Here is a 57,671-nt window from a genome sequence, read left to right on the forward strand (position 1 = left end):
TTGCTGCCTTCCTGGCACAGAACGGCGGAGGCATTCAGGTCGAGGGCTTGAACGTCGTTAACGTCGGAACCCCCGCCTTTACCCTTGGTTATGCCGCTGCGGCGCAGAACGGAACGATCGACTTCGTGGCTGCGCCGATTTCAGGAGCGACCACCGGGCCCACGTTTAACGCCGTGAGGAATGGCGTCATCAACACGCTAGGCCAGACTGGCGGTTATTCTGCCTGCCCCAACAACTACCTGCCCGGCACGACCTGCGGGCGGATGGAAAGCGGCGGGATGATGGCCTATCCCGGCACGCCAACGATCGCCAGCGGCAGTTGCGGCACAGGCTGCTTCATCCAGAACAGCGAGCATGGCTTCACCATCGTCTATGGGACTGGTTTGGGCTCCACCAGCGGCACGACCTACGGACCTGTCCGCATCCGTTTCGCGACCCAGACGGACTATCGCGCTTGCAGCCTTCAGCCCTCTGATCCCGCGATCGGAACTCCCTGGATGCTCTTGGGCGCACCTGCTGGGTCAGTGAACGGCTTCTTCGACATTTATTGGAAGGGCAACGGCTCCGACCCGGCCAACAAGGCCATCTATGTCAGCTGCCGGTCGAACTGATGCCCCTCTCTGACCCCGCCACGGCCGAACAGGTCAAGATCATGGCGCAGCAGGCGGCGGCGATGGCCTTGGGCGAGGTCGCGCCGCAGCTTGCCCAGATCGAACGCGCAATCGCTCGTCTGAATGGCGCGCTTCCAGAAGAAGGGGAAAAGGTGACGAACCCGACATTGAAATGGCTCGCCGGGTTAGCCGCCAGCGTCGTCGCCGTCATCATCACCGGGGCAATGTTCTGGGTCGCGTCGAGCGTGACAGACATGCAGCAGACGCTGGCCCGGATCGATGAGCGGCAGAAGGCCCAGACCGAGGCGCAGGATAGCCGCTTTGCGGATTATGACCGCCGCATCACGCGGCTCGAGCGATACCATAACGGAGGCGCGACATGACGAAGACGCCAAAGGAGATGATTGACGACGTCATCACCCGCGAGGGTGATTATGTGAACCACCCTGCCGACCGGGGCGGCCCCACCCGCTTTGGCATCGTCCAGTCGCTCGCCCGCGCCAATGGTTATCAGGGGGACATGAAGGCGCTGCCGCGCTCGCTGGCCTTCGATATCTACTGGCAGCAGTTCGTGGCCGCGACCGGCATCGATTTGCTTGCCAAGCGCGCCCCAACGCTTGCCGCTGAGGCCTTGGACACAGGCGTCAACATGGGTGCGCCTTGGGGCATCATGTTCCTCCAGCGCGCGCTCAATGCCTTCAATGAGGGCGGAAGGCTCTGGCTTGATCTGGCGAAGATCGACGGCAATTATGGCGCGAAGAGCGACGCGGCGCTGGCGGCTTATATGGCACACCCTCGTCGCGGCCGAATCGATGTTCTGCTCGCTGCCATGAACGCGCTCCAGGGCGAGCGGTATCTCGGAATTGCCGAGCGCAACGCCTCGCAGGAAGCCTTTGTGTATGGCTGGCTGCTCAATCGTGTGGCGATCCCGGCATGACGATCCTCAACGCTCTCAAAGGCATTAGCGGCGAGTTCGAGGTCCAGCGCGTGCTGGGCGCGTTCGGGACAGTCGTCTTCACCGTCTCTGTTCCCGCCCTCGTCGCAACCGGCGTGATAGAGGCATCGCTTGAAGGCTTCTGCCTCACCTATCCGGCAGGCATCGCGGCACTGATCGGCACCACGGCTGGCGCTATCGCGCTGAAGGACCGGCAGGTCGCCAAAGCCAAAGCGGAGGAGAAGGCGGGATGAACCTCGGCAACTGGATCAAGGGTGTGACCGGCGCATATTGGAAGATCGCGGCCGCTTTTGTCCTGGGCGCGTTGCTGACTGCCCCGCTCGCCTACTGCGAAGGCAAATCCGCCGGCACAAGTAAAGCTGATGCCGCCGCCGCTGTTGCGACGGTCGAAGTGATGAAGGTGGACGCCGACGCCAAGGAAGTCGCGGCGATCGAGCGGCGCAAGGATGACGCTTCTATTGCCGAAAAACAGGAGGCACTGACTGATGCTGTCGCGAATATACCGGACGCGCTGCCTTCTCCTCGCCGCGTCGCTCTTGCTTGCGAGCGGCTGCGGCAGCAGGGAACCGATACAACGGCCCTTGCCGCCTGCCGCTGATCTCACGGTCGAGCCGAAGCCGCTGCTAAGCCCTGACGCGCTGGGCAGTGAGGCGGCACTGGATCAGCACGATATTGCGGTGGAAAGCTGGGGCGAGCGCGGCTGGGCTGCTGTGGCGCGCATCTGCCGATGGGCGAACGCGCACGGTGGGAAGTTCGACTGTCCGAAGCCCTAGAACCGCACCCCGAAAATCAGGGCAAGGATACCGCCGATCACGATCGCGAAGATCAGGAACCCGAAGCCGAAGCCGGTGCCGAACCTATCGGGGTCTCTTGCCATCGCCGCGCTCCTGGTTGCCTCGCCCCTATAGGTGAAGCGGCTCAAAGCCGGGGCGAGGCAGTTCAATTACGCCAGAGGAACGATCCGGTTCCGCAGCGCCCATTGCCAGTGGCGGCGCACAACCATATCTTTGCGTCATGCCCCGCCCGCCCATGTCCATCGCTGTTGTAGGCGCAGACTATCCGAATAAACGCGGGCCCGGCCGCCGCTTTGAGATCGCGATGTGCGCGCCAGGCGAATCGGTGGATCTCCGCCGCGAACCCAAGAACCCAGCCGACAGCCGCGCGATCGGCGTCTACTCGGCTCGGGATGTTCAGATAGGTTATGTTCCCGCTGAGCAGGCGCAATGGATCGGCGGGCAGCTTGCCGTCATCCGTGCGATATTTCAGCGAGCCGATACCTTCGGCGCAGTAATCCGGGTGACGTTCGACGGGAGCGAGCCAGCCTTGCCGGTCGAGAAGCCGGTGCAGCGAGGAGCGCCACCGCCTCCTGATCCGGATGGCTATGGCGATGACGATTGGCCGCCGCGCGAACCAAAGGACGACTTCAGCAGCATATGACTGGCCTGCCGTTCAGTGGGTAGCTTGATACTCGTCTGGCAAGGTCGAGATTTCCACAGCCGCGCGATATTCCGGGACGCGAAGGAAGGCGCTGTGGACGTCGACTGACGGGATGCCGTGAACCACGGTTAGTTCGTGGAAGCGGACGAATAAGCGGAGCAGGCGTCCGGTAGTGTCGAACGTGCTCCAGTCGCCGCTGTCTGCTCCGAATGAACAATCATATGGCTGGTCGCCTCGCGCCGCCACCTTCACAGGCGGCAACCCAGCGCGCAGCGGTTCCCAGTATATGACTGCGTCAGCTATCGCCACGTCATCGTCGAACGTGGGCAAATCGCCGCGCCATCCGTATATAGGTGCGCGCTCGTTTAGCAGCTGCTTCGCGGCCCTCGCCGTGCGAGCTTCGATCGGCCTTTCTCCTCGCTCCATAAGGCCGATGAAGGTGGCGGTCAGACCTAATGCGTCCGCCATTGATTGCTGATTTAATCCAAGCGCCGACCTGATTTTCTTCAGGTCGGGACCCGCAAAAGTGGTTTCGTCTGCCATGCCATATGAGTAACTGAGTTACGCGGACAAAGTCAAGGCTTCAAGTAACTTAGTTACTATTGCTTGCTTAGTGGCCTCCCCGCGCGATAGTCCATCAACTGGTCGACGCGCTCGGCAATGGCCTTCCATGTCTGAACACCGTCCAGATCGCCCGCCGTCGCCAGTTCACCTATTCGGCTGGCCAGGTGCAGCGGGGCCTTCGCCCCGTGCTGCTTTATGACCTGCTGAGCGCAGGCCCAGAGTTCCCAATCACTCAGCGGCATCCTTGGCGATCTCCGCCTCTAGCAAATCGAATACCCGCCGTAGCTCGCGCAGGGGAAGAAGCATTTGGCAAATCTTCCTTGATGGCCTGCCCTCATCGGGATCGTCGTCCGACATAACGTCCATGTAGACCGCCACGCCAAGGCCCCGGGTGTTCGTGTCGAACGGCATGCCGAACGACAGGTGCCGTCCAGATAATTCGTCGGATACGATGCGCGGGCCGGGCTCGCGAGGGCCCTCCGGATCACCACGCTCCATCTCAAACAGCTGATGATGAGCCTGCTCAATGTCGCCAGGGAAGACAATCCTCTGACCTCCCTTCATCATGACCCAGCATCCGGACTGGTCCGGGCGGGGGACGATAGCCACCACGGCGGAAGGATCTACATAGGCACCGCCGCGCGGTTCAACATCAATCTGTACCAGCACCGAATCATTCCCCTTCAGGTAGGCCAGCCTGCTCGCCGCTATCGCGGCACGCAAGCGCGTCGGCGGCTTCAATCCCTCAAAAGGTTCTTCGCCCCCATGACGCCGTCCATCAGCAGGTCAGCCCATTCTTGGGCGATCTCTCGACGGCGGGGCATATAGGCGGCGCGATTATAAGCGCTCTCCACCTTGTTCTGCGGGACGTGCGACAACATCAGGTCGATGATGGCGCGATCGGGTGAAGCATCCTGATGCCCAGCCGCTCGCCACGCGCGGTCATGCAATTCGTTCATGATGGTGCTGAACGCCGCGCGCCAGCCGTGAGGCACATGCCGACCATGATAGCCGACCCGGTTATAGAGGTAACCGATCGCGTTTTCGCTCATCGGCTGGTGACTGTGCCGAATCGAGGGGAAGACCAGTGGACAGCGTCCGGTCAGCCGCCGCGTCTGGACAATGACGTCCACGGCCTGGCGAGAGAGCGGCACGATGTGCTCAAACGCTTCTTCGTCCTTCTTGTGCAGCGCCAGCTTCATGCGAGCGGCGGGGATGCGCCAGATTGGCTCGTCCCCCTCCAGATCCTCAAATTCATCCCAGCCGATGCCACGCACGACGCCCGGCCGCACCGATGTGAGCGCGAGCAGGCGTGAAGCCAGCTTCACGACCGGCGTAGCGCCCGACGCCTCGCTGTCGATGATCAACTGGCGGCATTCTTCAATGTTGGTGAGGGCAGGCTGCTTGCCCTTCTTGGGAAGCGGCTTGAGCGCCTTGGTGACGATCGCGGCCGGATCGCTGTCCCCGACGCCTTCCGAGATGGCATAGACGAAGACTGCGGACATGCGCTGTCGGATGCGCCGGGCCGTTTCAATGGACCCGCGCCGCTCGATCTTGCGGAGGGTTGCCAGCACAGTGGGGGCATCGATCTCCTGAATGGGCATGCTGCCGATCTCGGGAAAGACGTCGCGCTGGAGGCTGTTGAGGACGTCATAGGCGTGGACCTCGGCCCAACGGCCCTTCTCATTCTCATGCCATGCGCGGGCCAGCTTCTCGAAGGTCAATCCGGCGCGCTCGATGCTCGCCAGCTTCGCTTTGCGCAGTTCGGTCGCCGGGTTCTGATGATCGCGCAACTGGCGGCGAGCGTCGTCACGCTTGTGCCTCGCCTCGGCGAGCGAAACCTCGGGATATGCTCCGAAGGTCAGCCGATGCTCTTTCCCGGCGTGGCGATATTTATAGCGCCAGCTCTTAAATCCTTTGGTGGTGACGAACAGGTAAAGGCCCTTTTCGTCGGCGAGTTTATAGTCCTTTTCCCTCGGCTGCGCTTTGCGGACCTGAGCGTCGGTAAGCATCGATGCCCCCATCTTGAATTTTCCATGCCCCCAAAATGCCCCCTCATGATCTGCGATTGGGGGCATCCGCGTGGGAACCTATGGGAAGGCTCATAACCACAAAACGGGAGAAACGCGAAGGAAATGGGGGTTAATGAAGCCCAATGACAGGAGAAAATGGCGGAGCGGGAGGGATTCGAACCCTCGATACGCTTTTGACGTATACTCACTTTCCAGGCGAGCGCCTTCGACCACTCGGCCACCGCTCCGCATTGCACTGGAGGCGGCTCCCTATCGTGCGTCGGCACGCTAGGCAAGGGGGTGCTTTACTTCCCTTCCATTTCGAGGCTTGATCGTCCCATGCCGATCCGTTTCCTCGCTATCCTGACCGTCTTTTTTCTGTCGGTCCCCGCCTTGGCCGCCGATGCGTCGGTCAAGCCGCCTGCGACGCCGTCCGCCATCGTCGCGCAGGCGCCGGCCGGCGCATGGCGATCCGTCGCGCCCGACACATTGCTGATCATGACGGTGGAAGGGGGCAGGCGCGTGGTGATTCAGCTCGCCCCGGATTTCGCGCCTGCGCATGTCGCCAATATCCGCGCGTTGGCCCGGGCGGGCTGGTGGGATGGGGAAAGCGTCTATCGTGTACAGGACAATTATGTCGCCCAATGGGGCGATGTGACCGAGAAGAAAGCCCTTCCCGCCGGCATCGCGACGGACATCAAGCCGGATTATGTCCGTCCGCTCGCGGCGCTCAAGGCGGCGCCCGTGTTTCTGCCCTATCCGGATGCTTATGCGCCGCGCACCGGGTTTGTGGATGGCTGGCCCGTCGCGATGGACGGGACGTCGGTCTGGCTGCCCCATTGCTATGGCATGGTGGGCGTGGCGCGGAACCTGTCGCCCGATGCGGGGACGGGCGCCGAACTTTATGCCGTGATCGGCCAGGCCCCGCGCCAGCTCGACCGCAATATCGCCCTCGTCGGCCGGGTGATCGAGGGCATGAGCCTGCTCGCCAGCCTGCCGCGCGGGTCTGGCGACCTGGGCTTCTACGCTGCGGGGGAGAAGCGCCTGCCCATCGTCTCCGTCCGCTTGGCCAGCGATCTGCCTGAGGAGGGGCGGCCGCATTATCAGGTCATGGATGTCGGTTCGCAGAGCTTTGCCGACTATATCCGCCTGCGGGCGAACCGGAAGGATGATTTCTATGACCGGCCGGCGGGCGGGGTCGACCTTTGCAACGCGCCGGTGCCGGTGCGGCAGGCGTCTTGAGCCTCTCTTTGCCCAAGACGGGTAAAATGCCGGAACGATGCCTATCTAACGGACATTACAGCCCCGTCCGCAATGATGGAGAGGATGGCCATGATCGTAGGCACCGTCAGAGAGATCAAGAATCACGAATATCGCGTCGGCCTGACCCCGGAGAGCGTGCATGAACTGACCGCCCACGGCCATCGCGTGCTGGTGGAAAGCGGCGCGGGGGAGGGGATCGGTGCGCATGACGGTCTCTATGTCGGTGCCGGGGCGGAGATCATGGATGATCCGGCGGCCATTTTCGCGGCGGCCGAGATGATCGTGAAGGTCAAGGAACCCCAGCCTGAGGAGCGCGCACTCTTGCGTCCTGGCCAGATCCTCTACACCTATCTGCATCTGGCGCCCGATCCTGATCAGGCGCGCGATCTGATGGCATCTGGCGCGATCTGCATAGCCTATGAAACGGTGACGGATGCCCAGGGTGGACTGCCGCTGCTGAAACCCATGAGTCAGGTCGCCGGACGCATGGCGATCCAGGCCGGAGCGACGGCGCTGGAAAAGGCGCATGGCGGGCGGGGCGTATTGCTGGGCGGGGTGCCGGGAGTCCTGCCGGCGAAGGTCGCGGTGATCGGTGGAGGCGTGGTCGGTTTCCATGCGGCGCAGATGGCTTCCGGCCTGGGTGCCGACGTCACCATCCTCGACCGCAGCCCGGAGGCGCTCGAACGGCTGGGCATCCACTTCGAAGCGCGGGCGAAGACGCGCTTTTCCAACCGAGCGAACCTGGCGGAATGCGTGGCGGAGGCCGATCTGGTGATCGGCGCGGTGCTGATCCCGGGCGCCGCCGCGCCCAAGCTGGTTTCGGCGGATATGCTCAAGACCATGAAGAAGGGCGCGGTGCTGGTGGACGTGGCGATCGACCAGGGCGGCTGCTTCGAAACCAGCCATCCCACCACCCATGACGATCCCACCTATATCGTCGAGGGCATCGTTCATTATTGCGTCGCCAACATGCCGGGCGCGGTGGCGCGGACGAGCACCTATGCGCTCAACAATGTGACCTTGCCCCACGCGTTGAGGATCGCCGATCTGGGATGGCGGGAGGCGCTGCGCACAGACCCGCACCTGCTCGACGGGCTCAATGTGTGGAACGGCCGGATCACTTACCGGGCGGTGGCGCAGGAACTGGAATTGCCCCATATGCCGGCGCAGGAGGCGATCGGATAGGTCCGGGACGGCACATTTTCGGCCCGCCGCGTGCCGGCACGCCGCGGCCTGTCCGGGCGAATATGACCGCGTCCACCCCGCAATATTGTTTCCCCCTTTGCGGGTTCCCCCGCGTCGTTCGTCTTGCCGGTATGTAGGAGCTGTCGATTGCCCCTACCGCTTGCTAATTCGCCGAAGAGAGGCATGGGTTTCCGACATGGTCGATCGCACAGTTTCCGCCGCCCTGATTGATCAAGGCACCGTCCCCAACAGCGCCGCCTGTGGCACTCCGGCGGGGAGCAGCGCTCATGCAGGGTGACATGATGACCTGGTTCGTCCCGCTCGCCGCCATGTTGGGTGCGGGCCTGTTCGCCGGTTTCGCGGCGGGCATTTTCGGCATCGGCGGCGGCTTCGTGGTGGTGCCGGCGCTGTTCGTGGTGCTGCCGTTGCTGGGCGGCACGCATGACGCCATCGCCCATGTCGCCATCGGCACGTCTGCGGCGACGATCATCGTGACGTCGATCCGCTCCCTGCTCGCCCATGCCAAGCGCGGCGCGGTGGAGTTCGAGGTGCTCAAGACATGGGCGCCCTGGATCATCCTGGGCGACGGCGCAGGGGTTATGCTGGCCGGTCATGTCGACGGGCATATCCTGACCATGATCTTCGCGGTCGGCGTGTTCCTGATGTCGCTCAATTTCCTGCTGCCCAAGGTCGGCGGCAAGGTGATCAGCGACACCATGCCGTCGGGTATCGCGCGTGTCGGGATCGCCGGGGGGTTGGGCACCTTCTCCGCGCTGCTCGGCATCGGTGGCGGCACCATCGCCATCATGGTGATGACGCTATGCGGCCGGTCGATCCACCGCGCCATCGCCACCGCATCGGGCATCGGCACGCTGATCGCCATCCCCAGCGCGATCGGTTTCGCGTTGATCGGCCTCAAGGAAAGCGGCCTCCCCTGGGGATCGCTGGGCTATGTCAACATTCCCGCGACGCTGGCCATCGCCTCCATGTCGATCCTGACCGCGCCGCTGGGCGTAGCCGCAGCGCACAGCTTGCCTGCCGCGCCGCTCAAGAAGTTCTTCGGCGTCTATCTCGTCGTCATCGCCTTCGTGATGTTCCGCAACGCCATGAAGATGTAGTGGCTTTCGCCTGTCGCCCGTGGCTGCTCCCCAAGTCACGGGCGGATTTTTCCGTGTTCCTCTTGCTCTCGTCGGTCGTTCCGAGGCGGAATTCCGAACAGCCCGCTTGCTAAGCCCGGCCGGGCTTGACATCTAAGGACGGATGAGGGGCGAAAGCTATTCATCCATCCGGCAAGCGCTTGCCCAAGATCCCGCGCAAGCACTCGCGCTGTGCCTCGAACGGCTCGAGCATTCCGCCATCGATGGCGAAGCGCATCGCCTCGCCGCCAGGGCCCTTCGTGCGCTGAACCGCGGCGCAGAAGCGGAGCGACACGAATCCGCCGCCATCGACGCCGCCGCCGCCGATCCGCAACTGCAGCAGGCCGCCGTCGCCTTGCTCGACAACCGCCTGCATCTGGCCGAACCGATCCTGCGTGGGCGGCTCAAGGACAATCCCTTCGATGTCGCGGCGATCCGCATGCTGGCCGAACTGGCGGGGCGGATCGGGCGCAACGCCGATGCGGAAAAGCTGCTGCGCCGCGCATTGGAACTGGCGCCCGGCTTCACCGCCGCCCGCGCCAATCTGGCGACCGCGCTGCACCGCCAGAACAAGACCGCGCAGGCGCTGGAGGAACTGGACCGGTTGCAGGACCGGTCCAACCCCGCCCACGCCAATCTGCGCGCCGCCGTGCTGGGCCGACTGGGCGATTTCGACGAAGCCATTGCGCTATATGAGCAGATTTTGGACAAGGCGGCAGGCCAGCCGAAAATCTGGATGAGCTATGGCCATGCGCTCAAGACCGTGGGCCGAACAGCCGACAGCATCGCCGCCTATCGCCGCGCCACCGCGCTGCGCCCCGCCTTCGGCGAGGCGTGGTGGAGCATCGCCAATCTCAAGACCGCCGCCTTCGGTGCACCCGACATCGCTGCCATGGAAGGCGCCTTGCACGACGCGCAGGCCAGCGTGGAGGACCGCTTTCACCTCCATTTTGCGCTGGGCAAGGCGCTGAGCGACCGGGGCGAAGCCAGCGCCGCCTTCGCTCATTATGCCGAAGCGAACCGCCTGCGCCGCCTCAGCCAACCCTATGAAGCGGCGCGCACCACCCGCGCGGTCGATGCAGCGATCGCCCTGTTCACCCCCGATTTCTTCGTGGAGCGGCAGGGCATGGGCAGCGCCGCGCCCGACCCGATCTTCATTGTCGGCCTGCCCCGCGCCGGCTCCACGCTGGTCGAGCAGATCCTCTCCAGCCACAGCCAGGTCGAAGGGACGATGGAACTGCCCGATCTGCCCGCGCTGGTCGCGGAACTGCGGCAGGAGGGCGACTGGCCATCCATGCTCCGCAGCCTCGACCCCGCCCGCCTGCGGGCCCTGGGGGAAGCCTATATCGACCGCACCCGCATCCAGCGGCGCGAAGGGCGGCCCTATTTCATCGACAAGCTGCCCAATAACTGGCTGCATCTGGGCCTGATCCACCTGATCCTGCCCCATGCGCGGATCGTCGATGCGCGTCGCCATCCGCTGGATTGCGGCTATTCCAATTTCCGCCAGCATTTCGCGCGGGGGCAGGCGTTCAGCTATGACCTCAGCGACATCGGCCATTATTATCGGGACTATGTCCGGCTGATGGCGCATGTCGACGCCGTGCTGCCCGGACGGGTTCATCGCGTCATCCACGAACGCCTGCTGGATGATCCGGAGGGGGAGGTCCGCGCGCTGCTCGTCGCGCTCGGCCTGCCGTTCGAGGAGGCCTGCCTGCACTTCCACCAGAACCGTCGTGCCGTCCGCACCGCCAGCAGCGAACAGGTCCGCCGCCCGATCAACCGCGACGGCGAAGGCCAATGGCGCGCCGTCGAAACTCGGCTCCAGCCCCTGGTCGCCTCCCTCGGCCCGGCGCTGGACCGCTATCCCGACGCACCCTGAGCGTGGCTTTCGGGTAACAATCGCCTGAAAAAGCGCATGATTGTCCCAACGCAACGATTTTCCGTTGCGCCCGCCGGCGTGTTGATGACAATTCCCCACAGAAACTCGTGCACCTGAGGGGAGGGTAGCCGATGTCAGGTCGCTTACGCTTGATGGAGTTTTCTTCCGCATTGCTGGCCACCACGGCCATGGCCTTTCCCGCTATGGCGCAGCAGGCCGCTCCGCCCGCCGACAGCGACGTGATCGTCGTCACCGCCCAGCGCCGCGAGGAACGGTTGCAGGACGTGCCGATCAGCATCAACGCGCTCGGCCAGGCCAAGCTGGAGCAGGCCAATGCCAAGGCGCTGGACGATTATGCCAAGCTGCTGCCCAGCGTCTCCATCCAATCCTTCGGTCCCAGCCAGGCGCAGGTCTTCTTCCGCGGCGTCGCGACCGGATCGGGCGGCCCGCCGCTGCATATCGGCCCGCTGCCGACCAGCAGCACCTATGTCGACGAAATCCCGGTCACGACGATCGGCGGCATGGTCGACGTCCATCTCTACGACGTCGCGCGGATCGAGGCGCTGGCCGGACCGCAGGGCACGCTGTTCGGCGCCAGTTCGCTGTCGGGCACGCTGCGCATCATCACCAACCGCCCGGAACTGGGCAAGACGACCGGCAGCATCGATTTGCAGGTCAACAAGTTCAGCAAGGGCGACTTCGGCGGGTCGGCGGAAGGCTATATCAACCTGCCGATCAGCGACAATGCCGCGCTGCGCGTCGTGGGCTTTTACGATCGGGCCGGCGGTTATATCGACAATATTCCCGGCACCCGCACCTTCACGCTGGACGACAATGATCCCAGCACCAACCTGACCGTCAATAACAGTAAGCTGGTCGAAAACGACTATAACGACGTCGAAACCTGGGGCGGCCGCGCCGCGCTGCGCGTCGATCTGGACGACAACTGGACGGTCACGCCGCAATTCCTCTACCAGAGCCAGATCGCCCATGGCGGCTTCTTCTATGATCCGACCAAGGGCTATCTGAACGTCACCGACTATCTGCCCAGCCGCAACAAGGACCGCTGGTGGCAGGCGGCGCTGACCATCCAGGGCAAGCTCAGCGATTGGGACATCACCTATTCGGGCGGCTATTTCGAGCGCAAGGTCGATAATATCGCCGATTATTCCTATTATTCCGTCGCCTATGACAGCTACACCTATGTCGACGACAATGGCGTGACGCAGTTCGGCCTGGCCACCTATTTCCCCGACGGCAAGGGCGGTTTCCTCGACCCTACCCAGACCTCGCATCAGTTCGACAAATATACCAAGCACACCCAGGAACTCCGGGTGAACTCGCCCACGGACAAGCCGTTCCGGCTGGCGGCGGGCCTGTTCCTTCAGGTTCAGACCGACAAGATCGGCGCCGATTACCAGACCGTGGGTATCAGCCAAATCCCGACGCCCGACTGGATCGCCCCGTTCGGCAATACGGACACGGTGTTCCTGACCCGCGTCAAGCGCAAGGACCGCGACTATGCGATGTTCACGCAGGCCGAATATGACATCGTGCCCAGCGTCACGCTGATCGCGGGGGTTCGCGGCTATACGGCGCATAACACCATCTATGGCTTTTCCGGGACCAACAGCGCCGGCAACCTCGACCCTGCCAATTGCTTTCCTACCAGCATGCCGGACGTCCCCTGCGCAAATGTGCACAAGAAGCAGGTCGAAACCGGCGTCATCTGGCGGGGCGGCCTGAAATGGCAGGTGAGCCCGGACGTCATGCTCTATGGCACCGTCTCCCGCGGCTACCGGCCGGGCGGCAACAACCGGCGGCCGGGGTCAATCCGTTCAAGTCGGACAAGCTGGACAATTTCGAACTGGGCTGGAAAACCCATTTCGGCCGGGTCTTCTTCAACGGCGCGGCCTTCTACCAGAAATGGCGCGACCTTCAGTTCGGGCTGGTGCCGGTTGGCCAGAATGGCGTCACCAACACCTATAATGCGGGTAATGCGCGTATCTATGGTGTGGAGGGCGACCTGTCGGCGCGCTTCGGCGGCCTCAGCCTTTCGGCCAGCGCCACCTATGTCGACGCGCAACTGACCAGCGACTTCTGCGAGGTCGATCCGGTGACGAAGAATATCGTCTGCACCCCCGGCGTCCCGCCCGCCGCGGCCAAGGGCACGCGCTTGCCGATCATGCCGCGCTTCAAGGGATCGGCAACGGCGCGTTATGAATGGCCGATGGGCGCGATGACGGCCTTCGTGCAGGGATCGGTGTCGCATCAGGGTGGCACGCGCACCTTCCTGACCGACGCGGATTATGCGGCGGTCGGGCCGACCAAACCCTTCACCACCGCCGATTTCTCGATCGGCACCCATTGGGATAGCTGGCGGATAGAGGCCTTCATCCAGAACGCCTTCAACAGCCATGGGGCGCTCGGCAAGAACACCATATGCGCCACCGAAATCTGCGGCGCCTATGCGCGAACCTATCCGACCAAGCCGCAATTCTTCGGGCTGAAACTGGGGTATGATTTCGATTAGGGTGTGTAGGGATTCAGTTCAGGGCTATTGCAGCCCGTCATGGGCTGAATCCCCACACATCCCAGCGGGTCAGGGGGAGGGGGCGCGTCCTACGTCTCTTCCTCTTCCGGCATCACGTCCACCATCACCTTCACATTCTGACCGGAGCCGCCGACGAACAGCCCGTCCATTGGCGCGACGTCGGCATAATCCCGTCCCATGGCGACGAATACATGCCCGTCCCCGGCAATCACGCCGTTGGTCGGGTCAAAGCCGATCCATCCCCGCGTCGGCCCACACCACAGCATCACCCAGGCATGCATGGCATCAGCGCCCACCAGCCGTGGCATGCCCGGCGGCGGATCGGTGCGCAGATAGCCGCTCACATAGGCGGCGGGCAGCCCGAACCAGCGCAGCGCGGCCACCATCACATGGGCGAAGTCCTGGCACACGCCATGGCGCGCGGCAAAGGCGTCCTCCACCGGCGTCATCGCGTCGGTCGCCCCGCTCACATAGGCGAACGCGCCCTTGATCCGACGCGCCAGCGCCAGCGCAGCGCCGACGATCGGCCGATCGGACGCCAGCAGGTCGCCCGCCCACGCTCCGATCTGCGGCAATAACGGTACGCGCGGCGAGGCATGGAGAAATTGCGCCGGTCCGGCCGATCCCATGTCCCGCGCTTCCAGTGCCGCCTGCGCAACGGCGGCGATGATGGGGTCGTCGTCCTGCGGCTCGATCGGCGCGCTGTCCTGGATTCCGGCGCGGAAACTGCTCTCGATGACGATCTGATGCAGCAGGCTGTCGATCTCCAGCCGGGCGACATGGACCGGCCAGGCGCTGGGGCGCGATTCGATGGAGGAGGGCGCGGGATCGACCGCCAGATGATAGTCCGATGTCCATTGCCCCGGCCAGGGCGCGGGCCGCAGCCGGAGATTGAACCGCGCAAGCTGCACCAGCGCGTCATAGTGCACGATCGTCTGATGCCGGATGTGATAGATCATGACAGCAGGCTGACGCCCTCGCTCTTTTCCTTGCGTCGTTGCAGGAAATAGCGCTGTCCAATCGCATCCGAAAGGCCGAGCAGGCGGATTTCCGTGTCGCGGAGATCGTCCATCGTCAGCATGTCGCCGGTCAGTGGGGCCAGCCCCGCCGCCAGCACCGCGGCCAGCCGCTGCGGCTCCTCTGGCATGCCGTCAGTGTGCAGCGTCGGCAGCGCCGCGACATGTTCCGCCAGCCTTTGCGCCTGATAGACGATGGAGCGCGGGTTTTGCGGTTCCAGAGCCACCAGATCGCGTACCGGCGCCAGCGCCGGCCCGGACAGATAGCGGTTGCGATAGCTGATCTGGCTGTCGTTGAGATCGAGCAGCACGGTCAGGTCATCCGCCGACGCTCCTTCCGCACCGAACAGCATGGCGAGCCGGCAACCGTTGATCGCCCGCTCCATCCGCCGCCCCATATCGTGGAAGCGCCACCCCTCTGTCCGCCCCATATTCTCGGCGGCAAGGCCCGACAGCGCGGAAATCCGTTCGATCATCCGTGAGGAGGCCTCGAGCAAAGTCTCCGTCGCCCCGCCGTCGAAATCGGGCAGAGGCAACCGCACCAGCCGCCAATAATCGACCGCCAGCCGGTCGCGTAGTCCTTCGCCGATCCCTGCGACAGCCGTCATCAGCGAACGCACGCTGCCCGGTTGCGATCCATCACCCAAAGCCTGTGCGCAAAGCGGTCCGACCGTGCCCGCCGTACCGGAAGTCGCGCCCCACAGTGCGAGCTGTCCCGTCAGCCGCGCCATGGTGGATGATTCGACCGCAGGGCCCAGATCGGCCTCGATCGACCCGCCGACAATGGCGCGTATCACCCGCGCGGTCATTTCGGTGCGCTCGATATAGCGGCCGAGCCAATAGAGATTGTCCGCCGCTTTTGCAGGCAGCATTCCGCCCACCCGCCGGATCGTGGGGGCGGCGGCCACGGCCGACAGCCCGTCCTGCGGCACCGGCTTGCCGTCCAGCACGCACATGTCCGCCGACAGGTCGCCCTCGCCCATCAGCGCCGCGCGAATATCGCCGTGCGCCGCCAGCCGGGCAAAGGCGCCGGGCATGATCCGCCATTGCCCCAATTCGTCGCGCGCCACGAAGACGCGCAGCGTGAAGGGCAGGGGGATCATCTGCCCGTTGACGATGGCGGGCGTGGTCGACAGGCGCACCACCTCCTGGCCGACATAATCCATCGGCCGCCGTGCCATGGCGTTCAGCAGGGCGGTGCGCTGTGCCTCGTCCATGGCCGATCCGGGGAGGAAGCGCGTTCCCGTCAGCCCGGCGACATCGCGGTCGAAGGCCGATCCCACAACCAGTTCACCCATGGCGTCCGCGACATGCGCGCGTTCCGCGCTCTGCCCGCACCACCATGTCGCGATATTGGGCAGGATGAGGTCTGCGCCCAGCATCTCCTGCGCCAATTGGGGGAGGAAGGCCGCCATGGCACGCGATTCGATCACGCCGACGCCCGGCCAGTTGGCCAGCATCAGCCCGCCCTTCACGCAAGCGTCGAACAGGTCCGGCACGCCGATGCGCGACTCCCCGTCAAACGCCAACGGATCGAGAAAGCGGCTATCCATCCAGCGCCACAGGCCGTCGATCCGTTTCAGTCCCTGGATGGTGCGCACGAACAATTGCCCGTCCGACACGATCAGATCCTCGCCCTCGACGAGCAGCAGGCCAAGATAGCGCGCCAGATGCGCCTGTTCGGCATAGCTCTGGTTGAAGCGGCCGGGCGAGAGCAGGCCAATGCGCGGATCGCTGCGCTCGCAATCCGCCGCCAGTCCACGCCGCAAGGCGTTGAGGAACGGTGCCAGCCGCCGAACATTGAGCGCGCCCAGCAGATCGCCGGTCGCGCGCGACAGCGCCAGCCGGTTCTCCAGCGCATAACCCACGCCCACCGGTGTGCGCACCCGATCCGCCAGCACCCGCCATTCGCCCTCCGGCCCGCGCGCCAGGTCGGCGGCGTAGAAATGCACGAAATGCCCGTGGGGCGGCGGCGATCCGGTCATGACCCGCCAATAATGCGGACTGCCGGTGATGACGCTGGCAGGCAGCTTGCCCGTCCGGACAAGCGATTGCGTACTGTAGATGTCGCTGATCACGCGTTCCAGCAACTGCGCTCGCTGGGTGAGGCCGCGCTCGATCTGCGTCCATTCCCTCGACCCGATCAGCAGCGGGACGGGGCTTAGCGGCCAGGGCCGCTCTTGCTGGTCCCCGGTCAGGCGGAAGGCGAGGCCCAGATCGACCGCCTGCCGCTCGACATTGCCGGCCAGCACCGCCGGATCGCCCTGTGCCTGTACCGACAGCCGATCCAGCATGGTGCGCCAATGGCCGGCCATCTCCTGCCCGGCTCCGGCGAACAGGTCTCCCTTCGGCGCACGCGCCAGATAGGCCTCGGCCCAGCCGGTTACGTCCGGGGGAAGGGTGTCGGCCATGCTCATCGATGACGGAAACGCAGGTCCAGCGTCATCGGGAATTCACCCGGGCTTTCGGCGGCCGGCATGTCGACCGGGCCGGGCGTATGGCCATGGTCCTGGAACCGCGCCTTGCGCCGCGCCTCCGCCTCATAGGCGTTGATCGGCAGCGTGTCGTAATTGCGCCCGCCCGGATGCGCGACATGATAGACACAGCCGCCCAGCGACCGCCCGCTCCAGCTATCCAGCACGTCGAAGGTCAGCGGCGCATTGACCGGCAGGGCGGGGTGCAGGCAGGCGGCCGGCGCCCAGGCCTTGTACCGCACGCCGCCCACCGCCTCGCCCGGCACGGCGGTCGGCGTCATCGGCACGCGCCGCCCATTGCAGGCGACGACATGCCGTCCGGCGACCAGCCCCGTCGCGCGCACCTGCAAACGCTCGGTCGAACTGTCGACATAGCGCACGGTCCCGCCGATGGCCCCCGTTTCGCCCAGCACGTTCCACGGCTCCAGCGCATGGCTGATCTCCAGCCCCACGCCGCCCGCATCCACCGCGCCATGCACCGGGAAACGGAACTGCCGCTGCGCCTCGAACCAGTGGGGATCGAACTCGTAACCCGCCCCGCGCAGGTCGCCCAGCACCTCCAGGAAATCCGCCCAGACGAAATGCGGCAGCATGAAGCGGTCGTGCAGCGCCGTCCCCCAGCGCACCAGATTGCCCTGCTGCGGCTGGCGCCAGAACCACGCCGTCAGCGCCCGCAACAGCAATTGCTGCGCCAGGCTCATCTTCGGTTCCGGCGGCATTTCAAAGCCCCGGAATTCCAGCAACCCCAGCCGCCCGGTCGGCCCATCGGGCGAGAACATCTTGTCGATGCAGATTTCGGTGCGATGGGTATTGCCCGTCACATCGACCAGCAGATTGCGGAACAGCCGGTCCACCAGCCAGGGCGGCGGCGCGTCTCCCTCGCCCGGAGCAGGCACCTGCGCCAGCGCGATCTCCAGCTCGTACAGCCCGTCATGCCGCGCCTCATCGATGCGCGGCGCCTGGCTGGTCGGCCCGATGCACAGCCCCGAAAACAGATAGGAGAGGGAGGGATGCCGCTGCCAGTAGAGTACGAAACTCTTCAGCAGATCCGGCCGCCGGATGAAGGGGGAGTCGTTCAAACTCGGCCCGCCCAGCACGATATGATTGCCGCCCCCGGTCCCCACGGATCGCCCGTCGACCATGAACTTGTCGGCGGTGAGGTCACAGGTCCGCGCGAGCGCATAGAGCCGCTCGGTAATCTCCACCGTCTCGTCCCAGCTTGACGAAGGCTGGATATTGACCTCGATCACGCCGGGATCGGGCGTGGCCTTGAGCACTTGCAATCGCGGATCGGGCGGCGGCGGATAGCCTTCGATCCGCACCGGAATCCGCATCGCCTCTGCCGCGCCCTCGACCTGCGCGACCAGCTCCAGATAATCCTCCAGCGCCTCCACCGGCGGCAGGAAGATGGAGAGGAAATGCCCGCGCGGCTCCACCGTCACGGCGGTGCGCACCGCGCCCTCGATATGAAACTGCTCGACCCGCTCCTGCGCGGACGCCCCGCCCGGCGCGTCGGGCACGCGCTGTACCGGCTGAGCATGGACCTCATCCAACGTCGCCCGGAAATCCGGCAACGGTCCTCGCGGCTCGCTGGGATCGCGAGGGTGGATATAGGGAAAGGCCGCCTCCGGCACATGCGGCAGCGACCCCAGCGGCAGGCGATAGCCCAGCGCCGAATCCCCCGGCACCGCAAACAGCCGCCCGCGCCGGAGTTGCCATATCTCGCTCTGCCAACGCGGCGTCGGCACCTGGCTCTGCCAGCGCTGCACCGGCAGCACGAAACCCACCGGCTGGTCCAGCCCCCGCTCGAACGCCCGCACCATTCTTGCGCGGGCTTCGGGATCGGAAATCTTGGGATCATCGGGCGATGTGTTGACCGGCAGGTCCGCTTCCTTGACCGCCCACACCGCCGGGTCTTCATAGACCGGCTGGATATGCTCGGACGTAAAGCCCATCGCGCACGCCATATGCGCGAGAAAGGCCTCGGCATCCTCCGCCGTCACCGCCCGCGCATCCTCAGCCGCCACCTCATCGGCGATCAGCCCGGCATCCCGCCAGATCGGCACCCCATCCTGCCGCCAGTACACCGCATAGGCCCAGCGCGGCAGGCTCTCGCCCGGATACCATTTGCCCTGCCCATGATGCAGCAGCCCGCCCGGCGCGAACGTCTCCCGCAGCCCCCGGATCAGCCGGTCGGCATAGCTCGCCTTGGTCGGCCCGACCGCATCGCCATTCCACTCGCCCGCATCGCCGCCATTCTCGGCCACGAAGGTCGGCTCGCCCCCGGTCGTCAGCCGCACGTCCTGCGCTTGCAAATCGGCATCGACCTGCGCGCCCAGAGCCATCACCGCGTCCCAGCGCGCATCGGTGAAGGGCTTGGTGATCCGCACCGCCTCGGCAATGCGGCTGACCCCCATGGAGAAGTGGAAATCCACCTCCGCCGGTTCCGCCATCCCGCTGATCGGCGCGGCGGATCGATAATGCGGCGTCGCGCAGAGCGGAATATGCCCTTCGCCCGCGAACATGCCCGATGTCGCATCCAGCGCCACCCAGCCCGCGCCAGGCACATAGGCCTCCGCCCAGGCATGCAGGTCGACGACGTCCTGCGAAACCCCCTTCGGCCCTTCCAAAGGCTCGACATCCGCCACCAACTGGATCGAATAGCCCGACACGAAGCGAGCCGCGAAGCCCAGCCGCCGTAGCAACTGCACCAGCAGCCAGGCCGAATCCCGGCACGACCCCGTGCCGATCTCCAGCGTCTCCTCCGGCCCCTGCACGCCGGTTTCCATGCGGATCACATAGCCGACCCGTTGCTGGAGCTGCCGGTTCACCTCGACCAGAAAGTCGATCGTCCGCCCCTCGAAACCCTTGTGGCTCTCCACCAACGCTTCGAACAGCGGCCCTTGATCCTCCAGCTCGAAATAGGCGGCAAGGTCGGTCCGGAGCTGCTCGTCATAGGCGAAGGGATACTCCTCCGCATAAGGCTCGACGAAGAAATCGAAGGGATTGATGATGTCGAGATCGGCCAGCAGATCGACCTCGACCGAGAAATGATCGACGGGCTCTGGAAAGACGATCCGCGCCAGCCAATTGCCGTGCGGGTCCTGCTGCCAATTGAGGAAGTGCCCCGGCGGATCGATCTTCAACGCATAATTGGGGATTTTCGTCCGGCTGTGCGGCGCGGGCCGCAACCGGATCACCTGCGGCCCGAGCGTGATCGGGCGACTGTAGCGATAGGACGTCAGGTGGTGGAGCGCGGCCTTCAGCATGGGTCAGATGAAACGCCACCCCCTGCTGCAATGCAATATGAATTCGTTACGAGACCGAAGAATCTAGGGGGATGAGGTCGATCCGTTCCGCATCCGGCATCACCGCGTCCAGCAACAGCGAGCGGTGGCAGGCGGCCGCGTCGCGCTCGAAGCACAATAGCGCCGTCGGCTGCTCCTGCGCCATCTCCACCAGTTGGGCCGCCTGGACCATTGCTTCGGGCAGTTCCAACTGTCCGGCGTAAATCTCCGCCAGCCGCTTGTGGTCGCCCTTGCGCGCTGCCTCGCGTCCTGCGGCGGGCGTGCCCAGCGCCTTCAACCCGACATAGCCGATGCCCGCCTCGCGCAGTCCGGCGGCGAGGATGTTCTTCGAAAAGCCCGGCCGCCGCGACAGCGGGACCGCCCGCACATCGGCCAGCATCGTGACGCCCGCCACCCGCAAGGCGGCGATCACTTCGTCCTGCGTCGCGCCTTCATAGCCGATGGTGAAGATCTTCATGATCCCTCCTGCCAGCCGCCGCCCAGCACCTGATACAAGGTGACGAGCGCGTTCAACTGGTCCGCGCGCAACTGCACCAGCCCAAGATCGGCGGACAACAGCGCCCGTTGCGCGTCCAGCTGCTCCAGATAACCGCTATAACCCGCCTGATAGCGATTGGTCGCATGGCGCAGCGTATCCGCGATCGCCACACGCTGCGCCTCCGCCACCGCCCGCTGCCGCGACAGGCTGGCGACATTGGCCAGCGCATCCTCCACCTCGCGGAAGGCGGTCAGCACGGTCTTGCGATAGGCGAAGGCAGCCTGATCGCGCCGTGCCGTCGCCGCATCGGCATTGGCGCGCAGCCGTCCGCCTTCGAACAAGGGCGCCAATATGCTGCCGCCGATCGACCAGATGGAGAGGGTGTCGGGCAGCTCGCTGTTATAGACCGCCCCCAGTGAGGCGGACAGGCGCAGCGTCGGCAGGAACTGCTTGCGCGCCACCGCCAGCGAACTGTCCGACGCCGCCAGCGCATATTCCGCCTGGGCGATGTCGGGACGATGCCGCAGCAAATCTGACGGCAGTCCAGCATCCGGCACGCCCGGAGCGGCCAATTGAGACAGCGTGCGCCCCCGTTCCACCGGGCCCGGCACCTCCCCGATCAGCAGCCGCAAGCCGTTTTCCGCCCGTGCTATGGCCAGGTCGGCCTGCGGCAGGATCAGCGCTGCCGCCTGATATTCGGATTCCGCCTGCCGCAGTTCCAGCTGGGACGTATAACCGGCCTCCGCCCGCGATCGCGCCAGCCTCAACGCCTCGGACCGCGACTGGATCGTCTGCCGCACGACCTCCCGCCGCGCATCGAGCCCCAGCAGCGTCACATAGGCCGAAGCCGTTGCCGCCGCGACGCTCAGTCGCGCCGCATCCCGCGCCGTGCCGCTCGCCAGCCAGGAACTGCGCGCCGCCGAAAGCTGATCGTCGATCCGCCCGAACAGATCGACCTCATAGGCCGCCTGCACCAGCGGCTGGGCCGCGCTGCTCTCGGCCGCGGTGCCGAAGGCGTTTACCGAGCGGCTGTGCGACGCGGCGCCGCTCGCATCGAGGCTGGGGAAAAGGGCGGCGCGGGCCAGTTGCACCTGCGCCCGCGCCTCGCGAACCCGGGTGACGGCAATGGCGATGTCGACATTATGCGCCAGCGCGGTTTCGACGACCTGCGACAGCGCGGGGTCCCCGAAGCGCCGCCACCAGGCCGCATCGACCGGTTCCGCTCCCGGCAATGCGCCGCGCCAGCCGCCGGGCGCCGTCACCGCAGCCTCCGGCGGCGCGGGCTGGTGCGCCGGCACGCAGCCGCCCAGCAGCGCCGGTCCCAGTAAAAATGCGCCCCGGCGCTTCATCGCGACCGCGGCTCCGGCCCGCCGCTGGTGTCGATCCGGGCTTCCACCGACATGCCGGGCCGCAGCCGCGCATAGAGCGGATCGCCGCGATCCACCGCGATCCGCACCGTGATGCGCTGCGGCACCTTGACGAAATTGCCGGTGGCATTGTCCGACTTGATCACCTGAAACTCATTGCCCGCCGCCGGGGCCAGCCTTTCGACCCGACCCCTGATTTCCTCATTGCCCAGCGCATCGACGCTCATACGCGCCGGCTGGCCGGGTGCCATGCGGGCGGTCTGCGCCTCCTTGTAATTGGCCGCCACCCAGATGACCGGCGGCACCAGGAAGGTGAGCTGCGTCCCCGCCGTCACATATTGGCCCAGCCGCACCCCGACCTCACCCAACCGCCCGTCCTGCGGCGCGCGGATGATGGTGTTGGCAAGGTCGATCTCCGCCAGCTCGAGCGCCGCCTTCGCCGCCTCGACCCCGGCGCGCAGCCCGCCGCGCCCGACCGTCACGGTCCGCACCTGCTCCCGCGCCATGCTGCGCTGCGCCTGCGCCTGCAATACCGCCGCCTCGGCCTGTTTGAGCGCCGCCAATGTCTGGTCCCGCTCGCGGAACGACACCGATCCTTCGCCGACCAGATCGTTCACCCGCCGCATGTCCGCCTGCGCCCGCGCCAGTTGCGCCCTGGCATTGACCAGGCTTGCATCCTGGCCGCCAAGCTGGGCCTCGCTCGACCGTTGGCTCTGTTCGCTATTGTCCAGATTGGCGATCTGCGCGGCGACCTGTGCCTTTGCCTGTTCCACCCGCTGGCGATAGATACGGTCGTCGATCCGCGCGAGTATCTGTCCTTTCCGCACCTGCTCATAATCCTGCACGGCGACCTCGACCACATAGCCGCTGACCTGCGGCGCGATCACCGTGGTCTGGCCGCGCACATAGGCGTTGTCGGTGGTCTGCACGATGGAGGAGAAGGGCGGCAGGCCCCAGGCATAGAGGATCAGCAACAGGCCGACGACGATGAAGACCACCGTCAGAATCGTCACCCTGCGCCCTGCTTTGGGCGGCGCCCATCCCCTTTTCGGCGGCTCGGCGGCGGGTGCTTCGTCCGGCACCTCGACCGGGTCCTGCAGCCGGTCCTGTCGCGTATCTGTCATGATGCGGCCCTGTTCCTCATCGCGGCCAAGGCCGCCAGTTCCTTGCCCAGCGGCGTGATCCCTTTCCATTTGAAATAGCTCCACCGCGCCAGCAGGTAGAGGAAGGCCAGCGTGGCCAGCACCCCCACCAACAGGAACACGTCGTTGAACGCCAGGATATTCGCCTCCCGCGCGACCTGCTGCCCCAGCAGCACGCCGCCCTCCGCCTGCCGCAGCGCCGGGTCGCCCAGCGTCCGCGCATAGGCGCCCCCCAGTTGTTGCAGCCGCAGCGCCGCTTGCGGATCGGTCGGCAGGATCGACTGCGCCAGCACTTCCGAATGAAAACGTTCGCGGATGATCTGGAAACTGCCCAGCAAGGCCGCCCCGCCGATCCCGCCCAATTGCTGCGATATGCCGAACAGCGCGGAAAAGCTGACGATATGGCTCGGCCCCTTGGCCAGCGCCTGCAATATGCCGCCCATCAACGCCGGGCCCAGGAAATAGATGGCGGCAAAGGCGATCATCGCCTGCGTCCCGTAAAGTTGCGCCGGGCGGGTGAGATTGCTGGCATCGACGTCCAGAAAGGCGGCCGCCGCGATCAGGCCGCAACTGATCATGACCGGCCGCAACAAGTCCGTGGGGTTCAGCGTCACCAGGCTTGCCACCAGTCCGCCGACCGTCGCCAGCGTCACCACGACATAGAAGGAGACCAATTGATCCTGCCCCATGCCGACCACGGCCAACAGCCCGCTGGCGCCGTAATTCTGCTCCGACAGCAGCACGCGCATGCTGGCCGCGATGATGGCGAAGCGGATGATCGCTCCGCTGCCCAGCCAGCGGGTGTTGAGCAACGGATTGGCGCGGTTGTGTTCGACCATCAGCGCCGCGCCCACGAGCAGCAGCGACCCCGCCAGACCATAGCCCAACCAGGGCGTCGTCCACCATTGGATGCGCCCCTGCACCAGCACCGCGCAAAGCAGCGCCATGCCCGGCGCGAACAGGGCGAAGGTCAGGAAATCGAGTGGTTCGAACGCCTCGATCCGCTCGCTCGGCGGCAGGCGCAGGAGCCACACGCCCGCCAGGCACAGCAGCGTCAGCCCCAGTTCGAACAGGAACAGATTCTGCACGTCGCCATGGATCAGCAGGGCAGGGGATATCACCCGCGCCAGCGGTAGCGCGATCTGCGACATGCCCACGCCCAGCACCATCCCGCCCAACCGCTGGGCCGCCGGCATCGACTGCATGATGTAGAACAGGCAGAGCGTCGACAACCCGCTCGCCACGATCCCGCTCGCCCCGCGCACGATCAGTTCGAACCCGTAACTATGTACGAAGATCTGCGACAGGTTGAGCGCCAGGAATCCGGCCAGCACCATGCGGGCGAAGCGCTGTATGCCGAATTGCTGGCGGAATTTGATGAGCAGCAGGCTCATGCAGATATTGGTCATCGAATAGGCGGCGGTCAGCCAGCCGCCCTCGACGGTGGTGAGGCCCAGCGCGCCCTGTATCTGGGGCAGGTTAGCGGTCAGCAACCCGTTGATGAAGCCGCCCGTCAGCCCCAGCAGCGTACCGATCAGGAAATAACCGATGCGCCGACGGGTGGGGTGATCGGGCGTCGCAGGCGATCCCGGCATCATCGGCCGTTCATGCGGCGCGAACTGATAGTCCGGTGTTGCTCCCGCTGCGCTCAAGCCGCCTCCTCAAGCTGTGCACGAAGCCAGCCGCCGGGCGATTGTTTCCACTTCTTGTCCGGACTGTCTAGTCCCCGCCGTCTTCGGCCCGTTCCATCCTCTCCATGAAGTCGCGCGCCGCGTCACGGTCCGCAGGGTCCTCGAACGCATCCTCCAGATCGGGCGCCGCGCCCAGCAGGAACATCAGCGACCACAGCGCGAAGCGCCGCGCCTTGTCCGTTTCCAGCCCGAAATCGACGCGCATATGCTCCAGCCCTGCCGCCAGCGCATCGGGGGTGAGCGCGTCCAGGTCGCGGATGCCGAAATAGCGGTGGAGTTGATCGTCGAAATGCATGGGCCGCCTCTATCCCATCTTCCCATCGCCGCAAAGCTTACCTATGAACGCCCTCGATCGCGCCGGTGTCCCGAAAGGGGCTTAATAGGGAATGGGGTGTAAATCCCCGGCTGTCCCTGCAACTGTAAGCGGTGAGCGAGAGACATATCGATCCTTTCCGGGTGGAAAGGATCAGCCACTGGGCCGGACGCTAAATCCTGCGAGGCCTGGGAAGGCCATGTTTCAAGCGATGACCCGCGAGCCAGGAGACCTGCCGGCGTCTGGTCGCTCTTGCCCTGGTCCAGGGGATGGCCGCGGCACGGTATCTTTCCGTCTGAGCGACGAACGAGCGGTGGAGGCTGCTTCGGTTCGCGTGAGCGGCGCTGATGGCGTCGGCCCGTTCGCGCGCGCCGGTCGTCCTGGACGGCAGGCCTCCCCCGGGCAGTCGCTGACGCCGGAGGATAGTGTTTTGAAAATTGGATTGATGGCCCTGTTGATGGCCGCGGGCGTCACCCAGCCGGTGCTGGCCCAGATGCCCGCTGCCGGGGAAGCGGCGGAAACGAATATCGTCGTCTTCGGCCGGGGCGAGGAAAAGATCGGCGTCGCCCATGCCGCGAGCGAGGGGAGCGTCGGCGGCGCCGACCTGCTCGTGCGTCCGCTGCTGCGCGTCGCCGAACTGCTCGAGGCGGTGCCCGGCCTGGTCGCTGCCCAACATTCGGGCAGCGGCAAGGCCAATCAATATTTCCTGCGCGGCTTCAACCTCGATCATGGATCGGACTTCACGACTTATATCGACGGTGTGCAGATGAATTTCCGCTCGCACGGTCACGGCCAGGGCTATCTCGACCTCAACGGCTTGATCCCGGAGATCGTCGCGCGCGAGGATTTCCGTAAAGGCCCCTATCGCGCCGATGGCGGCGATTTCGCGCTGGCAGGCGCGGCCGCCATGACCACCATCGACGGCTTTGCACGGCCGTGGATCGCCACGGAAGCCGGCTCCTACGGCTCACGCCGTCTGGCGGCGGGCGGCACGATCGAGGGCGTCGGCCCCGGCGACCTGACGCTGGTGGCGCAGGCCAAGCGCTATGACGGTCCGTGGGAAGAGGCGGAGCATCTGCGCCACTATAGCGGCTTTGCCAAATATCGCCTGCCGCTTGGCGCGGGCGAACTGGACGCGACCCTTCACGCCTATCGCGGCACCTGGCGCCCGACCGAGCAGATTCCCGAACGGATCATCGGTTCTTCGGTCTGCAAGGATATATTCTGCTCGCCCGATGCCTCGGCGCGGGGCGAAACCACGCGGATCGTCGGCAATATCGCCGTCACCCAGCCGGACTGGCGCGCCAATGCCTATGTCCAGTTCTACGACTGGTCGATGTTCAGCAATCCCACCTATGCCGATTCTGATGGCACGAGCGCGCAGATCCGCCAATATGACCGCCGCTGGATCACTGGCTTCACGGCAGCGAAGAACTGGACCGTCGCCCCGACGTTCACTCTCAGCATCGGCACCGAAAACCGCCTCGACCATATCGGCAATGTCGGCGTCGACCGCAGCGCCGACCGGCAATTCCTCTTCTCGCTCGGCCGCTATCATGTCGAGGAACTGTCGGTCGCCCTCTATGGTGAGGCGAACTGGCAACCCTTGCCTGGCCTTCGCCTGATCGGCGGGCTGCGCGGCGATTATTATCATTACAGCGTCCGCGCCGGCGATGCGTCCGCGCAGGCGCTGGGCACGGGCAGCGGCCATGACGGCATCCTTTCGCCCAAGGCGTCGGTCGCCTACCGGGTCACGCCGCATCTGGAATTCTACGCCAATTGGGGCCGGGGCTTCCATTCCAACGACGTGCGCGGCGCGGTCAATGTGGAAACGCCCGTCCCGGTGCTGGTGCGCGGCACCGGCAAGGAACTGGGCGGGCGCATCCAACTTGGCAGCCTCTCGTTCACCGCGACCTATTGGTGGCTGGATGTCGGCAGCGAACTGCGTTTCGTGGGCGACAGCAACGCGGTCGAGCCGACCGGCGCGAGCAGGCGGCGCGGCTATGAACTGGTCGCCTTCTGGCGCCCGTTCCCCTGGCTCGCGCTGGACGGCAACTATACCGCCAGCCATTCGCGCTACGACAATGGCGACCGCATTCCCAACGCCTTCGAAAACGCAGCGTCGGCGGGCGCGGCGATCATCCTGGACCCGTGGGAAGCGAGTATCCGCCTGCGCCATCTCGGCCCCTATCCGCTGATCGAGGACAACAGCATGCGGGACAAGGGAAGCACGGTCGTCAACGCCCGCGCTGCCTGGAAGGGGAAGCGGATCGAGCTTTACGGCGAGTTGCTCAATATCTTCGACAGCCGGGACAAGGACATCGCCTATCATTACGAATCCTATGTTCCCGCTTTCGACAGCGCGCCGGTCGAAGGGCGTCTCAGCCGGGTGATGGAACCGCGCACGCTAAGATTGGGCGCGAAGCTCTATTTCTAGACATGATGGGCTCCTGCCTGCGCAGGAGCCCATCACCTTGACCTTACCGCTTCAGGCCACGGCCTCGGGCAATCCCCAATCGATCGACCCGCGCCCCTTCTCCTCGAGGAAGGCATTGGCTTGCGAGAAATGCCGGCACCCCACAAAGCCGTTATGTGCGGAGAGCGGCGAGGGGTGCGCCGCCTTCAGCACCAGATGCCGCTTGCCGTCGACGAAATCCGCCTTCCGCTGCGCATAGGCGCCCCACAGCAGGAACACGACCGGCTCGCTCTTCTGGTTGACCAGCCGGATGATCGCGTCGGTGAACTGCTCCCACCCACGCTTCTGGTGCGAGGCGGCCTTGCCCATCTCCACCGTCAGCACGCTGTTCAGCAACAGCACGCCCTGCTCCGCCCAATGCTCCAGAAAGCCATGGCGGCGCGGCGTCAGGCCCAGATCGCTCTGCAATTCCTTGTAGATATTGACCAGCGACGGCGGCGTGCGCACCCCCGGCTTTACCGAGAAGCACAGGCCGTGCGCCTGCCCCTCGCCATGATAGGGGTCCTGCCCCAGCACCACCACCTTCACCTTGTCGAGTGGCGTCAGGTCCAGCGCCCGGAAATATTCGCCGCCCTTGGGAAAGATGCGCTTGCCCGCAGCCTTTTCCGCCTCCAGGAATCGTTTCAGCCCCTGCATGTAAGGACTTGCAAATTCCCCGAGCAGCGGCGCGCGCCAGCTCTCGTCCAGCTTGATGGTGTCGCTCATGCCAGGCGTGATGAACTGTTCGCCGAACCGCTGTCAACAGCGCTTGCCCTGAGGCCGCGAATCGGGAAAAGGGAAGGGATGCCACGTTTCCGCACCGCCAGCCGTTATTGCGCCTTTCTGGGGCTGTTCCTTGCCCCGTTGCCGACCGCCGACGCCTTCGGGCCGACCCCCAACCCGGTGCAGCAAAGCGCCGAGTCCCGCCTGATGGCGGAATTCGCCCGCTTCGCCACGTTGACCGACGGCACTGTGGGCATAGCGGTGCGTGATCTCGGCACGGGTGAGACGCTGGCCTATAATGGCGACACGCTGTTCCCGATGGCCAGTACCTACAAGGTCGCAGTGGCGGGCAAGATCTTCTCGCTGCTCGACGCGGGCAGCCTCAGCCTCGACGAAACGCTCGTCCGCCTTGGCCGTCCGCTGCCGGTGCGCACCCTGCTGGACATGAGCCTGACCCTTAGCGACAATGAAGCGACTGATGCGCTGGTCGCCCGCGCGGGCGGTCCGCAGGCGGTCAATGACTGGGTTCGCGCGATCGGAGTCAGGAACCTGCGCGTCGACAGCAACACGCGCGACCTGCTCGCCCGCGCGAAGCTCCCCGGCGCCGTCCTGGGCGATGAAGCCGCGATGGAATCCGGCCTCTCCGCTGCCCAGCGGGATGCGCGGGACATGCCCAATCTCGGCTTCGCCACGGACCCGCGCGACACCGCGACGCCGCGTGCCATGGATGACCTTCTGGTCGCGATCCGTACCGGCAAGGCGCTGAAACCGCAGAGCACGGCGATGCTGCTGTCGATCATGGAGCGATGCAGGACCGGCAAGGACCGGCTGCGCGCCATGTTGCCGCCCGGCACCCGGATCGCGCACAAGACAGGGACGCTGAACGGCCTCGGCAATGATGCGGGCATCGTCACGCTGCCCGACGGGCGCCTGTTCGCCATTACGGTTTTCGTGATGAAGGATTATAAGGGGCATCAGATGCGCGACCGCATCATGGCCGAAGCGGCGCGGGCCGCGTATGACTATTTCCTGTTTGCCCCCGATCGGCACACGGCCTGACGCATCGGGCTTAACATCGATCAGCTTTCCCGATAGCCTCCGGGTAAAGGGAGAGGGAGCGCCATGGACGATAAGGCGGCATTTCAGGACTTCTGGCCCTATTATCTTCAGGAACATGCCCATGCCGGTACGCGGGCGATGCACTATGCGGGCACCAGTATCGTCATAGTGCTGATCGCGTCCCTGCCGGTCGCCGGGCAATGGTGGATGGTCCCCGCTCTGCCGCTCGCCGGTTACGGCTTCGCATGGCTCGGCCACAGCCTGATCGAGCATAACCGTCCGGCGACCTTCCGCTATCCGCTCTGGTCGCTGCGCGCCGATTTCGTGATGTGGTTCCGCTTCCTGACCGGACGCATGAAGAAGGACCTGGCCGGTGCGGGCGTCCGCCCCGACGGTTCGGTCGACCCACGCCTTCGCCGGGAACTGTAAGCGCCGCTTGATGCTGGCCGCTTGACCCAGGGCGCCGCTCTGCCACAAGGGCGGGCCATGGCTCTCACCGCTGAGTTCACCCGCCTGCCCGATCTTGCGGCTCTCGGTTCCCGCTGGCAGGCGCTGGAGGCCCGTGCCGAGTCCAGTTTCTTCCTTGGCTGGACATGGACGGGCGCTTGGCTGGAAAGCTATGATATCCGACCCGAATTGTTGGCCGTCACCGACGGGCTGGGGCGAGATGTCGCGCTTGCCTTGTTCGGTCATGCCATGCAGCCCCGGCTGCTGGGGCCAAGCGCTACCCTGTCGTTGAACCAGTCGGGTAACGCGGTCGCCGACCGCCCCTTCGTCGAATATAATGGACTGCTGACGGCCAGGGGCAAGGAAGGTCAGGCCATCGAGGCGGCTCTCCGGGCGCTTCAGAGGCGCAATGACTGGCGCACCTTGCGCTTCAGCGGCCTTTCCCCCGGTTCGCCATTGTTGGAGATTGCCGCCCGCCGCAAGACCCGCCTCGATCTGTCACCGGTCTATCAGATCGATCTCGAAGCGGTTCGTGCTTCCGATTATCTGTCGTTGCTCAGTTCCAACAGCCGCGGCCAGATCCGCCGCGCGATCCGGGAGCATGGCGGCGCGCTTCCCGCCATTGCCGCTGCGACGCCAGCCGACATCGATCCCTGGCTTGCGGAGATGCGATCGCTCAACGCGGGCCGTCATGCCGATAATGCGTGGGACGACGAAGCCTTCTGTCGTTTCGTCGCCATGCTCGCGGCCCGAGGGGACGATGCCGTGGAACTGCTCCGCCTGACCGATGGCGAGGGTTCGGTCGGCTTCCTCCTGAACTTCATCCATGGCGGCGCTGCGATGAATTACCAGTCCGCCTTTGCGGCGCCGCGCAGCGCCAAGGACAAGCCGGGCCTGCTGTGCCACGCCGCCGCCGTCGACCATTATGCCGGGCGCGGCCTGATGCTCTATTCCCTGCTGGCCGGGAAGGATCGCTACAAACAAAGCCTCGCCACCCGGCAGGAGGCGCTGGAATGGTGGCAGATCGATCGCTTCAGTCCCCGGTTGGAGGCGGAAGCCATTCTCCGGAAAATCCTTAAACGCCCAGCTTCCGCATGATGCGATAGGCAAGCCGCCGCACGCCCTGCGTTTCGGGCGTAGGGCCGATCTGTCCGGTCGGCAGCCGCCGACGCCGCAGCAAGGCGTTCAAACTGTGCAACTCGCCTTCCGCCACGCTGCGTTCCGACCGCCAGGTGACGGACAGGCTGACGGACACCGACGACCCGTTTTCCACGAAATGCGGCGCCTTCACCGGCACATGGATCGCGTCGCCCGGCAGCAGCGTCACCGCCGTCCCGCGATCCCGGAAAGCATCCCGCCAGTCGAGATTGCGGTGCCCACCCGCATGGAAGCTTTCGCTCTGGATCGCGGGCACCAGTTCCTCGTCGCCCGCCGGGAAGACCGTCATGGTCTTCTGTCCCCTGATCTGGAGCAGGATATTATGTTCCGGGTCCATGTGGAAAGGCGTCACGCTTCCCGGCGAAGACAGGAAGATGAACGCCTCCCGGTGCAGCATCGGGCCGGTCCGGCGATCGACCAGCGGCGCCAGCTCGCCCAGCGCCCGGTCAAGCAGCGCGCCATAGGCGGCGTCGCTTTCCACATTCTTCAGCACCGCCCAACTGCCGTTGGTTTCTATGGTGCGGATCGTCTCGCCCAGTGTCAGCCCGTTGCCGGGCGTATCCTCCGGCCGGACGCCCAAAGGCAATGCCCCCAGATTATATTCGACCGAGGCCGCCGGCATCCTCTCCGCCAGTTCGGCCAGGGCTTCCAACGTCAGCAGTTCATGTCCCACCAGCCCGTGGCCGAGCTTTGCCGCCTGATCCGGATAAGCCGCTGCAAAGGCGGCTCGTGCCTCGTCGGGAAAGACCGCAGCCGCAACATGACCGTGCGCGTTCATCCTTGTCCTTTCAGCCCTGTCCCTTGAGGCGCCGCCCCAGCGTCTCCAAGCCGTTCGCCAATGCAAAGGCGGCGTTCCGGCCCGCCCCGCGCAAGGCGATGCGATATTGGGTTATGGTCCGCCGTTCCGCCCACAGGCTGTCAATCATCGGATGATCCGCCGCCGCGCAGCTATCCATCCATTCGATGCGGGGATCGCCCTGCACCGCATGGAGATTGGCGATTTCGATCAGCACGCCCGGCGAAAAACGCGCCAGTTGCTCGTCAAAGGCGATCTTGAACGAAAAGGCGCCTGCGCCATGGCGGAAATTGACCAGCATGGCGATCGCGCGGCCGTCGAGGTCCATCCGCAGGAAATGCAGGCGTCCACCCTCGAATGCCGCCGCGCAGGCTGCCCGGAAGAACGCGGCATCATCAGCCTTGCAGGCCAGGGCCGTTCCTTCCGATCCCTTCCAGCCTGACGCTTCCAGCGCCAGAAATTCGCCGCACCAACCGGCCAGCTCCGCCTCGTCGCTCAGCAACCGGCTCTCGACCGTTCCCATATCGGCCAGCCGCTTCTGCAAGCGACGCAATTCCTTGCGTTTCTTGGATCGGACATTCGTTTCCCAATAGCTGTCGGCATCCAGATCCGATCGCAGCATCGCCCGGTCATGGCGATGGATCTCATGCCGCCCGCGCCGCTGCTCGACACAGAGCGCCTCCAGCGCCGCTGCGTTCGCCCCCGCCGCGTCCAGTCCGCGCAGATGGAGGAACCCCGGCGCCCAGGGCGCGCTGTCAAGCTGCTCCAACAAACCCCGCCAGGCCGCTACCTCGTCGCCCCGCCGGATCAACGGTGCGCCGAAGAAGCAATGGTCATGCATCCAATTGGTGACGCAGCCGATCGGCAATCGCCCATGCCGCGGCGTGACCACGACCGGCATCAGTCCGATCAACACCCCGTCCTGCTGCGCTTCCAGCACCCGCACACCGATGTCGTCGGCCAGATGATCCAGTGCCGCGCATAGCATGTCCGGCATATAGAAGGCGTTGGGTTCCGCCGCTTCCTCCGCCAGCGCGGCCCAGCGCGTGCGCTGGGCCGGCATATAGGCGCGCGCGGCCGAAAAGGCGGGATGGGAAGCCATGTCCATGGTGCCTGCCATAGGTGGCAATGATTAGGGAAAGGCTAATCTGCCTGCATTTTCAGAAGGATTGCCGGCCGAAGCACCGGAAAATGCGGCTGAGGGAATGATCAATTTTTGGAACCGATGCGGGGCTTATGGGGAAAGCCCTTTACATCGCGCGTGCTATTGGTTGTGAAGCATGCAGTGGAAGGGGACCTGCGAATCCCCACGCGCAAGACAGGAACAAGGCCGCATGACAATCCTCGTGACCGGTGCTGCCGGTTTCATCGGCATGGCCGTGGCGGACCGGCTGCTGTCCGACGGGCGGGCCGTGTTCGGCATCGACAATATGAACGATTATTACCCGGTTTCGCTCAAGCGCGACCGGATCGCCGCGTTGCAGGAGCGTCATGGCGGCCTGTTCACCTTTGCCGAGCTCGACTTCGCGGACATGGATGCCTTGCAGGGCGCGCTGCACGATCATCCCATCGATGCGATCATCCATCTGGGTGCGCAGGCGGGCGTGCGCTATTCGCTCATCAATCCCCACGCCTATGTCCGCTCCAATCTGGCGGGTCATGTCAACATGTTGGAAGTCGCGCGTGAGCGGCGGGTGCGGCATCTGGTCTACGCCTCTTCCTCCTCGGTCTACGGCGGCAACGACACGCTGCCCTTCCGGGTCGAGGACCGGGCGGACCATCCCGTCTCGCTCTATGCAGCGACCAAGCGGGCGGACGAGTTGATGAGCGAGACCTACGCCCATCTCTTCCGCATCCCGATGACGGGCCTCCGCTTCTTCACCGTCTATGGTCCCTGGGGGCGGCCGGACATGGCGATGTGGATCTTCACCTCCAAGATCCTCTCCGGCCAGCCGATCCCGGTCTTCAACCACGGCCGGATGCAGCGCGACTTCACCTATATTGACGATATCGTGAGCGGCGTGGTCGGCTGCCTCGACCATGCGCCGGAGGATGATGGCGCGCCCAAGGCCGGTGGCAGTCGATCGCCCCATCGGCTCTACAATATCGGGAACAACCGGCCAGAGGAACTGATGCACCTCATCGCCATTCTGGAGGAAGCCTGCGGCCGGAAGGCTGAGATCGACTTCCAGCCGATGCAGCCGGGTGACGTGCCCGCAACCTATGCTGATATCAGCGCGATCGCCCAGGACATCGGTTTCGCACCGACCACGGGGATCGAGATCGGAGTGCCGCGTTTCGTGGAGTGGTATCGCGCCTATCACGGCTGAAGGACGAGCGCCAAGAACCGGATTGGAGCCAAAAGGTTCCGCAGTTCACCGTCGATTTCCGTGATTGGTCGCTTTTTTGTCCATTGTGGTATGAAATACCCGTAAAAGTTGGTTCGCACCTGCGAAAGCGTTTGCCAGAACTGGGGGAAGATGCCTATCCATCATGCCCGGGTTCCGGCTCATTCAGGCCGGTCGGGTCGCGGAACGAAAATAGGGCGGTGCACCGTGGGGCGGTGGTCCGTCGCCATGATCGTCAGCAGCGCAAAGCGGCGGCGATATATGGAATAAAAGGGCTTACGCGTGTCGACAGTATCGAAAATCGTGCCATTCGGTTCGGGCGGGCGCATCGCAGAAAGTGCACGCCGTACCTTATCCATTGCGGCGGAGGGGCTGAACGCCCTCGAAGATAAGTTCACCGATCGCGAATTTGCCGCGACCTTCCTGCGTCTGGTCGGCCTTGTCATGAATGTCCGTGGCCGCGTGATCGTCACCGGCATGGGCAAGAGCGGTATCGTCGCGCGGAAGATGACGGCGACGCTGACTTCCACCGGCACACCGGCCATCTTCCTCCACCCGGCCGACGCGGGTCATGGCGATCTGGGCATGGTGACGCCGGACGACGTCGTGCTGATGCTCTCCCATTCCGGCGAGTCCCACGAATTGGGACCCATCATCCAATATTGCAAGCGCTTCGCCATACCGCTGCTGGCGATGACCGCGCGGGCGGAGAGCACGGTTGCCGCGGCGTCGGACATTTGCGTCCTGATGCCCAACGTGAAGGAAGCCTGCCCCAATTCGCTGGCGCCGACGACCTCGACCACGATCCAGATGGCCTTTGGCGACGCGCTGGCCATCGCCCTGATGGAGATGCGGGGCTTTTCAGCGGACGATTTCCACACATTCCATCCCAATGGCCGGCTGGGCGCGCAATTGATCAAGGTACGCGAACTCATGGCCTCGGGAGGTGAGGTGCCTCGTGTCCAGGAGGATGCCTCGCTGCTGGACGCCACCATCGAAATGACCCGTGCCCGGCTCGGCGGCACCGCGGTCGTCAATGGCCGGGGCGAACTGATCGGCGCCTTCACCGACGGCGATCTGCGCCGCACCGTCACCGGGACGCGGCACATGAACGAGCCGGTCGGGCGTTACATGACTGAATCCCCGCTCTCGGTCGGGCCGGAGGAACTGGCGTCCGAAGCGCTTCGACTGATGCACGACCATAATATCACCCTGCTTTTCGTGTGCGAAAAGGAACGGCTGGTCGGGGCTATCCATATGCATGATCTGCTGCACGCAGGCGTCGCCTGAGCATAGCGGTCGTCATTCCCGCGCGAGCAGGGTCGTCCCGTCTGCCGCGCAAGCCGCTGCGCCTGATTGCGGGGCGGACGCTGCTGCATCGGACCATAGCCATGGCGCGCGCCGCCACTGCCGGTTTGTCCGACGCGCAACTGGTGGTGGCGACGGACGATGAGGCCATCGCGGCCCATGCGCGGGAGGCCGGTTGCGAGGCGGCAATGACCGACAGTGATATTGCCACCGGCTCCGGCCGGGCGCTGGCGGCGGCACGCCAATGCGCGACGCCGCCCCGATATGTCGTCAATCTGCAAGGAGACTCGCCTTTTCAGCCGGAGGGCGCACTGCGCGCCGTCATCGCGTCGCTGGAGGAGGGGGCAGAGGTGGCGACGCCGGTGATTGCGCTTGACTGGCCGGCGCTCGATGCCTTGCGCACGCACAAGATCCGCTCGCCCTTCAGCGGCACGACCTGCGCCCGCGCGCCCGATGGACGTGCTCTGTGGTTTTCGAAAAATATCATCCCCGCCATCCGCAACGAGGAGGCCTTGCGCCAGAGCCAGCCGCTTTCGCCTGTCTGGCGGCATGTCGGCCTTTATGGCTACACGCTTGATGCGCTGGCGCGTTTCGAAGCCACGCCGCCTTCCACCCTCGAAAATCTGGAGGGGTTGGAACAACTGCGCCTGCTGGAACTCGGTATCCCCGTCACGACGGTTCCCGTAGAGCCGCCACGTTTCGACAGTTCCGGCATCGACACGGAAGCCGACATCACCCGTGTGGAGGCGTTGATCGCGGTCCATGGCGATCCGACTCCGCCCCTCCAGCCATGCTAGACATGCGCCGCGTCTTCATCATTCGCCATGGCAACACATTCGAAAGCAGCGCCGAGGCTTGTCGTATCGGCGCTGGGACGGATATCCCCCTGGTGGAGAGCGGCAGGGTCCAGGCCGATCGCCTCGGCCAGCATTTCGCTGCTCGCGCACTTCCCATCCGTCGTCTCCACATCAGCCCCCTTCTTCGGGCAAGGGAAACCGCCGATCGCATCGCCGCTGCCACCGGCAAGTCCATCGATGGCGCGCTTCCCTGGCTCAACGAGATCGATCACGGCCCTGATGAAGGACGGCCGGAGGCGGAAGTGCTTGCCCGCCTGGGGTCCGGAGCCCTGGCCGATTGGGATGAGAAGGCGATGGCGCCACATGGCTGGACAGTGGACGCCGAAGCCCGGATTGCCGCCTGGAAAGACTGGTTCGCGCAAGCGGGAGAGGGAACCGAACTGCTCGTCACCAGCAACGGCGCGGCCCGTTTCGCACTGCTTGCGCTGGGCCTGCCGCTTGCTTCGCTCAAACTGCGCACGGGGGCTTTTGGCGAGGTGGCGATTGACGAAGCAGGCAGGCCTCAGCTTGTCGGTTGGGATCAACGCCCTGAATAGCCGTCCGGGTGAACGCCACTTCTGACCAAAAAACGGATGGCTCAGGCCGGCAGAACCAGACTGGCCTCCAAACCGCCTTGCGGCCGATTGGCGAGCCGCAAGGCGCCGCCATGTTCGGTCATGATCGCCCGGACCAGTGCAAGTCCCAGGCCCGCGCCCCCCGTTTCCCGGTTGCGTGAGCCCTCCAGCCGGGTGAAGGGTTCCATCATCTCCTCCATCCGATCCTCGGATATGCCGGGCCCTTCATCGGCGACGATCAACCGGATCATGCTGTCGCCATGTTCGACCGAAACATGCGCCCGTTCGCCATAGACGATGGCATTCTCGATCAGATTGCGCAGCGCCCGGCGAATCTGCTGCGGGCGTACAGTGGCGACCGCGCGTTCATTGTCGGCCAGTTCGACCGGCGACCCCAGTTCCAGAAAATCCTCCACGACCGCATCGGCCAGCGCCGACAGGTCCACCTTCTGCCGCGCCTCGCTGCTGCGGCCCGCCCGGGCCAGCGACAATATATCCTCCAGCATCCGATTCATTTCGTCGATGGTTTCGGACATGCGGGCGCGTTCGCCTTCATCCTCGACCGATTCGGTGCGTACTCTGAGCGACGCCAGCGGTGTTCGCAGATCATGGCCGATCGCGCCCAGCATCCGGTCCTTCTCATTCAACATCGCGAAGATGCGGCTGCGCATCGCATTGAACGCCGTGGTAAGCTGGCGTACATCGCCCGGCCCGCGTTCCTCCACCGGATCGGCGGAGCCGGTGCGGGCGAATTGTTCTGCGGAGCGGGTCAGTTGTCGCAGCGGCCGCGCCAGCCTGCGCCCCACCCAGAGCAGAGGGACGAGTACGATGGCGTAGAGGATCAACGTCTGACCCACCAGCCAGCCGCCAAAGCGTGGCTGCCGTGCGCCGATTCGGCTTTGCGTCATGGCCCATTTGCCCGGTTCATATTCCGCGACCATCACCAGTCGCGCCATGCGCATATCATGCGGTCTTTCGCCCGCCGCGCGCAGACGGAAATTGTCCCAACGGCGCATGGGCAGGGGCTGGCTTTCCTCCACCACGCGAACGGAGCGAATCGTCAGGCCGATATCAGCGAACATCGCTGTCGCGCGCCGCTCCACGTCCGGCCGCGGCATACCCTGCAAGGCGGGCGCCTGCGTCAGAAACTGCACGCGGCGGCGGTCGCCATCCTCCCCGCTGCGCCTGTTCGGGCGATTGTCCAGCGCATCGACGATCCGATAGACGCCCGGCGCCGTCTGCGCCGTCAACTCTATCCGCGTCCGTTCGCGCAGCAGCAGGGCGAAGTTGATCGCCTGCGCCACGAACAGCGCAATCGCCACCAGGATGATGATCTGCGCGACGAGCCCCTGTGGCCAGAGGCGAAGGCGCTTCAAAGCCTTCGCCATCATAATTTGCGGACATCGGCGGACAGGGTGTAGCCGCCGCCCCATACGGTCTTGATCAGCGTCGGGGCCTTGGGATCGGGTTCGATCTTCTTGCGCAGCCTGCTTATCTGGTTGTCGATCGCGCGGTCGAAGGCATTGGCCTCTCGCCCTTGGGTGATGTCGAGCAGCTGGTCGCGGCTCAGCACCTGATTGGGGCGCGTGGTAAAGGCCAGCATCAGATTATATTCGGCGGTCGACAGCGGTAGCGACACACCTTCGCTATCGACCAGCGTGCGTTCCTGCGTCTTGAGAAGCCATCCGGCAAAGGCATAGGTTGCGCCGTCCGGTGCCGTGACGCGTTGACCCCCGGTGGCGACGCGGCGGAAGATCACCTTGATCCGCGCCACCAGCTCGCGGGGGGAGAAGGGCTTCAGCACATAATCGTCGGCGCCCATTTCCAACCCGACGATGCGGTCCGTCTCTTCCGATTTCGCGGTGAGCAGGATGACCGGAATCTCGCTGGTTTCGCGGATATGCCGGCACAGCGACAGCCCATCCTCGCCGGGCATCATGATGTCCAGCACAACCAGATCGATCGCGTTGGCGTTCAATCGTATCCGCGCCTCGGCCGCATTTTCGACTGCCGTGACACGAAAGCCGTTGCGCACGAGATATTGTGCCAGCGGCTCGCGGATCGAGCGCTCGTCGTCGACGAGCAGCAGATGGGGACGTTCGCTCATGTTCGGCTTCTTGCCATGGCTTTGGGTGGGTTGGAAGGGCGAAGGTCCGGCCTTCGCCCTTCACGTCACTGCGGGCGCGCTGTGGGAAGGGGGAGGGATTGTCGCGCGCCGGCAGAGGTTCGCTTCAGTTGGCGGGCGGCGGGGTCGGCGCCTTGCGGTCCTTCCAGCCGTCGCGGAACGCTTCACGCGCCGCCTTCATTTCGTCCGCCGTCACCTTGCCGTCATGGTTGGTGTCGGCCTTGTCGAACATGGCGAGCGGGCGGGCCATATATTCGACCTTGGTGATGGCACCGTCCTTCTTCATGTCGCCGTCAGGACCGCCGGGCATCATGCCCCGGCCCGGACCACGATGGCCCCAACCCCGGCCTTCGGATCCGCCGGGCTTGCCCATGCGGCCCTGATGCCCGGCGACGAATTCCGCCTTGCTGATCTGGCCGTTCTTGTCCGTGTCCATCGCGGCAAAGCGCGCATCGAGGCGCTGCTGGCGAAGGATGTCGCGATCGGCCTGGTCGATCTTGCCGTCCCTGTTGGCGTCGAGCTTGGCGAAGCGGGCTTCTAGTGCAGCGGTCAGTTCGGCCTTGGTGACGCTGCCGTCCTTGTTGGCGTCGGCCATCATCAACATGCCGCCGCGCGGGCCGCCATGGCCGAAATGGCGACCGGGACCATCATCCTGTGCGAAAGCCAGATGAGAAGCAGCGAGCCCGCCGACGAACAGCGAGCCCAGTGCCACCGTGGTTATGAATTTGCGGATCATGGGTCTTCCTTCAAAGCGTGTGTCACGAACGGCGCCCTGCCGTCCTTGAAGACGCTTATGGGGGAGTTTTGTCCCGCAAATTTGTCACGTCATCCGATAAAATGTCGCAATTTGTATCGGGTGGGTGACGGAGATCGTCGTCAGCGGTCCCGGCGGCCGAGCAGACGCAAACGCAGCGCATTGAGCTTGATGAAGCCCGCTGCGTCGCGCTGGTCGTAGGCGCCTGCATCATCCTCGAAGGTCACGACCTTCTCGCTGTAGAGGCTGTTGGGCGACTTGCGGCCGACGACCTGGACACCACCCTTGTAGAGCTTCATCCGGACAGTGCCGGTCACCTTCTCCTGGCTGTAGTCGATCGCGGCCTGAAGCATTTCGCGTTCGGGCGAGAACCAGAAGCCGTTATAGATCAGCTCGGCATATTTGGGCGCCAGTTCGTCCTTGAGGTGCGCGGCACCGCGGTCGAGCGTCAACTGCTCGATACCCCGATGGGCGAGGTGATAGATGGTGCCGCCCGGCGTTTCATACATGCCGCGCGACTTCATGCCGACGAAACGGTTCTCGACCAGATCGAGGCGACCGATGCCATGTTTGCGGCCATATTCGTTGAGGGTTTCGAGCAGCGTTGCGGGCGACATGCCCACGCCGTTGATCGCGACGCCATCGCCACGCTCGAAGTCGATGGTGATATATTCGGGCGCGTCGGGCGCATCCTCCGGGTTCACCGTGCGCGAATAGACATAGTCCGGGGTTTCTTCCCACGGGTCCTCCAGCACCTTGCCCTCGGACGAGGTGTGCAGCATGTTCGCATCGGTCGAGAAGGGGCTTTCGCCACGCTTGTCGCGCGGGATCGGAATCTGGTGCTGTTCCGCGAACTCGATCAGCTTGGTACGGCTGGTCAGGTCCCATTCGCGCCACGGCGCAATCACCTTGATGTCTGGGGCCAGGCCGTAATAGCCCAGTTCGAAACGGACCTGATCATTACCCTTGCCGGTCGCGCCATGCGACACGGCGTCGGCGCCGACTTGCCTGGCGATCTCGATCTGGCGCTTGGCGATCAGCGGCCGCGCGATCGAGGTGCCGAGCAGATAGAGGCCTTCATAGAGCGCATTGGAGCGCATCATCGGGAAGACATAATCCTTCACGAATTCCTCGCGCAGGTCGTCGATGAAGATATGCTCTTCCTTGACACCCATCAGCCGGGCCTTCGCGCGGGCGGGTTCCAGTTCCTCGCCCTGGCCAAGGTCGGCGGTGAAGGTCACGACCTCGCACTGGTAGGTCTGTTGCAGCCATTTCAGGATCACGCTGGTATCCAGCCCCCCCGAGAAGGCAAGAACGATGCGGTTGATCTTGTCGGACATGGCTTGGGCGACTTTCCTCAAAAGCTGGCCGGCAAAGGCCAGGAAATTACCGGCGGGCCGGTATCAGGCCGGGCGCGCAAGTGCAACCGAGTCCGCACAAGAAAGGGGACGCCGCTGATGATGCGGCGTCCCCCTGCGCTGTAAATCCAGCGATTTTTGACCGGCCCCTGTTTAACTGGGCCTAGTTCAACTGGGCCGTGGGTTGAACAGGGTCTTTCGTCCCGTGCGATCCGATCCGAAACGATAGACCGTCTGATTATGCTCCTGAACGGCGGGGTAGGCGACGGGCGCCGGGTTTTCCGGCTTGGTGGGTGCGGCCTGAGCCTTCTCCTCCTGGGCGAGCAGGAATTTTGCCCGAGTCATCCGCTTGGCATGGGTCTGGAACGGGTTCTCCGGGCTGGGCGGGGCGGCGACCATCGCCTCCAGACGGTTGTCGGTGCTGACCGGCTTTGCCGGAACGGGGCGGTTCACGGAGGGGGACGTCAGCGGCGGAGAGGCGGGCCGGGCCACTTCCGCCTCGACCGGCATGGCAGGTTCGAGTTCCAGTGCATCCTCTTCATCGCGATTGCTGCGACGCATCAACGCAACGCCAGCAAGGCCGAGGAGGATCAGCACCCCACCACCCAAGGCCCATATCAATGCGGGATCGATCATGGGGCGTTGCGCTTCGCTTGTTTTTGCTGGTCCGGCCATAGCGGTCGGGGCTTGGGCTTGGGCGAGCGGTGCATCAGCGGGCGCCGCCGTTTCAACGGGGGCTTGGGTGCGCACGGGTTCGCTCGCGACGGGCTGCGGCGGTGCGGCCGCTTTCGCGGGGGCCGCGGCCCTGTCGGCGACAGACCGGTCAGTCGCAGCCTTTTTCGCGGTCACAGCCCTTTCCGGTACGGTCTTCAACGCGGGGGCGGGCCTGGCAGCGGCTTCGGCTTTCGAAGCGGTAATGGCAGCGTTCAACCGCTCGTCCACGGACGGTGTCGGCTGGATCACCGGTTGCGTCGGCGCAAAGACCGGGCCGGAAGCAGGCGGCGGCGCAGGGGAAGCGACTCCCTCCGGCGTGACGGGCGGTACGACCGTCTGCGCCAGAAGCGGCGGAGAATTGAAGGCCAGAACAGCGGCAATCGCGGCCCCGGCCGGGCGAATGATACGAATATTTCCAGTCATAGCGGAAGATCAACCCGCCGACTGGCCGTTTCAGCGCAGGAGAAGCGCCTCATTCCGGATAAAAGGAGGTGTTTGTTCGATGAATGGAAAACAAACTCTACAATATGAACAGATATTCATCAGTCTTATTGGTTCCCGACCTCACATCGAGAGCGTTACACAAAGGCAGATTTAATCCGTCTTTATATTCTGACCGTCTCTGTGCGCGTCATCTATCATTCTTGCCTTGCGTTCTTCTTCCAGCGCTTCCGCTTTACGCTCTGCCTTCGTCCGGCCGAATTTCACGCGATTGATCTCAGCCTGGCGCGTCTGGTCCGCCCGCGCTTTCGCTTTGCGTGCCTGCCTGAGGTTGATGATATCGGCCATAGGGTGTCGACGGGACCGTGAAGGAAATGGAGCGGGTAGCGGGGATCGAACCCGCATCACAAGCTTGGAAGGCTAGTGCTCTACCATTGAGCTATACCCGCCCGTCAGGAGCAGCGCCCTGCCATCTTTGGACCGCGTTCGTCAATATGGCAAAGCGCTATTCACCCAATATCTGCCTTAACCCCGCACGATATTTGCACTATCAGGGGCCATGGCCACGCCTTCCCTGCGCCAGTTGGATATATTCGCGCAGATGGTGGCGTCGGGCAGCCTGTCGCGTTGCGCGCGCGATATGGGCTTGACCGCCGATGCCGTGGCCCGCGATCTGGCGTCGCTGGAACTGCGACTTGGCTATCGGCTGTTCGATGATCTGGCGGGGGCGGCGCGGTTGACGGCCGCGGGGCGGAAAACCGCGCAGGCCATGACCCTGCTGTCACAGGATCAGCCCGAAAACTGGCAGGTGGACGAAGCCGAGGCGGGGCTGCCGGAATCGTCGCCTCCATCCGTTTCGGCGGTGCCCTCGCGCGAATCCATCGTCCTGGCCGCGCCAGCCCCGGTGTTCGGTCATTTCCAGGACGCTTTGGCGGCCTTTGAGGCGGCGAATGAGGATGTCGCCATCACGCTCGACCTGACGGTGCATCTGGCTGATGAAGCCGGTCTCGCACTGCGCCGGGGCAAGGCGGACATCGCCTATTTCTACGCGCTGGGGGAGGTCGAGGGCTTGCCGTCGCGCTATGGCTGGTCGGAACAGATCAATCTTTATGTCGGCGCCGACCACCCATTATCGGGCCGGGACAGCGTCGCGCCGCAGGAACTGGCGATCATGCCGACGCTGAGGATGGAACCGCGCAACGGCCTGCGGCGGATCATCGACGAAGCCCTTATCACGGGCGGCGTCCAGTTGGGCGATCCGGTCCTGGAAACCGACAATCTGTTCGACATCATGACGATCCTGCGCGAGGGGGCGGGGTGTTTCGCGGCTTTCGGTCCGCTTGCCCGCGATCTGGGACGCATGGCGGGCATCGGGCGGGTGGCGTTGGAACGGCCCTTGCCGGCAATCGAAATTCGGCAGGCTGTCAACCCGCATAGCCCGGACGCGGCCGCGGCGCTGGCGGAATTTCTTTTTCTGTAGAGGGATTCCCAGTCGGATGACATCATCTGACGTGGGAGGGAATCGTAGGAAAAGCGGAAAATTGAGCGGCCTTGCGACGGGATGGCATGATTTTGCGGCCGACGTCTCCATTTGCCGCAAAGAGGTATTGATATATTATATCATACTAGCTAAGGCCACTCCATCTCTTCCCTGAATCAAGGATGACGAACCGCATGTCCTCTTCCACGCTTTTGCGTGCCGGTTGCGCCATGTCCGCACTTTGCTACGCCTTTCCTGCTTTCTCCCAAGACGTCACGGCAGATACGGCACCGCAGGCCTATCATGACCAACAACGAGCGGACATCGTCGTAACCGCCATCATCCCGCGCAGGCAGGGCGACATCCTGTCCGGCACTTCGGTCGTGTCGGGCGAGGAATTGACGCGCGACCTGCGCCCGACCATTGGCGATACGCTGGCGCACCAGCCGGGCGTGTCCGCCACGTCCTTCGGCCCCAATGCGTCGCGCCCGGTGCTGCGTGGCTTCCAGGGTGAGCGGGTGCGCATCCTGACCGACGGCATCGGCAGCTTCGACGTGTCCAATACTTCGGTCGACCATGCCGTGGCGATCAACCCGCTGACCGCCGACCGGATCGAGGTGCTGCGCGGGCCGGCTGCGCTGCTCTACGGCTCCTCGGCGATCGGCGGCGTGGTCAATGTGATCGACAGCCGCATTCCGCGCCGCGTCCCGGACGAGCCGATTCATGTCGACGGCATCGCCACCTATGGCAGCGCGGCCAATGAACGCACCGGATCGGGCGAAATCGAGGCGCCGATCGGCGACAAGTTCGTGGTGCATTTCGATGGCAGCTATTCGAAGAGCGGCGACCTCGACACCGGCAATTATATCCTGACGCCCGCCTTGCGCGCGCAGGCTGCGGCGAGCAGCGACCCCGCCATTGCGGCCCTCGCCAATTTGCGCGGGAAACTGCCCAACAGCGCGGCGCGGACCTGGGAAGTGGCGGGGGGTGCTGCGTTGATCACCGATGGCGGCAATCTGGGCTTTTCCGTTGCGCATACCGATAATTTCTACGGTGTGCCTGTGCGCTATTCGCTCGATCCCGATAGCGAGGCTGAAAAGGTACGGTTGCACATGAAGCAGGACCGTGCCGACCTGCGCGCGGAACTGCCGGTCAATGGCGGACTTTTGGAGTCCATCCGCCTGCGCGCGGGCTTTGCCGATTATCGGCATCAGGAGATTGAGGCGAGTGGTGCCGTCGGCACGACCTTCTACAACCAGTCGATGGAATCCCGACTGGAACTGGTGCAGGCGAAGCGTGGCGGCTGGGACGGGGCGATCGGTGCGCAATATTTCGTCCGCAATTTCCACGTCGATGGCGAGGAAAAATTCCTGCCGCGCAACGAGACCGAGCAACTGGGCGTCTTCACCCTGCAATCCCTCGATCTGGGATCGACCCGTATCGAACTGGGCGGCCGTTACGAACATACGAAGGTTGGAGCGGATGCGGATGAAACGCTGCTCAATCCGGCTTATCACCGTAGCTTCGATGCCCTGTCGGGATCGTTGGGTTTCAGTCATGAGATCGTGCCGGGCTGGCGTGTCGGGCTGAACCTGTCGCGTACGGAGCGCGCGCCATCGGCGGAGGAGCTCTTCGCTCGCGGCAACCATGCCGGGACGCAGGCCTTTGAACTGGGCAACCCCGCTTTCGGACTCGAAAAGAGCTGGGGCATCGAAGGCACGCTGCGCGGGCAGGGCAGTGGCTATACGATTTCGCTGTCCGCCTATCACAACTGGTTCGACGGCTATATCTATGATTCATTGACCGATGACGCGGTCTGCATGGCGGTCAATGGCGGCAGGCCGCTGGATTTCCCTTGCTATCAGAATCTCCAGGCCAACGCCCGCTATCTGGGCTTTGAGGCGGAAGGCACGCTCAAGCTCGGCCAGATCGGCGGTTATGCGATCACTATGGACGGCGTGGCCGATTATGTCCGCGCCACCATCGTCGGCACCGGCCCCGCCCCGCGCATTCCGCCGCTGCGCCTGCTTGGCGGAGTGGAATTGCAGGGTGACCGGATGAGCCTGCGCGGCGAGGTCGAGCATAGCTTTGCCCAGAACCGCATTTCCGACACGGAAACGCCGACCGACGGGTTCACGCTGGTCAACGCGTCGCTGTCGGTAAAGCCCTTCAAGGGCAATGACCGTACCACCATCAGCCTGTCGGCGAACAATATCTTCGATGTGGAGGCGCGGCGCGCCGCCAGTTTCCTCAAAGATTATGCGCCTTTGGCGGGGCGTGACATTCGTGTCACGATGCGCCTGTCGATCTGATCCGCGCCGATTGCGCTATGTGACAATTTCGTTACAAGGCGCCGATGATTCAGGGATGGTCACAATTCGATCATAAGCGCCATGAGGCGTATAAGGGCGGTTGATGCGTCAGATCGCCGCCCTTCCCTATGCGACCGATCCCGACGGGTCGATGCGCATCCTGCTGATCACGTCGCGGGAAACGAAGCGCTGGGTGATTCCCAAGGGCAACCGGATCAAGGGCATGGCCGGCCATCGCGCTGCCGAACTCGAGGCGTTCGAGGAAGCTGGCATTCACGGCATCGCCTGTCCGGCGCCGATCGGTCGCTATCGTTATGACAAGAAAAAGCGCAAGGGCGACGTGCGCGAAGCGACGGTCGAGGTGTTCCCGCTGGCGGTGACGGGCCAGTTGCCGCAATGGCCCGAACAGGGGCAGCGGGAGTTGCGCTGGTTTCCCGTGGCCGAGGCGGCGAAAGCTGTCGACGAACCCGATCTACAATTCATTATCGCAGCCTTCCGCGAACCCCCGAAAGATCCGGGCCTGTTCGTGCGGATGTTGCTGCGTGTCAGGGAATGGCAAAGCGAAAGGACTGGAATGCTGCGCTGGTTTCATGCGCTGATGCCCAAGCAGGGGCGCTTTTTCGAGCAGTTTGAGGATCATGCGGCGACCCTGGTTGCCGGTGCCGATGCGCTCGCCAGGCTGCTCAAGGGCGGGCCGGATATGGATAGTCATATCAAGGAGATATCGGATCGCGAGCATGAGGCGGATGATATCATCCGCGAGGTGTTGCAGGATGTCCGTCGCATCTTCGTGACGCCGTTCGATCGCAGCGCCATCACCGGGTTGATCGGCGTGATGGACGACGCCATCGATCAGATGAATCAGACCGCGAAGGCAATCGCCCTGTTCGAGGTGAAGCAATTCCCCTCCCAGATGCAGGACATGAGTGCCCTGATCGTCGAATGCGCGCGGATCACGGCGGAGGCGATGCCGCTGCTGCGCTCGCTCAACCTCAATTCGGCGCGGTTGCATGATCTGACCGAACGGCTGGTGAAGCTGGAAGGGCATGCAGACATTCTGCACGAAGCAGGGTTGAAGGCGCTCTATGTCCAGGCGCGGCAGGGCAATCCGATGGATTTCGTCGTCGGCAACGAAATCTACAGCCATCTGGAAAAGGTGACCGACCGTTTCGAGGACGTCGCCAACGAGATTTCCGGCCTGGTCATCGACCACGCCTGACCCGGCCAGAGCAAGATCATGGAAGCCCATATCGCCTTTCCGCTGCTGGTCGGCCTGATCGGTATCGCGTTGCTGTTCGACTTTCTGAACGGGCTGCACGACGCCGCCAATTCGATCGCGACCATCGTGTCGACGCGGGTCTTGAAGCCGCAATATGCGGTCGCCTGGGCGGCATTCTTCAACTTCATCGCCTTCCTGTTCTTTGGCTTGCATGTGGCCGAGACGGTGGGGAAGGGCATTGTCGATGCCAACATCATCGACCCGCAGGTGATCTTCGGCGCGCTGATGGGGGCGATAAGCTGGAACCTCATCACCTGGGGGCTGGGCATTCCTTCCTCCAGCAGCCATGCGCTGATCGGCGGCCTGCTGGGCGCGGGGACGGCCAAGGCGGGTTTGTCCGCCGTGGTATGGAGCGGGGTGTTCACGACCAGTGCCGCCATCGTGATGTCGCCGGCCATCGGCCTGATGCTGGCGCTGTTGCTGGTGTTGATCATGAGCTGGATCTTCCGTCGCTTCACGCCGCAGGGCGCGGACCGGGTGTTCCGCAAGTTGCAGCTATTGTCCGCCTCGCTCTATTCCCTGGGGCATGGCGGTAATGACGCGCAGAAGACCATGGGGATCATCGCCGTCCTGCTCTATTCCCAGGGCATGCTGACGGGCGGTTTTCATGTGCCCTTCTGGGTGGTGCTGAGCTGTCAGGCGGCGATGGGCATCGGCACGATGCTGGGCGGGTGGAAGATCGTCCATACCATGGGGTCGAAGATCACGCGGCTGAGCCCGGCGCAGGGCTTCTGCGCGGAGACGGGCGGCGCGATCACGCTGTTCATGGCGAACCATCTGGGCGTGCCGGTGTCGACCACCCATACCATTACCGGCGCGATCGTGGGCGTGGGGGCATCGCGGCGGCTGTCGGCGGCGCGATGGAATGTGGCGTCCAGCATCATCGTGGCGTGGGTCGTGACCCTGCCTGCCGCAGCCGGGATCGGCGCGGCCTTCTATGCCTTGGTGCGCCTGTTCTGACATGAAGAGGGCGCGGCCGGTTTCCCCGCCGCGCCCTTCCTCTCCTGAACCTGTTAAATGCTTAGAGCGCGCTGCGTCAAATCTGACGCAGGTAGCGCACTCCAAGCTTGTGTTGTCGCATCGTTTTGAGCGGAAAACCGGTTCCCACTTTTCCGCACGATGCTCAGCTCACCCGGCCGAGGCGGTGGTAGAGATTGGCATATTTGACCGATTCCGGCTTGTCCTGAACCTCGCGCAGATAATGGGCGATGGCGGTGCGGATCAGGCCGAAATCCTCTTGGCTGAACACCGCGCGAGAGCGAGCGGGCTGGGGGCTTTCAGTCGTTTCCATGGGCATTCCCTTCTTGTGTTCGTGGCGGCCGTTCCGACCGGATGCCGCTTAAAACCATGAATGTCGTGGCGAGGTAAGGGCGATTAGTGGGGGCGTGTCATGAGCCGACTTGTTCATACTGTCATTATTTGACATAGTGACAGTATGGCGGATGATCGGAAGCTTTATCTCGGGCCGAAACTACGCGTCTTGCGGCGGGAACTGGGGCTGAACCAAACGCGGATGGCGGAGGAACTGGGGGTATCACCCAGTTACCTCAACCATCTGGAGCGTAATCAACGCCCCTTGACCGCGCAGATGCTGCTGCGGCTGGCTAACGTCTATGACATCGACATTCGCGATTTCGTCGCCAGTACGCAGGAGGGGGCGGCCAGCGCCCTGGGGGAGATATTGTCCGATGCGCTGGTGCGCGACATCGGGATCGCCCGCGACGAAGTGCTGGAGGTCGCGGAGAATTATCCGGGGGTCAGCGAGGCGATCGCCCGTTTCTACCGGGCGCTCAGCGACCTGCGGCGCCTGCCCGAGCAGGTGGCCGCGGGGCCGGGCGGGGCGGCGCCGTTGCACGCGCCGATCGACTGGTTGCGCGAAACCATATCGCGGGCGGGCAATCATTTTGCCGAGCTGGATGCGGCGGCGGAAGGGCTGGCGGGCGAACTGGGGGACGATCCCTCGGCCATGCAGGCGGGCATCAGGGCGCGGTTGAAGGAACGGCATGGCATGGCCGTGCAGATCGTGCGGGAGGATGTGCTGGCGGGCACGCTGCGCCATTATGACATGCACCGGCGGCGGCTGTTGCTGAGCGAGCGGTTGGCCTCTTCGGGACGGCTGTTCGCAATCGCATACCAGCTTTGCGCGCAGGAACTGGCGGACGCGATCGGCAGCCAGGTGGCGAAGGCGGGGCCGCCGGACGAGGACAGCCGTCGCCTGGCCGGGATCGCGCTCACCAACTATGCGGCGGCGGCGCTGATCATGCCCTATGACCGTTTCGCCAGGGCGGCCGAGCAGAGCCGGCACGACCTGCCGCTGCTGCGGGCGCGCTTCGGCGTGTCGATGGAGCAATTGGCGCATCGCCTCACCAGCCTGGGGCGGACGGGGGCGCGGGGCGTGCCCTTCTTCATGGCGAAGCTGGACCGGGCGGGGTTGCTGTCGAAGCGCTTCGACGGCGAGGCCTGGCCCTTTGCGCGGCTGGGCGGCACCTGCCCGCGCTGGGACGCGCATGAAGCGCAGGAGCCGGACGCGGTGCGCCCGCAACTGATCGAGACGATGGACGGGCGGCGCTTCATCAGCCTGACCATCGGCCTGCCGAGGGAGGGTGGGGCGCGGGGACGCTCCGTGATCGCGCTCGGCTGCGAGGCGAAGCATGCGGGTAGGATCGTGCATGCCGACGGGATCGAGGTGGAAAAGGGGGCGGCGACGGAGGTGGGGCCGACCTGCCATCTGTGCGAGCGGCGGGGCTGCCCGGATCGCGCCCTGCCGCCGGTGACGCGGGCGCTGGATCTGCATGGCTATGAGCGGACGGTGGCGCCGTTTCCGTTTCGGCGGGTTTGAAAGGCCGTTAACGTCGGCTTTCAGCCCCTGGCGCCTGATCCAAGCAGCCAGGCCACTGTTACCCCCGCGCTACCCGGCTCAGGGGCCTTCGCTCATCTAAAAAAGAAAGACGTCGATATGACCGATGTAAGGCGCCCTATCCGTCGTCCTTGACGCTTCGCCAAGTTCCAGGCGTTGCCGGCAGCGCGCGACCCTTGAAGATCGCGCACCGGCCGCTGCGTCAGGCGCCGTTTCCCCGTGGTTCCAGCGCCTGCCGAACCAGCATGTCGTCCCCCGTCTCGTGGAACCAGTTGGGATAGAGTTTGGGCGTCGACGCCATGGCGTCGAGTTCGGCCAGGCTTTCGGGCGTGAGCGCCAGATCGATCGCCGCGACATTGTCGCGAAGCTGTTGCGCCTTGGTGGTGCCAAGCAGGATGCTGCTCACCGCCGATCGGGATAACAGCCAGGCCAGCGCCACTTGCGGCACGGTGGCGTCATGCTCCCTGGCGATGCGCCGCACGGTCTCGATCAAGGCAAAGCCGGCTTCGTAATCGATCGGAAGGAAACTCGCGAAGAGGCCGTCGCTGAAGCGCGATTCCGGCCCGCGGATCGTGTCCATGTCAAACTTGCCGGTGAGAAAACCGAAGGCGAGGGGACTCCAGATGGTCAGGCCCAGGCCATAATTTTGCGCCATGGGAACGATGTCGGCCTCGACGTCGCGGCCGATGAGAGAATAATAGACCTGTCCATGCGTGAACTGCGCCCATCCATTGGCCTTTTGCATTTCGATGGCGGCGGCAACCTTCCAGGCCGACCAGTTGGAATAGCCCAGATAACGCGCCTTGCCGGAGCGCACCACGTCGTTGAGCGCTTCGAGCGTTTCTTCCAAGGGTGTGTAGCGATCTTCCCGATGGGCGATATAGATGTCGGTCCAGTCGGTGTTCAGGCGGCGCAGGCTGTCGTCGATGGACGCCATGATGTGCCGCCGGGAAAGGCCGGATTGCGTCAGCGGCGCGCCCGAACGAACGCCCACTTTCGTCGAGATGACCACATCCTGCCGCCGATCTTTCAGGGCCTTGCCCAGAACGATTTCGGCTTCCCCGCCGGTATACATGTCGGCGGTGTCGAAATAGTTGATGCCAAGGTCGATGGCTTCGCCAATCAGGCGCGCGGCATGGTCGAGATCCACCTTCTGCAGGATCGACCCTGACTTGGCTTCGATCCCCAACGTCATGGTGCCAAAGGCCATCCGCGACACCAAAAGACCGGAATTGCCGAGCAAGCGATATTGCATAATCCCCATTCCTCTATCTTTTTTTGGGGATATTAGTCCTTTTTGATGCCATATCAATCATGATGCGCAATTTTTCTGCCAATTGAGATAGCGCAATGGTATGCCGGTTGCGTCGGTCGGGCATGATTGGTCGAGATGCCTCGGCGAGAGGATGGCGCAGCGGCCCGCATCGAAACCATGTCGGTCAGGCTGAGGCCTATCGGCAACATATGATTTTATTGGAAAATCTGGAGCGGGCGAAGGGATTCGAACCCTCGACCCCAACCTTGGCAAGGTTGTGCTCTACCCCTGAGCTACGCCCGCTCTGGCGGCCGGAGGATGTGTCCTCTCGGCGGGTGGGGGGCAACTAGCAGCGGCTTCCCCCCTCGGCAAGGGGAGAATTTGCAGAAAGTCATTTTTTTCTGCCCAACGCCATTTCCTCCCTTCCAACGGGTTGCGCACCTTGCATTTTGGCGAAGTCCAGCCATCTGCTAAACCGCCATTCATAAAATCCGTTGGCGGCGATGGACATAATCGGCTCGCCTTTCGTATCGCAGAAGATAGGAGGAGCGCAGCGCATGCCAGACCCGTTGACGCGACGCAGCCTGCTTCAAGGCAGCGCCGCTGCCGCCGCCGCCATTTCCGTTTCGGGCGAAGCGCAAGCCGCGCCGGCCGGCAGCCCGCAACGCCGCAAGGAGCAACAGCAGATGAACCCGGTAGGACTGACCGTGAACGGCCGCGAAGTGCATCTTCAGCTCGATCCGCGCACCACCCTGCTCGATGCGTTGCGCGAGCATATGCACCTCACCGGCACCAAAAAAGGCTGCGACCATGGCCAGTGCGGCGCCTGCACCGTCATCGTGGAGGGGCGGCGGATCAATAGCTGCCTTACCCTCGCCGTCATGCATGAGGGCGACCGGATCACCACCATCGAGGGCCTGGGCACGCCGGAAAAGCTCCACCCGATGCAGCGCGCCTTCATCACCCATGACGGCTATCAGTGCGGCTATTGCACGCCCGGCCAGATCTGCTCGGCGGTGGCGGTGCTGGAGGAGATCGGGGCGGGCATCCCCAGCCACGCCACCGAAAATCTCGACCAGATCGCCTTTTCCGACAATGAGGTGCGCGAGCGGATGAGCGGCAACATCTGCCGCTGCGCCGCCTATCCCAACATCGTCGCGGCGATTCGCGAGGTTGCGGAAGGAGAAAAGGCATGAGGCCCTTCACCTACAGCCGCGCCGCCAGCGTCGAGGAGGCGGCGAAGACCGCCGCCACCACCCCAGGCGCGCGATTCATCGCGGGCGGCACCAACCTGCTCGACCTGATGAAGCTCCAGATCGAGACGCCGGCCCATCTGATCGACGTCAACCATCTCGGTCTCGACCGGATCGAGCCGACGGCGGAAGGCGGCCTTAAAATCGGCGCGCTGGTCCGCAACACCGATCTCGCCGCCGACAAGACCGTCCGCCGCGATTATGCGGTGCTCAGCCGCGCGCTGCTGGCGGGCGCCTCGGGGCAACTCCGCAACAAGGCGACGACGGGCGGCAATCTGCTCCAGCGCACCCGCTGCCCCTATTTCTACGACACGCGCATGCCCTGCAACAAGCGCCGGCCCGGCAGTGGCTGCGGCGCGCTCAAGGGGGTGAGTCGCAGCCTCGCCATCCTCGGCACCAGCGAAGCGTGCATCGCGCAGCATCCTTCCGACATGGCGGTGGCGCTGCGCCTGCTCGACGCGCAGGTGGACACGGCGAGCGCCGACGGCAGCCGCCGGTCGATCCCGATCGCGGATTTCCACCTGCTGCCCGGCGACACGCCGCATATCGAAAATGCGCTCAAGCCCGGCGAACTCATCACCTCGGTGACGCTGCCCCGGCCGCTGGGCGGCACCCATGTCTATCGCAAGGTCCGCGACCGTGCCTCCTATGCCTTTGCGCTGGTGTCGGTCGCGGCGGTATTCGCAAAGGACGGCCAGACCCGCTTCGCCTTCGGCGGCATCGCGACCAAGCCCTGGCGCACCCCCGCGGCCGACGCCGCTGCCTCCTCCGGCGCGGCGGCCGTGGCCGAAGCGGCGCTCAGCGACGCCCGCCCGACCGTGCACAATGCGTTCAAGCAGCGGCTGACCGCCCGCACCCTCGCCTCGCTCTACCGTCAGAAGGGGGCCTGAGCCATGAAGTTCGACACGCCCGCTACCACCAATCCGATCGACCGGGGCCGCGTCATCGGCATTCCCCATGACCGCATAGACGGCGCCGCCAAGGTCACGGGCACCGCACCCTATGCCTATGAACGCCACGATGCCGCGCCCAACGCCGCCTATGGCTGGATCGTCGGATCGGCGATCGCCAAGGGGCGGATCAACGCCATGGACCTGCGCGCCGCGGAGGCCGCGCCCGGCGTATTGGGCATCGTCACGCACCAGAATGCCGGCGCACTGGGCAAGGGCAATATGAACACGGCCCCTCTTCTCGGCGGGCCGCAGATCGAACATTATGAACAGGCGGTGGCGCTGGTGATCGCCGACACGCTGGAAAATGCGCGTGACGCCGCCCAGCTCGTCCGCATCGATTATGCGGTGGAGCAGGGCCGCTTCGACCTCGCGGCGGAGCGTGACAGGGCGGTCCGGCCGCAGGACGGCTTCGGCGGCCCGGCGGATACCCAGGCGGGCGATTTCGATGCCGGATTCGCGAAGGCGGCGGTGAAGATCGATCAGCGCTATACCACTCCCGATCAAAGCCACGCGATGCTGGAGCCGCACGCCACAACGGCCGCATGGAACGGCGATCAGCTCACCCTTTGGACCGCGAACCAGATGATCGCCTGGAGCGTGGGCGAAATGGCGAAGACGCTGCAAATTCCGAAGGAGAATATCCGCTTCGTCTCGCCCTATATCGGCGGCGGTTTCGGCGCGAAGCTGTTCCTTCGGGCCGATGCGCTGCTGGCGGCGCTGGGCGCGCGCCTCGCCGGCCGTCCGGTCAAGGTCGCGATCGCCCGGCCGCAAATCCCCAACAACACCACCCATCGCCCCGCCACCATCCAGCGCATCCGCCTCGGCGCCGACAAGCATGGCGTGATCGACGCCATCGCCCATGAGGTCTGGTCGGGCGACCTGCCCGGCGGCGGCGCGGAGACGGCGGCGCAGCAGACGCGCTTGCTCTACCGCGGCGCCAACCGGCTGACGACGCATCGCCTCGCGATGCTCGATTTGCCGGAGGGCAATGCCATGCGCGCGCCGGGCGAGGCCGTGGGCCTGCTGGCGCTGGAAGTCGCAATGGACGAGCTGGCCGAAGCCTGCGGCATCGATCCGGTCGAACTGCGCATCCGCAACGATGTGCAATATGATCCCGAAGCGGGACCGCAGCGCCCCTTTTCCAGCCGCAAGCTGGTCGAATGCCTCCGCCAGGGTGCCGAACGTTTCGGCTGGAGCCATCGCAATCCCAAGCCCGGACAGGTGCGCGACGGCCGCTGGCTGGTCGGCATGGGTGTCGCCTCCGCCTTCCGCAACAATCTGGTCATGAAATCGGGCGCGCGCATCGGCGTCGATGGCAAGGGGCATGTCATCGTCGAAACCGACATGACCGACATCGGCACCGGCAGCTATACCATCATCGCCCAGACGGCGGCGGAGATGCTGGGCGTGCCGCTGGAGGCCGTGACCGTGCGCCTGGGCGACAGCCGCTTTCCGGCATCGGCCGGATCGGGCGGACAATGGGGCGCCAACAGCGCCACGGCGGGCGTCTATGCCGCCGCCATGGCGCTGCGCGCGAAGCTGGCGGAAAAGGCGGGTTTCCCGGCGGACCAGGCATTGTTCGAGGATGGGCTGGTGCGCCTTGGCAACCAGTCCCAGCCGATCGGCACGCTGGCCGGAGGCGAGGGCCTCTGGGCGGAGGACAGCATCGATTTTGGCGACCTTGCCGAACGCTATGCGCAGGCGACATTCGGCGCACATTTCTGCGAGGTCGGCGTGGACATCGACACCGCCGAGGTCCGTGTCCGCCGCATGGGCGGTGCCTTTGCCGCCGGGCGCATCCTCAATCCCAAATCGGCGCGTAGCCAGGTGATCGGCGCGATGACCATGGGGGTCGGCGCGGCGTTGATGGAGGAACTCAGCGTCGACACCCGGTTCGGCTTTTTCGTCAATCACGACATGGCCGAATATCTGGTGCCGGTGCACGCCGACATTCCGCAGCAGGACGTGCTGTTCATCGACGAACTGGACGACAAGAGCTCACCCATGAAGGCCAAGGGCGTCGGCGAACTCGGCATTTGCGGGGCCGGGGCGGCGGTCGCCAATGCGATCTACAATGCGACGGGCATCCGCCTGCGCGATTATCCGCTGACGATCGACAAGATTCTGGCTGCGTCAGTCGGCGATAGGAGCGCTTGAAGTTCTGTTGCGGCGCCCCTAGTGCCTCTCGCCAAGAGAGGAAGGGGCGCCAATGAAATATCTCCCGTTATCACTGGCTCTGGCCGCAATTCCGACGGTTGCGGCCGCCGAGACGGAGGCGCCCGATCCGGCGCGCATCGTCGTGACGGGGGAGGGGCTTTCCCTGCCGCCGGGAACCCCGGCCTATGGATCTTTGATCATCGACCGGGACCGCCTGACCAACAGCGCCTCCGGCCGGATCGAAAGCGTGCTGGGCGACGTTGCCGGGTTCCAGCAATTCCGCCGCTCCGACAGCCGCTCCGCCAATCCGTCGGCGCAGGGGGCCACGCTGCGCGCGCTGGGCGGCAATGCGTCGAGCCGGACATTGGTGCTGCTCGACGGCGTGCCGTTGGCCGATCCCTTTTTCGGCTATATTCCGTTCAGCGCCCTGGTACCCGATCGCCTGTCGGTGGTGCGGGTAACGCGCGGCGGCGGGATAGGGGCCTTTGGCGCGGGCGCGGTGGCGGGGACCATCGAACTCGCCAGCGCTACCCGCGACCAGTTGCCGACCTTCGCGGCAAGCGCCTTCTACGGCAGCAGGGACGCGACCGAACTCTCCGCCAGCCTGACCCCGGACCTGGGCAGCGGTTACGTCTCCCTTTCCGGCCGCTGGGATCGGGGCGACGGCTTCCAGACCACGCCCAGGGACCAGCGCGTCGCCGCCACGGCACCCGCCGCCTATGACGGCTGGTCGACCAATTTGCGCGCCGTCGCGCCGCTTTCGGCCACATCGGAAATCCAGTTCCGCGGCACCCTCTTCCGCGACGAGCGGACCTTGCGCTTCAAGGGCGCGGACAGCATGAGCGAGGGGCAGGACGCCAGCATCCGCTTCATCTCGCGCGGCGCCTGGCAGGTCGATGCGCTGGCCTATATCCAGGCGCGCAACTTCTCCAACATCGTGATTTCCGCTTCCACCTTCCGCAAGTCGCTCGACCAGCGCAACACGCCCTCGACCGGCATCGGCGGCAAGATCGAGCTGCGCCCGCCGGTCGGCCCCGACCATGTGCTGCGCATCGGCGCCGACACGCGCTTCGCCACCGGCGACATGTTCGAGGACGCCTATAACGCCAATATCGCGGCGAATCCGGTCACTTCCCGGCGCCATGCGGGCGGTGAGCAGATGACCACCGGTTTCTTTGCCGAGGATGACTGGTCCCTCGGCAAACTGGTCCTGACCGGCGGTGTACGGGCGGATCGCTGGACGATCAGCAACGGCTTCTATCGCGCCACCGGCACGGGCGCGGCGAACAACAGCTTTGCCGACCGTTCCGACTGGCAATTTTCCGGAAGGGCAGGTGCGCTCTACCGGATCGGCGACGCCGTCGCCTTGCGCGGCGCGGCCTATACCGGCTTCCGCCTGCCGACGCTCAACGAACTCTACCGGCCCTTCGTGGTCTTCCCGGTCACGACGCAGGCCAATCCCGCACTCAATCCGGAAAAGCTCAAGGGTGTGGAGGCTGGGGTCGACCTTAACCCGGTGAGCGGCATCACTTTCTCCGCGACGGCCTTCTACAACCGACTCGATGATGCCATCGCCAATGTGACGCTCAATCCCTCCAACCCCAATGTCCGCCAGCGTCGGAATGTCGATGCCATCGTCG

Annotated in this window: 49 protein-coding genes, 3 tRNA genes, 2 pseudogenes and 1 riboswitch (2 of these 55 cut by a window edge); of the genes and pseudogenes, 28 read left to right on the plus strand and 26 right to left on the minus strand. The window is 64.7% G+C overall.

All coding sequences use genetic code 11. The annotated features are described in order from the left end of the window. From YP76_RS04890 to YP76_RS04915, 6 genes are all read left to right on the plus strand, one after another. Positions 1-611: the end of a hypothetical protein gene (locus YP76_RS04890; protein WP_046762402.1), read on the plus strand. The gene continues 712 nt to the left of window position 1, outside the view; only the last 611 of its 1,323 coding nucleotides appear in the window; the start codon falls outside the window, past its left edge; it ends in the stop codon at positions 609-611. Beyond that, complete coding sequence (locus tag YP76_RS04895; protein WP_046762403.1) at positions 611-994, plus strand: hypothetical protein; 384 nt, start codon at positions 611-613, stop codon at positions 992-994. The genes YP76_RS04890 and YP76_RS04895 overlap by 1 nt, the downstream gene beginning before the upstream one ends. Beyond that, entirely contained in the window at positions 991-1,548 is a 558-nt protein-coding gene (locus YP76_RS04900; RefSeq protein ID WP_046762404.1) for a glycoside hydrolase family 108 protein, read from the plus strand. Before YP76_RS04895 ends, YP76_RS04900 begins: the two co-directional genes overlap by 4 nt. Then, positions 1,545-1,799: a hypothetical protein gene (locus YP76_RS04905; RefSeq protein WP_046762405.1), complete on the plus strand. Its 255-nt coding sequence runs from the start codon at positions 1,545-1,547 to the stop codon at positions 1,797-1,799. Before YP76_RS04900 ends, YP76_RS04905 begins: the two co-directional genes overlap by 4 nt. Further along, positions 1,796-2,164 carry a hypothetical protein gene (locus YP76_RS26495; protein ID WP_052757306.1) on the plus strand — a complete coding sequence of 123 codons (369 nt, stop codon included), beginning with the start codon at positions 1,796-1,798 and terminating at the stop codon, positions 2,162-2,164. The genes YP76_RS04905 and YP76_RS26495 overlap by 4 nt, the downstream gene beginning before the upstream one ends. A gap of 431 nt (positions 2,165-2,595) precedes the next feature. Continuing rightward, positions 2,596-3,003 (plus strand): HIRAN domain-containing protein, encoded by a 408-nt coding sequence (locus YP76_RS04915; RefSeq protein ID WP_232307448.1) that lies wholly within the window; start codon positions 2,596-2,598, stop codon positions 3,001-3,003. 12 nt (positions 3,004-3,015) lie between these two features. Here YP76_RS04915 and YP76_RS04920 read toward each other — a convergent pair whose 3' ends face one another. From YP76_RS04920 to YP76_RS04940, 5 genes are all read right to left on the minus strand, one after another. Next, the gene (locus YP76_RS04920; protein ID WP_046762408.1) at positions 3,016-3,546 is read right to left on the minus strand and encodes a helix-turn-helix domain-containing protein; all 531 of its coding nucleotides are present in this window, start codon (positions 3,544-3,546) and stop codon (positions 3,016-3,018) included. Between the two features lie 56 nt (positions 3,547-3,602). After that, entirely contained in the window at positions 3,603-3,809 is a 207-nt protein-coding gene (locus YP76_RS04925; protein ID WP_046762409.1) for a DUF6961 family protein, read from the minus strand. After that, positions 3,796-4,308, minus strand: coding sequence for a hypothetical protein (locus YP76_RS04930; protein WP_046762410.1), 513 nt, complete (start codon positions 4,306-4,308; stop codon positions 3,796-3,798). The genes YP76_RS04925 and YP76_RS04930 overlap by 14 nt, the downstream gene beginning before the upstream one ends. Then, complete coding sequence (locus YP76_RS04935; protein WP_046762650.1) at positions 4,305-5,579, minus strand: tyrosine-type recombinase/integrase; 1,275 nt, start codon at positions 5,577-5,579, stop codon at positions 4,305-4,307. Before YP76_RS04935 ends, YP76_RS04930 begins: the two co-directional genes overlap by 4 nt. Positions 5,580-5,736: 157 nt before the next feature. Further along, positions 5,737-5,827, minus strand: a tRNA-Ser gene (locus YP76_RS04940). A 52-nt stretch (positions 5,828-5,879) separates the two neighbouring features. On the opposite strand from YP76_RS04940, the gene YP76_RS04945 reads away from it, so the two are divergent. From YP76_RS04945 to YP76_RS04965, 5 genes and pseudogenes are all read left to right on the plus strand, one after another. Beyond that, positions 5,880-6,821 (plus strand): peptidylprolyl isomerase, encoded by a 942-nt coding sequence (locus tag YP76_RS04945; protein WP_084733021.1) that lies wholly within the window; start codon positions 5,880-5,882, stop codon positions 6,819-6,821. Between the two features lie 90 nt (positions 6,822-6,911). Beyond that, complete coding sequence (gene ald, locus YP76_RS04950; protein ID WP_046762651.1) at positions 6,912-8,027, plus strand: alanine dehydrogenase; 1,116 nt, start codon at positions 6,912-6,914, stop codon at positions 8,025-8,027. A gap of 287 nt (positions 8,028-8,314) precedes the next feature. Further along, positions 8,315-9,145: a sulfite exporter TauE/SafE family protein gene (locus YP76_RS04955; RefSeq protein ID WP_046762412.1), complete on the plus strand. Its 831-nt coding sequence runs from the start codon at positions 8,315-8,317 to the stop codon at positions 9,143-9,145. A 142-nt stretch (positions 9,146-9,287) separates the two neighbouring features. Further along, positions 9,288-11,045 carry a tetratricopeptide repeat-containing sulfotransferase family protein gene (locus tag YP76_RS04960; protein ID WP_046762413.1) on the plus strand — a complete coding sequence of 586 codons (1,758 nt, stop codon included), beginning with the start codon at positions 9,288-9,290 and terminating at the stop codon, positions 11,043-11,045. A gap of 203 nt (positions 11,046-11,248) precedes the next feature. Next, positions 11,249-13,578: pseudogene (locus YP76_RS04965) on the plus strand (TonB-dependent receptor). An 89-nt stretch (positions 13,579-13,667) separates the two neighbouring features. Here YP76_RS04965 and YP76_RS04970 read toward each other — a convergent pair. The 8 genes from YP76_RS04970 to YP76_RS05005 form a co-directional block, all read right to left on the minus strand. Then, a complete protein-coding gene (locus YP76_RS04970; protein ID WP_046762414.1) occupies positions 13,668-14,558 on the minus strand; it encodes a transglutaminase family protein in 891 nt (296 codons plus the stop codon). Beyond that, positions 14,555-17,032 carry a circularly permuted type 2 ATP-grasp protein gene (locus YP76_RS04975; protein WP_046762415.1) on the minus strand — a complete coding sequence of 826 codons (2,478 nt, stop codon included), beginning with the start codon at positions 17,030-17,032 and terminating at the stop codon, positions 14,555-14,557. Before YP76_RS04975 ends, YP76_RS04970 begins: the two co-directional genes overlap by 4 nt. Next, a complete protein-coding gene (locus YP76_RS04980) occupies positions 17,029-20,358 on the minus strand; it encodes a transglutaminase family protein (RefSeq protein ID WP_046762416.1) in 3,330 nt (1,109 codons plus the stop codon). Before YP76_RS04980 ends, YP76_RS04975 begins: the two co-directional genes overlap by 4 nt. 46 nt (positions 20,359-20,404) lie before the next feature. Continuing rightward, positions 20,405-20,854: a DUF488 domain-containing protein gene (locus YP76_RS04985; protein WP_046762417.1), complete on the minus strand. Its 450-nt coding sequence runs from the start codon at positions 20,852-20,854 to the stop codon at positions 20,405-20,407. Beyond that, positions 20,851-22,224, minus strand: coding sequence for an efflux transporter outer membrane subunit (locus tag YP76_RS04990; protein WP_046762418.1), 1,374 nt, complete (start codon positions 22,222-22,224; stop codon positions 20,851-20,853). Before YP76_RS04990 ends, YP76_RS04985 begins: the two co-directional genes overlap by 4 nt. Continuing rightward, entirely contained in the window at positions 22,221-23,366 is a 1,146-nt protein-coding gene (locus YP76_RS04995; RefSeq protein ID WP_052757309.1) for an HlyD family secretion protein, read from the minus strand. Before YP76_RS04995 ends, YP76_RS04990 begins: the two co-directional genes overlap by 4 nt. Beyond that, positions 23,363-25,036: an MFS transporter gene (locus YP76_RS05000; protein WP_046762419.1), complete on the minus strand. Its 1,674-nt coding sequence runs from the start codon at positions 25,034-25,036 to the stop codon at positions 23,363-23,365. The genes YP76_RS04995 and YP76_RS05000 overlap by 4 nt, the downstream gene beginning before the upstream one ends. 67 nt (positions 25,037-25,103) lie before the next feature. Continuing rightward, a complete protein-coding gene (locus YP76_RS05005) occupies positions 25,104-25,370 on the minus strand; it encodes a hypothetical protein (RefSeq protein WP_046762420.1) in 267 nt (88 codons plus the stop codon). A gap of 46 nt (positions 25,371-25,416) precedes the next feature. After that, positions 25,417-25,642, plus strand: a riboswitch (cobalamin riboswitch). A gap of 191 nt (positions 25,643-25,833) precedes the next feature. Here YP76_RS05005 and YP76_RS05010 point away from each other — a divergent pair. Then, positions 25,834-27,825 (plus strand): TonB-dependent receptor, encoded by a 1,992-nt coding sequence (locus YP76_RS05010; protein ID WP_198147423.1) that lies wholly within the window; start codon positions 25,834-25,836, stop codon positions 27,823-27,825. A 51-nt stretch (positions 27,826-27,876) separates the two neighbouring features. Here YP76_RS05010 and ung read toward each other — a convergent pair whose 3' ends face one another. Continuing rightward, positions 27,877-28,569, minus strand: coding sequence for a uracil-DNA glycosylase (gene ung, locus YP76_RS05015; protein WP_046762421.1), 693 nt, complete (start codon positions 28,567-28,569; stop codon positions 27,877-27,879). A 78-nt stretch (positions 28,570-28,647) separates the two neighbouring features. Between ung and YP76_RS05020 the strand changes: the two genes are divergently transcribed. The 3 genes from YP76_RS05020 to YP76_RS05030 all read left to right on the plus strand — a co-directional run bounded on the left by YP76_RS05020 (position 28,648) and on the right by YP76_RS05030 (position 31,170). Beyond that, the gene (locus YP76_RS05020) at positions 28,648-29,625 is read left to right on the plus strand and encodes a serine hydrolase (RefSeq protein WP_046762422.1); all 978 of its coding nucleotides are present in this window, start codon (positions 28,648-28,650) and stop codon (positions 29,623-29,625) included. A gap of 63 nt (positions 29,626-29,688) precedes the next feature. Continuing rightward, positions 29,689-30,054 carry a DUF962 domain-containing protein gene (locus YP76_RS05025; protein ID WP_046762423.1) on the plus strand — a complete coding sequence of 122 codons (366 nt, stop codon included), beginning with the start codon at positions 29,689-29,691 and terminating at the stop codon, positions 30,052-30,054. A gap of 57 nt (positions 30,055-30,111) precedes the next feature. Continuing rightward, positions 30,112-31,170 (plus strand): GNAT family N-acetyltransferase, encoded by a 1,059-nt coding sequence (locus YP76_RS05030; protein ID WP_046762424.1) that lies wholly within the window; start codon positions 30,112-30,114, stop codon positions 31,168-31,170. Here the strand turns inward: YP76_RS05030 and YP76_RS05035 are convergent. Both YP76_RS05035 and YP76_RS05040 read right to left on the minus strand, forming a co-directional pair. Further along, positions 31,148-32,008: a cupin-like domain-containing protein gene (locus tag YP76_RS05035; protein ID WP_046762425.1), complete on the minus strand. Its 861-nt coding sequence runs from the start codon at positions 32,006-32,008 to the stop codon at positions 31,148-31,150. The genes YP76_RS05030 and YP76_RS05035 overlap by 23 nt on opposite strands. Before the next feature lie 10 nt (positions 32,009-32,018). Next, complete coding sequence (locus YP76_RS05040) at positions 32,019-33,134, minus strand: GNAT family N-acetyltransferase (protein ID WP_046762654.1); 1,116 nt, start codon at positions 33,132-33,134, stop codon at positions 32,019-32,021. Positions 33,135-33,360: 226 nt separating this feature from the next. Here YP76_RS05040 and YP76_RS05045 point away from each other — a divergent pair, with 226 nt between their 5' ends. The 4 genes from YP76_RS05045 to YP76_RS05060 all read left to right on the plus strand — a co-directional run bounded on the left by YP76_RS05045 (position 33,361) and on the right by YP76_RS05060 (position 37,075). Continuing rightward, entirely contained in the window at positions 33,361-34,356 is a 996-nt protein-coding gene (locus YP76_RS05045) for an NAD-dependent epimerase/dehydratase family protein (RefSeq protein WP_046762426.1), read from the plus strand. Between the two features lie 300 nt (positions 34,357-34,656). Beyond that, positions 34,657-35,664, plus strand: a complete 1,008-nt coding sequence (locus YP76_RS05050) for a KpsF/GutQ family sugar-phosphate isomerase (protein ID WP_046762427.1) — start codon at positions 34,657-34,659, stop codon at positions 35,662-35,664. Next, the gene (locus YP76_RS05055) at positions 35,661-36,479 is read left to right on the plus strand and encodes a 3-deoxy-manno-octulosonate cytidylyltransferase (RefSeq protein WP_198147436.1); all 819 of its coding nucleotides are present in this window, start codon (positions 35,661-35,663) and stop codon (positions 36,477-36,479) included. The genes YP76_RS05050 and YP76_RS05055 overlap by 4 nt, the downstream gene beginning before the upstream one ends. A 2-nt stretch (positions 36,480-36,481) precedes the next feature. Further along, on the plus strand, positions 36,482-37,075 hold the full coding sequence (locus YP76_RS05060; RefSeq protein WP_046762429.1) for a histidine phosphatase family protein: 594 nt from the start codon (positions 36,482-36,484) through the stop codon (positions 37,073-37,075). 41 nt (positions 37,076-37,116) lie between these two features. On the opposite strand, the gene YP76_RS05065 is transcribed toward YP76_RS05060, so the two are convergent. The 7 genes from YP76_RS05065 to YP76_RS05095 form a co-directional block, all read right to left on the minus strand. Continuing rightward, positions 37,117-38,469 (minus strand): ATP-binding protein, encoded by a 1,353-nt coding sequence (locus tag YP76_RS05065; protein WP_046762655.1) that lies wholly within the window; start codon positions 38,467-38,469, stop codon positions 37,117-37,119. Between the two features lie 11 nt (positions 38,470-38,480). Beyond that, positions 38,481-39,200 (minus strand): response regulator, encoded by a 720-nt coding sequence (locus tag YP76_RS05070; RefSeq protein WP_046762430.1) that lies wholly within the window; start codon positions 39,198-39,200, stop codon positions 38,481-38,483. A gap of 124 nt (positions 39,201-39,324) precedes the next feature. Beyond that, positions 39,325-39,954, minus strand: coding sequence for an EF-hand domain-containing protein (locus YP76_RS05075; RefSeq protein WP_046762431.1), 630 nt, complete (start codon positions 39,952-39,954; stop codon positions 39,325-39,327). A 140-nt stretch (positions 39,955-40,094) separates the two neighbouring features. After that, positions 40,095-41,312, minus strand: a complete 1,218-nt coding sequence (locus tag YP76_RS05080) for an argininosuccinate synthase (RefSeq protein WP_046762432.1) — start codon at positions 41,310-41,312, stop codon at positions 40,095-40,097. Positions 41,313-41,498: 186 nt separating this feature from the next. After that, entirely contained in the window at positions 41,499-42,467 is a 969-nt protein-coding gene (locus tag YP76_RS05085; protein ID WP_046762433.1) for a hypothetical protein, read from the minus strand. Between the two features lie 171 nt (positions 42,468-42,638). Next, positions 42,639-42,833, minus strand: a complete 195-nt coding sequence (locus YP76_RS05090) for a DUF4169 family protein (protein WP_046762434.1) — start codon at positions 42,831-42,833, stop codon at positions 42,639-42,641. Positions 42,834-42,860: 27 nt separating this feature from the next. Then, positions 42,861-42,934: transfer RNA gene (locus YP76_RS05095), tRNA-Gly, on the minus strand. Positions 42,935-43,044: 110 nt separating this feature from the next. On the opposite strand from YP76_RS05095, the gene YP76_RS05100 reads away from it, so the two are divergent. The 4 genes from YP76_RS05100 to YP76_RS05115 all read left to right on the plus strand — a co-directional run bounded on the left by YP76_RS05100 (position 43,045) and on the right by YP76_RS05115 (position 48,516). Then, positions 43,045-43,965: a LysR family transcriptional regulator gene (locus tag YP76_RS05100; protein ID WP_046762435.1), complete on the plus strand. Its 921-nt coding sequence runs from the start codon at positions 43,045-43,047 to the stop codon at positions 43,963-43,965. 194 nt (positions 43,966-44,159) lie between these two features. Then, on the plus strand, positions 44,160-46,277 hold the full coding sequence (locus tag YP76_RS05105; RefSeq protein WP_046762436.1) for a TonB-dependent receptor domain-containing protein: 2,118 nt from the start codon (positions 44,160-44,162) through the stop codon (positions 46,275-46,277). A gap of 103 nt (positions 46,278-46,380) precedes the next feature. Next, positions 46,381-47,496 (plus strand): DUF47 family protein, encoded by a 1,116-nt coding sequence (locus tag YP76_RS05110; protein WP_046762437.1) that lies wholly within the window; start codon positions 46,381-46,383, stop codon positions 47,494-47,496. A gap of 18 nt (positions 47,497-47,514) precedes the next feature. After that, the gene (locus YP76_RS05115; protein WP_046762438.1) at positions 47,515-48,516 is read left to right on the plus strand and encodes an inorganic phosphate transporter; all 1,002 of its coding nucleotides are present in this window, start codon (positions 47,515-47,517) and stop codon (positions 48,514-48,516) included. 163 nt (positions 48,517-48,679) lie between these two features. Here YP76_RS05115 and YP76_RS28145 read toward each other — a convergent pair whose 3' ends face one another. After that, positions 48,680-48,847 carry a hypothetical protein gene (locus tag YP76_RS28145; protein ID WP_197707461.1) on the minus strand — a complete coding sequence of 56 codons (168 nt, stop codon included), beginning with the start codon at positions 48,845-48,847 and terminating at the stop codon, positions 48,680-48,682. Between the two features lie 144 nt (positions 48,848-48,991). On the opposite strand from YP76_RS28145, the gene YP76_RS05120 reads away from it, so the two are divergent. After that, on the plus strand, positions 48,992-50,395 hold the full coding sequence (locus YP76_RS05120) for a helix-turn-helix domain-containing protein (RefSeq protein WP_046762439.1): 1,404 nt from the start codon (positions 48,992-48,994) through the stop codon (positions 50,393-50,395). A 220-nt stretch (positions 50,396-50,615) separates the two neighbouring features. Here YP76_RS05120 and YP76_RS05125 read toward each other — a convergent pair whose 3' ends face one another. Further along, positions 50,616-51,668 (minus strand): aldo/keto reductase, encoded by a 1,053-nt coding sequence (locus YP76_RS05125; RefSeq protein ID WP_046762440.1) that lies wholly within the window; start codon positions 51,666-51,668, stop codon positions 50,616-50,618. Between the two features lie 228 nt (positions 51,669-51,896). Continuing rightward, positions 51,897-51,971: transfer RNA gene (locus tag YP76_RS05130), tRNA-Gly, on the minus strand. A 254-nt stretch (positions 51,972-52,225) separates the two neighbouring features. On the opposite strand from YP76_RS05130, the gene paoA reads away from it, so the two are divergent. The 4 genes and pseudogenes from paoA to YP76_RS05150 form a co-directional block, all read left to right on the plus strand. Then, complete coding sequence (paoA, locus tag YP76_RS05135; protein ID WP_046762441.1) at positions 52,226-52,864, plus strand: aldehyde dehydrogenase iron-sulfur subunit PaoA; 639 nt, start codon at positions 52,226-52,228, stop codon at positions 52,862-52,864. Beyond that, positions 52,861-53,811 carry an FAD binding domain-containing protein gene (locus tag YP76_RS05140; protein ID WP_046762442.1) on the plus strand — a complete coding sequence of 317 codons (951 nt, stop codon included), beginning with the start codon at positions 52,861-52,863 and terminating at the stop codon, positions 53,809-53,811. Before paoA ends, YP76_RS05140 begins: the two co-directional genes overlap by 4 nt. Before the next feature lie 3 nt (positions 53,812-53,814). Continuing rightward, positions 53,815-56,031, plus strand: a complete 2,217-nt coding sequence (paoC, locus tag YP76_RS05145; protein ID WP_046762443.1) for an aldehyde oxidoreductase molybdenum-binding subunit PaoC — start codon at positions 53,815-53,817, stop codon at positions 56,029-56,031. A gap of 52 nt (positions 56,032-56,083) precedes the next feature. After that, positions 56,084-57,671, plus strand: a pseudogene (locus tag YP76_RS05150) (TonB-dependent receptor) (it continues 418 nt past the right edge of the window).

Origin of the sequence: Sphingobium chungbukense (assembly GCF_001005725.1) — a bacterium.
GTDB lineage: Bacteria > Pseudomonadota > Alphaproteobacteria > Sphingomonadales > Sphingomonadaceae > Sphingobium > Sphingobium chungbukense.

Bases quoted from the DNA above. Each gene is read 5' to 3' on its own strand.
- YP76_RS05060 (WP_046762429.1), top strand. From the start codon at position 36,482: ATGCGCCGCGTCTTCATCATTCGCCATGGCAACACATTCGAAAGCAGC.
- YP76_RS04915 (WP_232307448.1), top strand. From the start codon at position 2,596: ATGTCCATCGCTGTTGTAGGCGCAGACTATCCGAATAAACGCGGGCCC.
- YP76_RS05025 (WP_046762423.1), top strand. From the start codon at position 29,689: ATGGACGATAAGGCGGCATTTCAGGACTTCTGGCCCTATTATCTTCAG.
- ald (WP_046762651.1), top strand. From the start codon at position 6,912: ATGATCGTAGGCACCGTCAGAGAGATCAAGAATCACGAATATCGCGTC.
- YP76_RS04900 (WP_046762404.1), top strand. From the start codon at position 991: ATGACGAAGACGCCAAAGGAGATGATTGACGACGTCATCACCCGCGAG.
- YP76_RS28145 (WP_197707461.1), bottom strand. From the start codon at position 48,847: ATGGAAACGACTGAAAGCCCCCAGCCCGCTCGCTCTCGCGCGGTGTTC.
- YP76_RS05125 (WP_046762440.1), bottom strand. From the start codon at position 51,668: ATGCAATATCGCTTGCTCGGCAATTCCGGTCTTTTGGTGTCGCGGATG.
- YP76_RS04995 (WP_052757309.1), bottom strand. From the start codon at position 23,366: ATGACAGATACGCGACAGGACCGGCTGCAGGACCCGGTCGAGGTGCCG.
- YP76_RS05075 (WP_046762431.1), bottom strand. From the start codon at position 39,954: ATGATCCGCAAATTCATAACCACGGTGGCACTGGGCTCGCTGTTCGTC.
- YP76_RS04895 (WP_046762403.1), top strand. From the start codon at position 611: ATGCCCCTCTCTGACCCCGCCACGGCCGAACAGGTCAAGATCATGGCG.
- YP76_RS05080 (WP_046762432.1), bottom strand. From the start codon at position 41,312: ATGTCCGACAAGATCAACCGCATCGTTCTTGCCTTCTCGGGGGGGCTG.
- YP76_RS05115 (WP_046762438.1), top strand. From the start codon at position 47,515: ATGGAAGCCCATATCGCCTTTCCGCTGCTGGTCGGCCTGATCGGTATC.
- YP76_RS05120 (WP_046762439.1), top strand. From the start codon at position 48,992: ATGGCGGATGATCGGAAGCTTTATCTCGGGCCGAAACTACGCGTCTTG.
- YP76_RS26495 (WP_052757306.1), top strand. From the start codon at position 1,796: ATGAACCTCGGCAACTGGATCAAGGGTGTGACCGGCGCATATTGGAAG.
- YP76_RS04935 (WP_046762650.1), bottom strand. From the start codon at position 5,579: ATGCTTACCGACGCTCAGGTCCGCAAAGCGCAGCCGAGGGAAAAGGAC.
- YP76_RS05010 (WP_198147423.1), top strand. From the start codon at position 25,834: ATGGCCCTGTTGATGGCCGCGGGCGTCACCCAGCCGGTGCTGGCCCAG.
- YP76_RS05035 (WP_046762425.1), bottom strand. From the start codon at position 32,008: ATGAACGCGCACGGTCATGTTGCGGCTGCGGTCTTTCCCGACGAGGCA.
- YP76_RS05085 (WP_046762433.1), bottom strand. From the start codon at position 42,467: ATGACTGGAAATATTCGTATCATTCGCCCGGCCGGGGCCGCGATTGCC.
- YP76_RS04990 (WP_046762418.1), bottom strand. From the start codon at position 22,224: ATGAAGCGCCGGGGCGCATTTTTACTGGGACCGGCGCTGCTGGGCGGC.
- paoC (WP_046762443.1), top strand. From the start codon at position 53,815: ATGAAGTTCGACACGCCCGCTACCACCAATCCGATCGACCGGGGCCGC.
- YP76_RS05040 (WP_046762654.1), bottom strand. From the start codon at position 33,134: ATGGACATGGCTTCCCATCCCGCCTTTTCGGCCGCGCGCGCCTATATG.
- YP76_RS05005 (WP_046762420.1), bottom strand. From the start codon at position 25,370: ATGCATTTCGACGATCAACTCCACCGCTATTTCGGCATCCGCGACCTG.
- paoA (WP_046762441.1), top strand. From the start codon at position 52,226: ATGCCAGACCCGTTGACGCGACGCAGCCTGCTTCAAGGCAGCGCCGCT.
- YP76_RS05045 (WP_046762426.1), top strand. From the start codon at position 33,361: ATGACAATCCTCGTGACCGGTGCTGCCGGTTTCATCGGCATGGCCGTG.
- YP76_RS04920 (WP_046762408.1), bottom strand. From the start codon at position 3,546: ATGGCAGACGAAACCACTTTTGCGGGTCCCGACCTGAAGAAAATCAGG.
- YP76_RS04955 (WP_046762412.1), top strand. From the start codon at position 8,315: ATGCAGGGTGACATGATGACCTGGTTCGTCCCGCTCGCCGCCATGTTG.
- YP76_RS04960 (WP_046762413.1), top strand. From the start codon at position 9,288: ATGAGGGGCGAAAGCTATTCATCCATCCGGCAAGCGCTTGCCCAAGAT.
- YP76_RS04975 (WP_046762415.1), bottom strand. From the start codon at position 17,032: ATGAGCATGGCCGACACCCTTCCCCCGGACGTAACCGGCTGGGCCGAG.
- YP76_RS05140 (WP_046762442.1), top strand. From the start codon at position 52,861: ATGAGGCCCTTCACCTACAGCCGCGCCGCCAGCGTCGAGGAGGCGGCG.
- YP76_RS04980 (WP_046762416.1), bottom strand. From the start codon at position 20,358: ATGCTGAAGGCCGCGCTCCACCACCTGACGTCCTATCGCTACAGTCGC.
- ung (WP_046762421.1), bottom strand. From the start codon at position 28,569: ATGAGCGACACCATCAAGCTGGACGAGAGCTGGCGCGCGCCGCTGCTC.
- YP76_RS05020 (WP_046762422.1), top strand. From the start codon at position 28,648: ATGCCACGTTTCCGCACCGCCAGCCGTTATTGCGCCTTTCTGGGGCTG.
- YP76_RS04925 (WP_046762409.1), bottom strand. From the start codon at position 3,809: ATGCCGCTGAGTGATTGGGAACTCTGGGCCTGCGCTCAGCAGGTCATA.
- YP76_RS04905 (WP_046762405.1), top strand. From the start codon at position 1,545: ATGACGATCCTCAACGCTCTCAAAGGCATTAGCGGCGAGTTCGAGGTC.
- YP76_RS05070 (WP_046762430.1), bottom strand. From the start codon at position 39,200: ATGAGCGAACGTCCCCATCTGCTGCTCGTCGACGACGAGCGCTCGATC.
- YP76_RS05105 (WP_046762436.1), top strand. From the start codon at position 44,160: ATGTCCTCTTCCACGCTTTTGCGTGCCGGTTGCGCCATGTCCGCACTT.
- YP76_RS05110 (WP_046762437.1), top strand. From the start codon at position 46,381: ATGCGTCAGATCGCCGCCCTTCCCTATGCGACCGATCCCGACGGGTCG.
- YP76_RS05100 (WP_046762435.1), top strand. From the start codon at position 43,045: ATGGCCACGCCTTCCCTGCGCCAGTTGGATATATTCGCGCAGATGGTG.
- YP76_RS04985 (WP_046762417.1), bottom strand. From the start codon at position 20,854: ATGAAGATCTTCACCATCGGCTATGAAGGCGCGACGCAGGACGAAGTG.
- YP76_RS05090 (WP_046762434.1), bottom strand. From the start codon at position 42,833: ATGGCCGATATCATCAACCTCAGGCAGGCACGCAAAGCGAAAGCGCGG.
- YP76_RS04970 (WP_046762414.1), bottom strand. From the start codon at position 14,558: ATGATCTATCACATCCGGCATCAGACGATCGTGCACTATGACGCGCTG.
- YP76_RS05030 (WP_046762424.1), top strand. From the start codon at position 30,112: ATGGCTCTCACCGCTGAGTTCACCCGCCTGCCCGATCTTGCGGCTCTC.